Consider the following 57,671-nt stretch of genomic DNA (forward strand, 5'->3'; position numbering starts at 1 on the left):
TCCGCGGAGCCGACCCCCACGCCCAGCCCGTCCGGGCCCGACCAGTCGCCGCAGCCGTCGGTCACCCCCACCCCGGACCCCTCGGGCCCGGGCAGCCCGACGCCTTCGCCGTCGCCGAGCGGGCCGCTGAGCCTGGTGCCCACGCCCACGCCGAGCCCGACGCCCACCACCTCCGGCCCGGCGTCCCCGCACCCGAGCTCCCCGTCGCCGCGGCCCACGCCGAGCGTGTCCAGGTCGTTCACGCCGCGGCCCCCGCACGTGTGGAGCCCGCGGCCCAGCGTGTCGGCCAGGCCGACGGGCACCCGGACGCCGGCCCCGAGGCCGACCGTCACCCGTACCGCCACGGCGACGCCGGCTCCCAAGCCGGCCACCAACCCCTTCACCCCGCAGCAGGTGTGCAACGGGTCGGGCAAGGGCACCGGCTTCGCCGTCCAGCGGCAGAGCGCGTTCACCGGCGGTGTGACCTACCAGCTCTACAACCTCGCCACCGGCTTCAACTGCGTGGTCACCATGAAGACGCAGAACATCGGCGTGCTCAGCCCGGTGTCGGCGACGCTGGAGGTGCAGGGCTCCGCCCCGGTCAGCGAGAGCGGGTCGTTCAAGTACTACGCCGGGCCGGTGGTCATGCAGGGCAAGGGCAAGTGCGTGCGCTTCAGCGGCAGCGCGGGCAGCGGCTCCACCGCGGCGCCGTTCGGCAACTGCGGCTGACCCACCCCGATCGTCCATCCCCGACGAGGCTCGGCCCGCACCGGCGGCCGGGCCTCGTCTCGTACCGCGAAGCGAAGGATGCGCGTATGACGACCAACGGCGGACCGTACTCCCCCACCGGCGACCCCGAGGTGGACGAGGTGCTGGAGGCGCTCGCGGCGCAGTCGGCGAGGTTCGAGGCGGTCGGGCGGCGGCTGTCGGAGACGCGCGGACGAGGCGAGGCCGAGGACGGCCGCGTGATCGTGGAGGCGCTTCCCGGCGGTTCCCTGGTGGCCCTGCGCATCGACCCGCGCGCCATGCGGCTCGGGTCCGAGGCGCTGGCCGAGGCGATCCTGGTGGCCGCCAGGCGAGCCGAGGCCGACGCCGCCGACCGGGCCGAGTCGCTGATGGCCCCCCTGGTCGCGGAGCCCCCGCCCGCGGGCGCTCTGCCGCACGACTGATCCCGGGGACGCGCGCCGCACTAGAGTGATCGCCGTGGAGGGGTGGGAGCCGGCGGGTGCGTTCGAAGAGGGCCTCGGCTCGGCGTTCGCGGCCGGAGACCTGGCCCTGTGCCTCGGCCTGCTCCGCCTGGCACAGCTCGCCCTGCCGGTCAGCCCGGCGGCCGCCGCCGGGCGCGAGCCGGTGGCCTGGCCCACCGCGTCGGACGCCGAGGGCACCTGGATCCTCGCCTACACCTCCGCGCGGGCCATGCGGGCCGGCATCGGCGAGGTCACCGCGCACCACCGCGTCGTCACGCTGCCCGAGCTGGCCGCGGGCTGGCCCGACCCGCGCTGGGGGCTGGCGGTCAACCCCGGGCTCCCCGTGCACTTCTTCCTGCGGTCCGGCACGGTGGCCAGGCTCGCCGTCCCCTCCCTGGCCGAGGAGCGCCTCGCCGACCCCGGCGCGGGCCTGCCGGTCGTGCAGAAGCCGCTGACGCCCCGCGACCTGTACGCGTACCTGGCCGAAGGGGAGACCCGGGTGTCGGGGTACTGCCACCGCGCGCTGGACGTGGCGCACATCGCGACCCCCGCCGTGCTGGCCGACGCGCTCGGCATGGCGGAGGTGGACGGGGTGCTCACCGACGAGGGCTCGGTGAACCTGCTGCGGTGGGCGGCCGTGGGGCTGAACCTCTACCGCACGCCCTACGGCGGCGTGGACGAGGAGAGCAGGGCGGCCGTGGAGGGCCTGTTCATCGAGGAGCCGCCGTTCGTCGGCCTCGGGCTGGCGCCGAACGTCGACCAGGTGATCCGCGAGTACAAGGTGGACGGCGTCGGCCTGCCGCACGGGGCCGAGATCTGGGAGCTGACCGACGCCGGGGTGCAGCACCGCCGCGCGGTGTACGACGGCGACCTGGAGCGCTGGCTGCTGGTCCAGGCCGCGCCGCCGACCGGCACCCCTCCAGGCGAGGAGTGGGGCCTCCTCTCTGAGGAGGGGAGCCTTCTCAGAGAGGAAGAAGGTCTGCCCGAGGAGGTCTGGAGCGCTCCCGGCGCTCCCCGCGGTCCCCGCGGTCCCGGTGGTCCCCGCGGTCCCGGTGGTCCCGGCGGTCCCGGCGAGGGGCGGGCGCGGTGAGGTGGCACGGCTACCGCGTCCGCTGGCGGGGTGAGGAGTACGAGGCCGCCCCCGACCCGCGTCCGGACGGGCTGTGGATGCGGCTGCGCGCCGCCGGGCCGGTGGACGGCTTCGAGCCGGTCGCTCCCGGTCGTCACGTGCGGCCGGTGCCGGCGGGCGAGTGCGAGCGGGTCGTCTTCGTGACGACGGCCTGCCTGTGGCGCGGGGCGCCCTGCCAGGTGCGGGCCGAGCGTGAGGGCGAGCTGCTGGTCGAGTACACCGGAGGGCTGCTGCCGGTGGCGCGGGCGCTCGGGTTCGAGCGGGTCGAGCGGGGCGTGCACCGGGCCTGGGTGTCCCGGGACGAGGTCGCCGACCTTCATGAGCAGGCCGTTCTCCTGGACCTGTGACCTCAGCGGGGGCGGGGGAACGCCGTGTCCGTTTTCTGGTGATACGGCAGACCGGAATACTCACATAACCGGCAATGCGGAAGAAAAGCCGGATTCGACGCACAACGCTTGCCGAGTTAAATCCTGGAATGTCACAATGTCCGATCAAGCGACTGTTTCCCTGAAGTTAGGGCACGGTTACGGTGCCGTTAAGCACCTGGCACCGTGGGGACAGGTGCTCGGGGAGGTCATGTGGAGGGATTCGCCGGTGGGGACGCGGCCGAGATGCGGGCTTATGCCGAGGAGCTCCGCGCCGCCTTCATGCGCCTTCAGGAACAGGCGCCCGAGACGCACCGCAGGGCCCGCGCCGTACAGGTCACGGAAAAGTCTGAGGACGGGCTGATCGCCGCCACCGTCGGAGCGCGCGGCGACCTCATCCGCCTCGACATCGACCCGCGCATCTACCGGCGGCCCGACTCCCGCGAGCTCGCCGACTCCATCACCGCGACGGTGCGGCGGGCCGCCGCGAAGGCGCAGGCGGAGGTCATCGAGCTGTTCGCGCCGCTGGTCCCCCGCGAGCAGATGAGAGCCCACCTCGACGGAGACCTCGACAGCGTGCTGGAGCAGATGGCCCAGCAGATGCTCGGAAGGCGGTGACCCGCGATGCCGGAGAACGTCGACGTCCACGCCCCCACCGCCGTCCAGGCGCTGGCCCAGTGGGACGCCGCCACCAGCGGCATCACCCGCGCGTTGAAGGAGGGCCAGGCGCGCATCCAGCGGCTCGTCGCGGCGGCGCCCTGGGGCGACGACTCCGCCGGCGCGTCCTTCCACACGGCCTACATCAAGGACGCCAGTCCCGAGATGCTCGCCCGCATCGGCGAGATGGTCATGCAGGACGTCGAGGAGGTGGGCGGCAAGGTCCGCACGGCCGTCGGTAACACGCGCCGCACGGACAAGGCCCAGGCCGGCACCACCCTGAGCATTTGACCCCGGCGACCGGACGGGAATGACGTGGCGCACGGCGGCAATCCCAACGTCAACCCCAACACCCCCGGCGGGCAGGCGTCCCCCGGCATCGGCGGCACCTCCTCCACCGACGTCACCCCCGCCTGGGGCGAGTCGCTCCCCGGCTGGGTGGACACCTTCATCGCCATGATCGCGGCGGGGCAGAGCTGGCCCAAGGCCAGCGAGAGCATGCTGTGGGAGCTCGCCAAGGAGCACCAGGCGCTCGGCGGCGGGCTGCAGGAGTCGGTGGACCCCGGCATCGCCGCCGGCAGGGCCGTCCTTGCCGGATGGCAGGTTCCCGCCACTCCGCTGTACGTCGAGCAGGCCAACCAGGTGCTCAAGGGTGACGGAGGCGTGCTGGGGCTGGCGCTCGCGCACCAGGCCAAGGCGCTGCAGGTCGACGACTTCGCGCGCGAGACGCAGTACTCCAAGATCTCGATCAACGTGGCCTTCTGGGTGGGGGTCACGGCCGCCGCCATCGCGCTGCTCAGCATGGGCGCCGGCGTGCCGCTGCTCGGCCCGATCGCCGCCTCCACCCGCGCGGCCATCTGGCGGATCCTCCAGCGGCTCGCGGCGGTCGCCGGGCGCGACCTCGGCGCCGGCGTCACCGCGCGGCTCGCGGCGGGCCGGCTGGCCCAGACCGGCGCCCACAGCCTCGCCCGCACGATGCTCGCCAGCCACCTCGGACGGGAGATCATCGAGGAGATCGGCGAAGAGGTCTTCATCGACGCCTACAGCCAGCACAAGCAGATGGAGATGGGCACCCGCACGAGCTGGGACTGGAGCAAGACCTCCGCCTCGGCGATCGGCGCGGGCGGCGGCGCGGTGGCCGGCATGAAGGTGGCCGCCCCGCTTCTGTCGCGGTACGGCGGGCGCGTCCCGGTGCTGAGCCGGCTGGACGACCTGGCGCGCAACGGGTCGGGAGCCTCCAGCAGGCTGGCCGGGTTCGGGCGCGACGCCATGCAGACCGGGCTGAACAACATGGTCGCCTCGCCCGCCGGCAGCTTCCTGGCCAACGGGGTGGTCTACAACGAGTGGAACCCGCTCACCGCGCTCGGCCCCGACGCCCTCGCGGGCGCCTTCATGGGCGGCGCCGGCCGCACGCGGACGATCAGCCCGTTCAACCCCGACGTCTTCCACGCGGTCACCCACCCGGCGCAGACCCTGCACGCCGCCACCACGGCCGACGCCCAGGCCCGCGCCACCACCCTCTCCAGCACCGGCCCGGCGACCAATCCCTCCCCCGCCCCCGGCGCCGCCCCGCCCTCCGTCTCCAACCCTGCATCCTCCGGCCCCGCGGCTTCCTCCAACTCCGGCCCCGCAGGCCCCTCCAGCACCAGCACCGGCACCGGCACCGGCCAGCCCCTCACGGGATCCTCCGGCCAGAGCCCCGCGCCCCCCGGCGGCGCCGCCCCTCCGGCCACCCTCTCCACCGGCAACCCCCCTCCGTCCGGCACAGCCCAGCCCGCCCAGACCAGCGGCACCGGCCAATCCGCCCAAACCGCAGGGACGGGCCAGCCTGCCCAAACCGGAGGAACAGGCCAGGCCACGCAGTCCGGCGGCACGGGCCAGCCCAACCAGACCGGAGGGACAGGCCAGCCCAACCAGACTGGAGGGACGGGCCAGCCTGCCCAGACCGGGGGCACCGGTCACTCCACCCAGAGCAGCGCCGCGAGCCAGTCCAACCAGACCGGACCAGGCAGCCCCCCGCCACCCGGCACCGGACAGACCGCGTCCTCGGGCGGCTCCACGGGGCAGTCCGCCGCCAACCCCGCTCCGTCCGGGGATCCGTCCGGTAGCGGCTCCACCTCGACCTCCACGACCGGCGGCCCCGCCGCTCCGGGCACCGACCCGGCCGGCACCGGCACCGGCACGCCCGGAACCGGCCCTACCGGTGCCGGAGGTGGGCAGTCGTCCACGTCTACGGGTGCTCCGTCCGGCAATGGGCCGGCCACCTCCGCGCCCTCGCCTCAGGGGCCCGATCCCCATGCCCAGGCGTCCCCCCAGCAGGCGCCCCCGCCCACCACGGCCGCGCCGTCCGGCACGGGGACGAGCGCCGCCGGCCCCGTCCCCGGCGGTCCGAACGCTTCCGGACCCGTCACCGGCGCCCCGAACGTCACCGGTCCCGGCACCCCGAACGCGTCCGCCCCGGTCCCCGGCACCCCGAACGCGTCGGCGCCGCAGGGGTCACCGTCGCCCGCTCCGGCGGGAACGGGCGTGCCCGCGACCTCGGGCGCCACCCCGGCCGCAGGACTGGCCCCGGCCACGGGGGTGGTTCCGGCGGGCGGCCCGGGTCCGGTCGTGGCCGCCGCTGGTCCGGCGCCGCTGTTCATGCCGGGCATGCCCTCCGTCCAGGTGACACCCGCGGCAACGCCTTCCCCGGTCACCCCTTCCGGAATCCCGCTCCGGACGACCCCCGCCGGGACGGCTCCCCAGGCCGCGGCCGGCGGGGCCCCGTCCGTGCAGACGACCCCCGCCGGAACTCCTCCACAGGTCGCGCCGGGCGCGGCCCCGTCCGTGCAGACCACGCCCGCCGGGACGCCTCCCCAGGTCGGGGCTGGTGGGGTGCCGCCCGTCTCGGGCGGGGGCACTTCCGCCGCCGGCGCCACCTCTCCCGACCCCGCGCACACCGTCACCGCCGTGCTCAGCGACATGCTCCCGCTGGTCGACCCAAACGCGCTGCCGCTCGACGACGGTTCCCTCCGAGTGACGGGCCCCGACGGGCGACCCCACCTGGTCCGCGCCGATGCCGTCCGCCGCATCACCCGGAATCTGGGCGTGCGGGTCATGGACGGCGTCCAGGACCAGCGGCTGCGGGCCGAGGCGGCGGCCCGGCTCGGCGCGGCCATATCGCGGTCCGCCGGCCTGCCGCCGATGGCGGGCTCGCTGAACGCGCTCGGCCGGCTCGCCGACGCCTCCCCCGGCGCCCTGGACGCCCTCGCCGACGTGGCCCGCGAGGTCGTCGGCGACCGCTGGGGCCGTCTGCGCGCCACCGACCTCACCGAGGCCGCGCACCGGGTGGTGAAGGAGGCGAACGGCGGCCTGCCGGAGGAGTCGTCCGACTACGACGTGATGCGCACTGGTCCGCTGGACGAGCAGCGGAAGGCCGTCTCCGAGCGCGCCGCGACCCTCGCCGACGACCTCGCCGCCCCAGCCGCCGCCACCGCCGCGCAGACCACCTCCACGGGGACAGGTGCGGGCACCGGCACGACCACGCAGGCCACCCCGGCCCCGGCGGGCACCGCCCCGTCCCCCGTCGCCCCCGCCACGCGATCCGCCCCTGCGCCCACAGGTACGAGCACTCCCACCGGTTCGCAGGCCGCTCCCGCGTCGACCGGGACGAGCACCGGTCCGCAGGCGGCTCCCGCTGTGGCCGGGACGAACGCCCCGTCCGCCGTCGCGACGAGCGGCGGGCCGTCCACGACCACGCAGGCCGGGCCGAACGCGACCGCGCAGGCCGGACCGAACACGAGCCTGGGGCAGGTCGTCCCAGGCGGCGCGGAGACGCGGCCCGCGCAAGGGGTCGTCCGGCGGTTCCTTAGGGCCGCGCTGAACCCGTTCCCGTCGAGGGGCGGGGCTCTGGCACCGGACGTGGAGGCGCGGTACGCGGAGTACCGGCACCTGGCCGAGCGCTGGTCGCACGCCGCACCCGATCAGCGAGACCACTACGAACGCCAGATCAGGACGCTCATCACCCGACTGTCGGACCAAGGACGCCCCGCGCCGGTGCCGCCGTGGGACACCGGCCGCGTCCACACCGTCGTCCCCACCACGATCGCCCAGACCCAGCCGGTCCAGGCGACGCAGACCCAGGGGACGCAGACCCAGGGGACGCAGACCCAAGGAACGCCGGCGGGGAACCAAGGCCAGGGGGCCCTGTCTCAGGCAACCCCAGCCCAGGGAACCCAAGCGCAGGGGACGCAGCCCTCGGCACCCCCGGCTCAGGGGACGCAGGCGGGGGTGGCGCTGCCGGGGCCGCTGGTCGAACTGGTGGAGCGGGTAGAGCGGGTGCGCGAGTCGCTTCGGCAGGTCGAGGACGGGCAGCGGGCGCGGGAGGCCCCGAACCGGAAGAGGGCCGATGACGCCGCCGAGCGGGCCGGCACGGCCCACGACAACGCGGAGAAGGCCGACGCCGAGGAGGACGCCTGGCACGTCGACCGGGCACGCGACGCCCGCTCCACCAAGCGACTGGAGGAGATCGCCGCCGAGCACTACGGCCGCATCGCCGACGCCTACGGCGAGGCCGCCGTCCTGGCGCAGGAGGTGGCCGCCGCCTACGCGAGGGTGGCGGAGACGCTGGAGCGGCTCGCCGCGGCCCAGACGCCGGCCTCCCCGGCACAGGCATCGGCCTCTCCAACCCACGCGTCGACCTCTCCCACCCAGACGTCGGCCACTCCGGCACAGGCATCGGCCTCTCCAACCCACGCGTCGGCTTCTCCCGCGCAGGCGTCGGCCTCTTCCGCGCAGGCGTCGGCCTCTTCCGTTTCTGAGCTGGTCGCGCGGGTCGCGGAGCAGGTCCGGGAGGCCGACGCCGCGTTCGAGCGCTACCGGGAGGCGGTGAAGGCCGCCCGGCCTCCGGACGCCGTGCTGCCGGTGGGCATCCCGAGCGGCCGGCTGCCGTACCTGACGCGGCTGACGAACGCGGTGAACCAGGTGCTCGCCGACCGGGGCGTCGACGAGAGGGTCCGCCCTGCCGAGCTGGTGTGGACGCTGCGCGCGGACTTCCAGCAGCTCGCCTCGCCCGACGGCGTGGTGCTGCGCGTCGGGCACGGGACGGCGGGCGAGGTGCGGATCCGTCTGGAGATGGGCGAGCCGGTCGAGGTGCCCGACCCCGGCCGCGTGTCCTCGGAGATGATGCAGGGCCTGCTGCCCCAGGGCGGGAGCTGGATGGCGGCGACCGTGGTGCGCATGCTCAGCGCGTCCTTCGGCCTGAACCTGGCGACGGTCGCCGCGCTGGCGACGCCCGGCGGCGGGCTGGTGGGCCTGCTCGGCGGCCTGGCCAAGTACGTCGGGCTGAGCGTGCGCCACAACGTCGGCCGCTCCTCCACCACGACGGGGTCGCACGCCGAGTACGTCCTGCCCGGTCAGGTCGCCGACAACCGGGGCGACGCCACGCTGTTCCACGTACCGGTGGCCTACACGGTCGACGCGCGCGTCCCGGGCGGTCGCGGCGGGAGCCCGGAGTGGATGGCGGCGGCCCGGGTCACCGAGGGCGCGGGCAACGACAAGACCGGCCTTGACCTGTGGCTGTCGCACGCCCACACCGAGCACCCGCCCGACGCGCCGTTCAGGTTGCCCGAAGACCAGGTAGGCGACGCCCGGTTCCCCCGGTACGTCCCCCTCCACACCGAGGGTCTGGAGGGGCTGGCCGACCAGGCGGTGGCCACGGAGGGCACGGACGGCAGGCCGCTGCGGCGCGCGACCCGCGACCAGGTGCGCGCGATCATCACCCAGGAGCTCCCGGGCCATCTCACCGAGGCGGTCGACGACGAGCAGGGGTTCGTCCGGATCATCACCGACGGCGGGCGCAGCGGCGTGCTGCGCGTGAGGTCGCGGGTGGTGTCGGAGTCGATGGCGTCCCGCCCGGGATGGAAGCAGTTCCAGGAGTGGCTCGGCGTCAGCTTCTCCGGCGCCACCGGCGCCATGTCGGCCGGTCGTTCCTCGGGGCTCGGCACGACCGGAGGCGTCGGGCTCACCGACGACACCGCCCCCTCGAACGGGTGGCACGGCCTGGGGGTGCGGCTGAACGCCGGCTTCCGGCGGGCGTGGTCGCGCTCGGACGGCGTGTCGGCCGGCGGGGTGTCCATCTACCCGCTCGTGCGCCGCTGGATGGGGCGCACCAACCTGCAGGACGTGACGCTGCACCACGACGTCACGGTCTATTTCTTCGACGAGGGCGGCCCCCGGCCGGAGGTCTCCGGCGACACGCGGATGCTGCTGCAGGTGCCCGAGCCGGACGCGGGCCGCGCGGGGTGGGCGGTCGACGCGGACGCCCCGTCCAGGGACGAGGCGGGCGAGCAGCGCGCGAACGCCGACGGCTCGCCGAGGTTCCGCGACGACCCCGATCCCGCGCCGCCGCCGGGCCGGACCACCGACGCACCGGTCTGGATGGGGAGCAACGCGGACCAGATGCGCGGCGCCGGTCCGTCCACGGTGTACCTGGACGCGGTCGAGGTGCACCGCAGGCGCGAGGAGGTCATGAGGAACCTGCGCGCGGCCGGCCTGCTGCCCGGGATCGGGCCGGACGGGCTGCCCAGGCCGTCGGTGGACCCCCTGGAGCGGGACGCCCAGCTCGCCAACCTGCGCGAGGTGACCGAGCAGTTCTCGGTGAACGCCCTGCAGACCCGCGTCGACCAGGCCGCGCAGGACGGCATCCACCTGGACCTGGTGCGCGCGAGCCTCGGGGAGAGCATCCGGCACTACACGCTGCGGGTGAGCCTGGTGGACACCGGCCGCTCGGACTACGCGGGGTGGTCCGAGGCCGAGGGCCACGTGGCGCTGAACATCAGCTCCAACACCACCGTGCGGTCCAGGAGCAGGTCCAGAACCTGGATCGCCTCGCTGTCCTTCGCCTTCAAGCCGCTGGTCAAGCTGGCCGCGAAGCTCGGCAAGCACTGGACCGGCGCCGAGTTCGGCTGGGAGGGCGGCATGAGCCGCTCCACCGGCTGGGGCTCCGGCTACACCCTGAACGAGGTGACGCTGATCGAGGGAACGCCGGTGGCGGAGTTCCGGCGCGCCTACACGATGCGGGCCGACCTGGTGGAGAAGGGGCGGACCCGCTCGCTGCTGTCGCCGGAGTCGCTGGCCGCGCCGGTGTCCGCGCGGATGCTGGTGCCGGCCGACCTGCTCGCCCAGCGGCAGGCGGTGACCAGCCCGGTGGCGCCGCACCCGACCACCCCGGAGCTCATCCGGCGCTCGATCCTGCTGAACATGGACCTGCGCGACGTCCTGCCCGCGATGCTCAACGTCGTCCCTGAGGCGGCGCGCGCGGACGCGGAGACCCGGCACATGCTGGCGGCGCTGGCCAACGTCCGCACGATCATCTCCGACACCTCGTGGCTGGGCGGCGAGCAGCGCGCCGACTTCCTCGTGCGGGCGGAGGGCGCCCGGCCGCGGCGCGGCTGGGTGGCCGTGCGCGTGGAGCTGGGCGAGTCGGAGTGGGTGGCGGTCAACAACCTGACCACCGCCGACATCCACCTCGCGCTGAGCAGCACCTCGACGAACTCCGGCGGCTCCCACAGCAACGCGGTGAACGCCTCGGCCGGCGCGGCGGGGCGCCTGGCGGCCGATCTGGGCGGCGGCGTCAACGGGTCGGCGACCAGGAACGCCGGTCACTCCACCGGCCGCACCCTCATCGCCGGCGACGAGCCGATCATCGTGGACACCGGCAAGCAGTACGGCTACCGCGTCCCGGTGACGGTCTACGTGACCGGGGGCATGGAGGGCTCGGAGACGCGGCCGGCCGAGGTGGTCCCGAACGGCAGCATCATGTACGACCTGCCGGAACAGGACGCCCTCACGCTGTACGGGCACGGCGAGATGCCGCTGCCGCTGCACGCGGTGGCCGACGCGATGGAGCGCTTCCTCAACGGCCACCTGAAGTTCGACGCGCCCATGGCGATGCGGCTGGCCCGTCAGTACGTCAAGGACCGGCAGGCCGCTCTGGCCGACCCGAACCCGCCGGACATCCCGCTGCTGGCCAAGCACACCCCCGAGGCGCTGTTCGAGGGCATCAGCGCCCGCCTGCTCAAGGAGCTGAACAAGCCGGCCGCCGACCTCGACGATCTGCTCGACCCGGCGCGCACCGCCCAGAAGGTCAAGGTGGCGATGCCCGCGTACTCCCGCGACCGGCTCGGCACGACGGCCGTCCAGTCGATCAGGCTGCGCACGGCCGACGGCCGTGCGGTGGAGATGCTGGACGCGGTGGTCGACCAGGTCCTTGCCGCGGTCCCGGACGCCCGGCTCACCGACCCGGTGATGATCCGCGCGCTGGTCGGCATGTTCGCCGGCGACAACTGGTGGGGCACCATCGAGAACCAGCTGTCGCCGCACGGCTTCGAGTGGGAGATGCCGGTGCGGGTCGGCCGACACAAGACCAAGCTGGTGCGAATCACCCTGCGGAGCGGGTTCGACGGCGACACGGTCGAGCGCGAGGGGCGCAACGACGCCAAGGTCTTCATCCGCCAGAAGTACGGCTACGAGAGCGTCGAGGAGTCGGCCTCGGCCGGATCGTCGTTCGGCGCCGGCGTGAACGGCGGCGTGTCGGGAGGCGGCAACGGCGGGAAGGCGACGGCCGGCAGCCATCGCGGCCACACGCGGTCCACCTCAAGGGGCGTGCAGCTCACCCAGCTGTACGGCGTGGCCTCCTTCGACGGCGGCGACCTGGTCAGCCACCCCGTGACCGTCGCCGTCAGCGCGAAAGTGGTGCCGATGCCCCCGGGGCGGTCCGGCAACCGGCTGACCCAGCCGGTGCGTTCGTTGTTCCAGCGCACCGGAAGCGCGGTGTACCGGGGCGTCGCGCGGGGCGCGCGGGCGGCGGCCGGAGTGCTGCCCTGGGTGCGTCCGGTGGCGCCGATCCTGGCCGATCCCGCGCCGCTGGTGCTGACGGGCACGGCCGTGCGGCTGGTGGAGGACGGCCTCACCGTGCCGGCCGACCAGGTGCCGGCGCCGACGCCGCGCGTCCCCGACCCGCGCCCGCTGGAGCTGCCGGAGGCGATCTTCCCGGTGGAGACGGTCGCCGACGGGCTCATCGACGCGGTGCGCGCCCGGCTCGCGCGCCCGGACCTGCTCGGGCCGGTGGGCGTGCAGGAGCAGTGGACCCGCATCGCCCACGCGCTGTCGCGGATGGCGCTGAACGCCAACCTGGAGCTGATCACCTCACCGGACGGCCACCCCGTCCTGCGCGTCCCCCTGCACGGGAACAAGGTGGTGGACGTGTGGATCCACGCCACGCCCTCCGAGGAGGAGATGGTCGTCGGCGAGCGGGAGAATCTCGAGAACCGCCAGGTCAAGCGCCGCCAGGAGACGTACGGGACGGCCTCGGAGCGCAATCGTCTGTCGCCGGCGAGCCGCGGCGTGGAGGGCGCGCAGGACGGCTGGGGCACCGGCCAAGGCGTGTCCACCGGCGACCAGGCGGGCCAGCGGGTCTCCTCCTCCGGCGGCGCGCGCAAGGAGAAGAGCGGCTTCGAGAAGGGCCCGGCGGTGACGCTGAGCACCCGCCTGGACCTGGCGGTCTCCTTCAGGGTGTCCACCGTGCGGAACGACGGCGGCGAGCGCCCGGGCAGGGCGGTCGAGCTGCCCGGGTCGGTCACCGGCCACGCCGTGGTGATGATGGCCACCCGCGACTACGAGGCCATGCTGCGGCGCCGGCGGCACGAGCCGGGCAGGGGCTGGTCGTTCGACGAGGACGGCTCCTCCGCCGAGCGCCGTCCGCGCCGGCGGCGCCCGCTCGCCGGACGCGCGCCGTGGACCTCCGCCGGGCGCGGGCCCGCGACGTTGGACCAGGTGGTGGACGCGGCGCGGAGCCGGCCGGAGTTCGCCACCGCCCCGGTCCGCGCGGTGGCCGAGGAACTGCGCGGGCGCCTGCCGCGTCCCGGCTCGGGCGAGACGCTGACCCTCAGCACCTCCGCGCGACCGGCCGACCTGCCCATCCCGCTCGCCTGGGCGCGGCTGCTCGCCCGCGAGCTGCGCGTCGACGTGCGCATCGACGTGCAGGAGCCCGGCGGACTGGTCCGCGGGTACACGGCCGACACGAGGGGCCGGCTGGCCGGCGACATCCCCGACGGCGGGTTCGCGGCGGCGCTCGCCGCGCTGCCGACCGAGGTGGCCGCCACGGCGGTGGCCCACGGGCTGGACCTGCGCCCGCTGTTCAACCGGACCGCCGTGCGCGGCGACTTCGCCGAACAGGTCACCGCCGAGCTCGAAACCCTCGGGGCGAGCGTGCCCCAGCGGCCGGCGCCGATCTTCCCGCGCCCGCTGTGGGGTCCGGGCCCGGAGGAGAGCGCCAACACCATGCTGGGCAGCCTGGGCGTCCGCGCCCCGGTGGACCCGGGGTCGGGCTTCGTCAGGGACAGGGCGCCGGAGTCCGGGCCGCTCGACGAGGCCGAACTGCGCACCGCCTGGCAGGACGTCCAGGCCGACGACCTCGGCGTGGACGTCCGCGCCTCGGCGTGGCCGGACGGCGACCCGGTGCTGACCGTCACCACCGGGGGGCCGCTCGGCGAGGTGCGCTTCCGCCCCGAGGTGGCCGGGGTCCCGGCCGACCGGATGGCGAGCACGGACCTGGACTCCGGCTCCCCGTACGTCGTGCGCATCGACCCTGACACCCCGGCCCACCTGGTCGCGCGGACGCTGGTCCACGAGGTGGGCCACGCGATCCGCGAGCTGGCCGCGCGCGCGGGCGGCGCCCCGCAGGGCGTGCTGCGGCCGTCCCTGGCCGCGGCGAGCCCGGCGGGCGCGCCCGTGCCCACGACCGACGCGTGCGCCGAGGCGCGGGTGGACGAGTACCGTTACCTTTCACGCAAGTGGACGCAGGCTCCGGCGGACCGGCGGCCAGGGCTGCGCGCGCAGATCGAGGGGCTGGCCCGGCTGGTGGAGGGCCGCGGGCTCACTCCCCCGCCGCCGCCGTGGTCGGGCCCCCCGCCGTCGGTGCCGCGCCAGAGGCCGAGCATCGGCAGCCTGCTCAACGCGTCCACGCCCCCCGGTCCCGCCGCCGGCCCACCTCCCGCGGCCACCGGCCCCGCCAATGCCCCGGCGAACGGCACCACCGGACCGCTTCCCGCCGCGAACGGCACGACCGGAGCACCACCCACCGCGAACGCGACCAGTGGAGCACCACCCGCCGGTAGCGCGACCTCTGGAGCGCCCTCCATGGGGAGCGGCACCACCGCAGGCCCTTCCGCGGGGAACGGCACCACCGCAGGGCCTCCCGCAGGAAACGGGACCGCCGCGACGCCTTCCGCGGGCAACGGGGCGGGGAACGGCCCGGCGGGCGGCGGGACGCCGGCGGCGGGCGAGTCGCGGCAGGAGTTCTGGGCGCGGATGCGGCGGATGAGCAACACCACCGGCTGGATCCCGCCGGAGGAGGACCCCCTTCGGCGACCGGCACCGTCGCCGTCGGGCGCGGCCTCGGCCTCGGCCCCGGCACGGCCGCCGTCGCCGTTCGCCTCGCCCTCCGAACTGGGCGAACCGGTGGGGCGGCCGGTGAGGGTACGGCACGACGACACTCTGACGACCATCGCGCGCCGCTGGCTCGGGCCGGGCGCCACCGACGGCGAGGTGGCGCGGGCCGCACGGGACTGGTACCAGGCGAACCGGGACCTGATCGGGGACGACCCCGACCTGCTGACGCCCGGGCAGACGCTGACGCCGCCGAAGCGAGGAAGCACGGTATGACGCTCCCAGTGGCCCGCACCAGGGACGAGGCCCACCTGTACCTGGACCTGCACCCGTGCGAGCGGTGCGGGTCGGTCGAGACGACGTGGGAGCACGCGCTGGTCGCCGCGCCGGAGGGCCTGGCGGCGCGCTACGCCGGCGCGTGCGCGGGCTGCGGCGCCGAGCGACGGCACCTGTTCGGGCTGCCGGAGCGCGAGGTGGGCGCCGGGCCGTTCCCCACGTTCGGCGGCCCCGAGCCCTCGCAGCTCCTGGACGCCGGCGAGTGGCTGTGGGTGGCCGACCTGACGGCGGGCAACGTCCCGGCCGATGACCCCGACGCGGCGCGGCAGGCGCTCGCCATCGCGGTGGCGGCGGTCGAGGAGGTGGTGAAGTTCGTGCCGCCGGGCGAGGATCAGGTACCCGAGCGGGCGTTCTGGACCGACCTCGGCCGGCAGGTGCGCGGCGCGGAGCCCGGCCGGTTCCAGGTGGACCGCCTGCTCGTGGTGCGCGACGCCTACCGCCGCCTCGCCGGGTGACGACAGGACGACCGCCGCCGGCACCGGCCCCGCTGCCGATATGGTCGAAGGCCCCGGGCCGGCCGCAGAGGAAGGGACTGCATGTCACCGCTTCGCGCCAGAACGCTCACCGAGGCGCACCTCTACATCACGCTCACCGTGAGCCGGGACGACCCCGGCCGCGCCGCCGAGCCCGAGCGCGACTACGAGGCCCACACGACGCTGACCGAGGGCCAGGACGGGTGGACGTTGCGGTTCGACGGGCAGGCGCTCGGCCTGGCACTGGGCGTCGAGGTCGTGGTGCCGTACGAGGCGGAGGCCGAGGCCCGCCGCGACCGGCTGCGTTTCGGGTCCGGGCGCTCGGAGCTGATCGACGCCGGCCAGTGGCGGGTGCTCGGCGCCGCCTACGCGCGGCGGGCCATGCGCGAGGACCTGCTGTTCGCCGCCTCCCCCGATGACCCTGAGCGCTTCCAGGGCGTGGTGCGCGCATGGGAGTGGGCCCGCGACGCGACCGCCGAGGTGGCCAGGTTCCTGCCTCCGGGCGCCGCCGCAGTGCCCGCCTCGGCGTTCTGGACCGGCCACGGCGCGGCGATCCACCGCGAGGCGCCGCAGCGCTTCACCCGCGCGTCCCTGGAGGGCGACATCGCCGCCTACCAGGAGACCCTGGACGACTTCATCGTGACCAACACCGGCCGCGACGCCTGACGCTCAGGACGGCAGGCTCACCGGTTCGGGCAGGGGGAACAGGCCGACGAACCGTTCGGCCAGGTCTTCGCGGCCGTCGAGTGCGAGGTCTCCGGCGCGGAGCGCGTCGGCGAGCGTGCGTTCCCCGCGCAGCAAGGCGGCCAGCCTGGCCGCGCCGGTCGCGATGGTGACGTCGGCCTGGTCGGGCTCACCGCGGGCGAGGGTGAGCCCGCCATCGGCGATGTCGACGCGGAAGCGGTTCTCGCCCAGTTGGAGCGCGAAGGTGGCGTGGAGCCCCTGCGCGGCCCGCGGGTCGAACAGGGTCCTGAGGGACAGCATCAGCGAGTCCACGCCGATGCCGGCGTCCTTGCTCAGGGTCGGTGAGCGACTGCTCCATCGGCTGAGCTGGAGAATGATCGGCTCCAGCTCAGCGCCCCAGTCGGTCAGCTCGTACACCCACGAACTCGCCGGTGGCGGGAGTTTGCGGCGCCGCACGATGCCGGTGTCGCCCAGTTCGCGAAGCCGCTGGGTCAGCATGTCGGCGCTGGCGGCCGGCATGCCCTCGCGCAGATCGGTGAAGCGTTTGGGGCCGAGCAGCAGTTCGCGCACGACCAACAGCGCCCACCGCTCGCCGATCAGGTCCAGGCCGTGCGCCACGGCGCAGCCGTCGTCGTACTTCCGCTTGCCCGCCATACCGGACAGGCTACCAGTCGATCGGTAATCAAAACTATGGAGTTGTTTTTTCCAACTAACTAATTGTACCGTCCTACCGCGTCGAGGGATCAGCGACGCGTGAACCCCAGACCCGGCCGTACACGACAGGAGACCCGACCATGCCTCAGCTGTTGATCGAAGCCCCCATCGGGATCGGCGACGCCGCCAAGCAAGCGATGGTGACCGACCTCACCGCGGCGATCGACGCGGCCTACCACATCCCCGACATCCGGATCTGGCTGCGGGAATACGCGCCCGAGAACGTGGCCCACGACGGACGCCTCAACGCCGAGCCGATCAAGCCGCTCCTCTTCCTCGAAGCCCCCGAGCTCGCCGACCTCGACGTGAAGAGGACGATGACCGAGAAGATCCTCGCCGCGATCAGCGACGCCTACGACGGTCTGGCCAACACCAAGGAGACCCTCCTGCTGATGAACCACTACCCGCTGGAGAACGCGGGCTGGGGCGGCAAGCTCCACTCCGACAACCCCGAGATCGTCCAGGCCGTGGCACAGCTCAACGGGTAACCCGCGAGGCGACGGAAGGGGTGTGCGCCACGGGCCGGCACACTCCTTCCGCGTCGGGCACGCGGCTCAAGGGGCGCGGTCAGGCCGGTTTGATCGAGCGGGTGCCGTGGATGAGGAGCTTGGTGACCCATGTCTCCCAGTCGGTCGGGACAGGGTTGGACCCCGGGTCCTGCTCCAGGTTGCCGACGATGCTGTAGGTCGCCGAGCCGGTCATCCGGGCGGCGAAGCTCCCCCAGCGCCCGCCAGGCAGGAAGGGCACCAGCGCGACCGAGTCGGCGGCGGCGTCGAAGGCGAGGTTCGCCACGAACGCCTGGCCGAACTCGACGGCGTTGGTGCGCAGCGACAGCACGTCGCGGCCGTCGGCGTCCTTGCGCACTCCCGAGGCGGCGTAGATGCCGGCCTGGATCACCTGCTGGCCCCCGGCGTAGGCGACGCTGTCGATCGTGTAGTAGAAGGCGTTCTGGACGATCTTGGAGACGCCGATGTTGAAGATCTTCAGCTGGCTGCGGGCCAGCGAGGTGAAGTACTTCTGCACCGCCTGCTCGGCGAACCTCGCCATCCCCGCGGTCGGCCAGGCGTACATGGTGGTGAACAGCATGTTCGCCCACGCCTGCACCGCCATGACGACCAGCAGGTGCCGCGTGGTGTCGATGTACTGGGCGTAGGCGCGGCACGCCGCGGCGGCCCGGCGGCAGTAGTCCGCGACGTCGGGCGGGTACCCGGAGAAACCGTCCGGCCGGAAGGCGGTCAGCGGCGTCGGCGAGCCCTGCCACATGGACCTGAACGCCTCGACGCCCGGCCCGGAATTCCCGGTCCACACCTGCCTGGCCGCCTCGTCGGCGGCGATGATCCCGTCGTCGATGCTCTTGGCCAGCCCCTCCAGGGTGCCGGCGGCGGTCCGCAGGCCGTCGGGGTCGCCCTCGGGCCACTGGACGCCCAGCATCGCCGAGACGAACGCCCCGTGCGCCGCCGTGGCGACGGTGAGGGTGGTGCCGGCGGGATGCTTTCCGGCCGTCCTGCCGAAGGCCGCCAGCGGCGCTCTGAGCATGGCGAAGGACGGGCTCACCTCACCTCCGCCTTGGTGACCGGGACGGCGAACCCCTGGGCGTCGACCGCCTGCGCGAGCCTTCCCACGGTGGCCCAGTCGGCGGTCTCGAGGTTGGCCCCGGCCTGCGCGAGGTTGTCGCCGATGCGGTCGTAGGCGGCCGTGATGTTCCCGCAGTGCCGCACGATCTCCTCGGTGGCCGCCCGGAAGCCCTTGCGCCCCTCGGCGCCCTCGTAGAAGACGTGGCCGTGCTCGTCGTCGCCCCAGAAGTGGCCGAGCCCCGAGAGTGCGGCCATCGCGGCCTTGAGCGCCGTGCCCAGGTGGTCGCGCTGGAGGTGGAAGTCGTCCTGGCGCCGGGTCAGGACGGCCGGCGCGACGTCCGTCACGACGCCCGGCCGGCCGTCTCCGTACACGTCCGTTCCCGCCACCGGCGCCTCCGCGGTCCCATGTCCACCTGGTTCCCCAGAATGGTAGAAAGGTCGGGTTTCGCCGGATTTGCAATCTTCGATCTTCCTGGATATCCCGGAAGTGAGCGCCACGACACGCCCCCGACATCCCCCTCGCGCGGCGCACGGGCCGCGACCCGCGAAACCCGGCACGATCGGCACCGGCCATGCGGGCGCCGGCGGGACGGGGCGCGGGCAGGCCGCGAGTTCCCGGGGGCGCGATGACGGCGCCCTCAGTAGCCGCGGTAGCCCGTGCCGTTCTTCGTGCCGACCACTCCGGGGACGTTGGAGACCGATCCGTACCGCTCGATGGCGTACCGCACGCCGGCGATGATGTTGTCCACCGGGTTGTAGATGTCGCGGTGCCCGGGAAGCGACCACCGGTCGAAGGTCGGGTCGATGGTCTGCATCAGGCCTTTGGACGGAGTGCCCGCCGCCGCGTTGGAGTCCCAGTTGTTGATCGCGTTCGGGTTGCCGCCCGACTCGTGCTGAATGATCATCCAGATGTCGCTCGGGTTCATCTTGTCCACGGGGTAGCCGGCGGCTCGCAGGATCTCGATCGCCTGCTGGATCCACTCGGCCACCTGGCCCTTGGGCGCGGGCCCGCCCCCCGGCGGCGGCGGGCCGCTGGAACCGTACCCGCCGAACCCCCCGCTCCCGCCCCCGGAGTCGCCGTAGGATCCGCGGCCGAAGTACTGGTCGTACTCGCTCTTCGGCACCGGAACCCACTCGGTGACGCGGCCGGGCCCCGGGACGAACGACTGGTCCCCGGCGGCGGGGATGTCGGCGAACGCGGGCGTGGCCTCCTTGAGGTGCTTGGCGATGTCGCCGCGGGCGGTGTTCAGCGCGCTCTCGGCCGTGCCGACGTAGGTCCGCGCCAGGGCGGTGTACTGCCCGGCCTCCTTGGTGATGCCCGCCTTGAGGTCGTCCTCGGTGGCGTGCGGGTTCAGCCGGCGGTACTCGGCGGTCCAGGCCAGCAGGTCGTCGCACGCGCCGTTGACGTTGCGCTTCGCGGTCTCCACCGCGCCCGCCACCGTGTCCAGGCAGTCGGCGCAGGACGCGAGCGCGCCGTGCAGGGAGTCGCCCGCGCGCCCGTACCGGGCCATGTAGGTCACGAACGCGTCGGCCGAGGCGCCCTTCCAGGCGGCGTCAACCTGGGACAGGGCCTTCCCGAGCGTGTTGAGCCGCTCGACGGTGTGGCCGCCCGCCGTGCGCCAGCGCTTGGCGAGCTCCCGGATCGCCGCCGGGTCGCCCTGCACCTTGCGCGCCAGCGCGGCCAGCTCCTGGCCGCCCGGCAACCCCGCCACGGCGTCGATGTCCGTCAACGTCGCGGGTCCTTCTCCCCGCCGCTCACGTGAACCGCCGGAAGGAGATGGGCTGCCGGCCGGCGACGTCCTGGATCTTGACCACGTCCCCGGAGTGCGGCGCGGCGATCATCTTGCCGTCGCCCATGTAGACGGCGCAGTGGGTCGGCGGCTCGCCGAAGAACACGATGTCGCCCGGTTGCGGCGGCCCGGTGATCGGCTTGCCGCTGGCCCAGTAACCGGCGGCGGTGGCATCGCCGATCTTGATGCCCGCCTCGTTCAGTGAGGCGTGCACCAGCCCGCTGCAGTCGAAGGCGTCCGGCCCGTCCGCGCCCCAGACGTAGGGCTTGCCCAGGTGGCTGCGGGCGGCGGCCACGATGTCGGCGCCGGTGCCGTTGCCGGTCACCTCGAACGGAATGGCGCGCGGCGCCGCGCCCCCGCCCTGCCCACCACCCTGTCCGCCGCCGGAGCCGCCCCCCGAATCGCCGCCGTAGGTGACCGGTGTGGCCCCGGGCGGCGTGTCGGTGCCGGCGAGCGTGGTGGTGCGCTTGGGGTCCAGCGGCGTCGGCCGCCACTCGGTGGTGTGACCCGGCCCGGGGACGAACGCCTGCCGGTCGGCCGCCGGGATGGAGGCGAAGGTGGGGTAAGCCTGCCCGACGTGCTTGCCGATGTCGGTGCGCGCGGTGGACAGCGCCGTCTCGGCCGTCTCGACCTGCTCCTTCGCCTTGTGGACGGCGAGCCGCACCTCGCGGGTGATGCCCGGCTTGAGCTGGTCCTCGGTGGCGTGCGGGTTGAGGCGGCGGTACTCGGCGACCCACGCCAGCAGGTCGTCGCACGTCTGGACGACGTTCTTCCTGGCCGTGCGCACCGCGCCCGCCGCCGAGTCCAGGCAGCCCGCGCAGTTCACCAGCACCTCGCGCAGGGAGTCGCCCGCGCGGCCGTAGCGGTTCATGTAGGCGACGAAGGCGTCGGCCGAGTCGCCCTCCCAGGCGTCGTCCATGGTCCGCAGCGCCGTGCCGAGGGCGCGCAGCTTCTCGACCGAGCCGGAGGCCGCCGTGCGCCAGCGCTTGGCGATCGCCTCGACCGCCGCGGGGTCGCCGTCGGTCTTCTTCAGCAGGGCGGCCAGTTCCTGACCTTCGGGTAGCGCGGCCACCGCGTCGGCGTCCGTCATACCTTCGGCAGATTCTTCTTGGTGCCGTGCTCGGCGCTCTTGACGTTGGTCTCGACGGTGTCCAGCGCGCGTTCGACCCCGTCGAGGCGGGTCTTGACCGTGCCGAGCTCCTCGTCCGCGTGGCTCTCCACCGAGCCGATGGCCGTCACCAGCTCGGCGGCGCCGGTCAGCGTGCCGAACATCGAGGAGGTGGCGGCGTTCTTGGCGGGGAAGTCATCGCCGATGGAGGCGAGCTTGCCTGCCTGGGTGTTGACGGCGACGCGGAGCTTGGCCAGCGCGTCGTAGTTCACGTCGAGACTCACCGGGGCCGGCTCCCTCCGTCGTCGGCCAGGACCATCCAGCGGCTCGGTCCCGGGCCCGACGCCCACCGTGCGCTCGGAACCGCCAACGAGCGATCATATCCGGCTAGGCCGATCATGGGCCATGAATCACCCCGAAAAGGTCACTCCCCTGTGCTCGGCGCGGACGGCGGCAGGAACGCGGTCTGGATCAGCCGGGAGCCGTACCGGCGGTCCACGTAGTAGGCCCGGCCCGGCGGCAGCGGGTGCGGGCGCACGCCGAACAGCACGCCCTCGTCCTTGTCGCCCGACAGGATCACCGCCGGGCTCGCCATGTCCTTCAGGCGCTGCATGACCGGGTCGAACATGCCCCGCCCCGCCCCGCCCATGGCGCGGGACAGCACCAGGTGCAGGCCGATGTCCCTGGCCTGCGGCAGCAGGTCCAGAAGCGGCGCGAGCGGGTTGGCGCCGGTGGCCACCAGGTCGTAGTCGTCCACGATGAAGTACAGGTCGGCGCCCTTCCACCAGTTGCGCGCACGGAGCTGGTCGGGGGTGAGGTCGGCGGGCGGCAGCCGCTTGACCAGCGCCTCGCGCGCCTCGGCGACCATGTCGGCGGCCGTGGTGCTGGAGGCCGCGTACCCGATGCGGTGCTCGGTGTAGGCGGCGTCCAGCAGCGAGCGGCGGTAGTCGATGACGATGAGCCGCGCCCCGGTGGGGGCGTGCCGGGCGACGATGCCCTCGGCGACCAGCCGCAGCAGGTTGGACTTGCCGCTCTCGGTGTCGCCGATGACCGTCAGGTGCGGGTCGACGTCGAACTCCGCCAGCACCGGCGACAGCGTGGCCTCGTCGATGCCGAGGGGGATGCGCGCCCCGGTCTCCTCGACGCTCGGCAGCGTCTCCACCGGCAGCACCGACGGCAGCAGCCGCACGCGCGGGGCCGGCCGGCCGCGCCAGGCCTCCCGGACGCCGTCCACCAGGGCGCGGACGCCCACGGTCAGGTCGTCGGCCGTACGCACGCCGTCGATGCGCGGCAGCGCGCTGAGGAAGTGCAGGCCGTCGCGGGTCAGGCCGCGGCCGGGCACCCCCTCGGGCACCGCGAGCGCGGTCTTGCGGTTGACCTCCGACTCGTAGGCGTCGCCGAGCTTGAGCTCCAGCCGGGAGCCGAACAGGTCGCGGATGCCGGGCCGGAACTCCGACCACTTGTTGGTGGCGGCGACGATGTGGATGCCGTAGCCGAGGCCCCGGGCGGCCAGGTCGGTGATGGTCGGCTCCAGCGAGTCGAACTCCTGCCGCACGGTGAGCCAGCCGTCCACGACGAGGAACACATCGCCGTACTCGTTGTCGGCGATCTGGCCCTCGGCTATCTGGCGCCGGTAGGTGGCGATCGAGTCGATGCCCCGCTCGGCGAACTCGCGCTCGCGCTGGTGCAGCAGGCCGGTGACCTCGGCGACGGTGCGGCGCACCCGGTCGCCGTCGAGGCGGTTGGCGACGCCGCCCACGTGCGGCAGCCCCTCCAGCGAGCCCAGCGTGCCGCCGCCGAAGTCCAGGCAGTAGAACTGCACCTCGCGCGGGGTGTGGGTGAGCGACAGCCCGGCGATCAGCGTGCGCAGGATCGTGCTCTTGCCGCTCTGCGGCGAGCCGACGACGGCCAGGTGGCCGGCCGCGCCGGCCAGGTCGACGGCGAGCGGGTCGCGCCGCTGCTCGAACGGCCGGTCCACGATGCCGAGCACGGCGCGCAGCCTGCCGCGGCCGGCCCATCCGGCGGTGGTCAGGCCGTAGTCGGGGGTGATGCTCAGCGGCGGGAGCAGGTGGCTCAGCGTCAGCGGCTCGGCCAGCGGCGGCAGCCAGATGCGGTGCGCCGGCGGCCCGTACCCGTCGAACTGGCGGACCATGATGTCCAGCAGGCTGTCCCTGCCGACGACGGAGGGCTCCGGCTCGGGCTCGGGCTGCGCGGGGGCGACGGGCGGCGGGATGTAGGCCGGGCCGTACAGCACCACCTGCCGCTGCTCGGCGGCGCCGCGCCGCTCCTGGCGCGCCTCCTCGGCGTAGGGGCCGGACACGTAGGCGGCCTTGAAGCGGGTCATGCCGGTGGTGTCGAACTTCAGGTAGCCGTTGCCCGGCGCCGAGGGCAGCTCGTAGGCGTCGGCGACACCCAGCACCACCCGGCTCTCCATGGCCGAGAAGGTGCGCAGGCCGATGCGGTAGGACAGGTGGGTGTCCAGGCCGCGCAGCCGGCCCTCCTCAAGCCGCTGCGAGGCGAGCAGCAGGTGCACGCCGAGCGAACGGCCGAGCCGGCCGATCATCACGAACAGGTCGATGAAGTCGGGCTTGGCCGAGAGCAGCTCGCTGAACTCGTCCAGCACGACGAACAGCGTGGGCAGCGGCCGCAGGTCGACGCCCTGTTCCCTGGCGCGCTCGTAGTCGCGCAGGGAGGCGTAGTTGCCTGCCGAGCGCAGCAGTTCCTGGCGGCGCACCATCTCGCCGTGCAGGGCGTCGTACATGCGGTCGACCAGCGGAAGCTCGTCCTCCAGGTTGGTGATCACCGCGGAGACGTGCGGCAGCGACTCCATGCCGAGGAAGGTGGCGCCGCCCTTGAAGTCGACCAGGACGAAGTTGAGGATCTCGGAGGAGTGGGTCGAGGCCAGCCCGAGCACCAGGGTGCGCACCAGTTCGCTCTTGCCCGAGCCGGTCGCGCCGATGACCAGCCCGTGCGGCCCCATGCCGCCCTGGGCCGACTCCTTGATGTCCAGCTCAACCATGCGGCCGTCGGCGCCGAGCCCGATCGGCACCCGGAAGCGGTTGCGGGGCGCCCGGGGCCGCCACAGCGTCGCGATGTCCAGCCGGCGCGGGTCGGCCACGCCGAGCAGGTCGGCGAGGGTCATGTTGGAGGACAGGACGTCCTGGCTGTCGCCGCTCTTGGCCGTGGAGACGCGCAGCGGCGCGAGCTGGCGGGCCAGCCCGTCGGCCTGCAGGAACGACAGCCGGTCGGGGCGGCCGAGCCCGGTGACGATCTCCTTGCCCGCGTGGTCGAGCTGGACGCGGTTGAAGCGGTCGGCCAGCACCTCAAGGCGCAGGGTGACCCCCTCCTCGACCAGCGAGGTGGAGCCGCTCAGGTCGATGACGGTGACGCCCTGGATGGCGTCCGCGCCGAGCTGGGAGTCCTGCGGGATGTGCCCGCCGTCGACGATCACCACGTGGTAGGGCAGCGACTCCGGCGACAGGCCCTGCTTGAACCGGCCGCGGTCCTTCAGCTCGCCGCCGAGCAGTCGGTCGAGCTCGCGCAGGTCGTCGGCCATGAGCCTGACCGGCCCCGCGGCGTCGAACTCCTCCGGGTGCAGGGCGTGCGGCAGCCACTTGACCCACTCCCACTGGGCCATCCACTCCTTGCTGGCGCACACGGCCACCCGCATGTCGTCCGGGGAGTGGAACACCGCGAGCTGCGCGATCAGCGAGCGCACCAGGTCGCGGACGGCGGCGGGGTCGCCGGCGGGCAGGATGCGGGCGAAGGAGTGCAGCGCCATCGCGATCGGCAGGTCGTCCACGGTGGAGTGGGCCCTGATGAAGCGGCGCAGCGCCCCGGCCGACATGGCGTCGAGGTCCTCCACCGGCTTGGCGTCCGGCGCGATGAGCTGCACCGCGAGGCGCTGGGTGCCGGTGCCGACCCGGACGGCGGCGAAGTCGCCGTCGCGGGGCCGCCGCTCCCACAGGCGCGGTCCCATCGCGACCGCCCACAGCGTGCCGGGCTCGGGGCCGTTCCAGTCGAGCGCCTCGCGCTGCTGGCGCACGGCCCTGCGCACCTTGGCGCGGGTCTGCGACAGGTAGCGGAAGTAGTCGCGCCGCAGGCCGTTGAGCCGCATCTTGCGCTCGCCGGAGGCGCGGCCGAGCTGGCTCATGCTCATGCCCACCATGGACAGGGCGAACATGCCGCTGGCGACGTACATGATGGGGCTCCCGCCGCCGCCCCCGGTGAACATCAGCGCCATGGCGGCGCCGCCGGCGGCCATCGGCAGGAAGGTGAGGATCTGCATGAACCCGCCGGACATGGTCTCGGGGATCTCCGGCGGCGACTCCAGCAGGATCTCGCCTCGCGGCGGTGCCGGAGGCGGACGGCGCTCGGGTCGCCGGATGACGACTATGCCCACGTCGCTCCATGTTCGGATGGACCTGCCCCGGGGAGCCGGCGTACCGGAGGGCCGCGCGCCCCGTGAGGGCAGGGATGGGTCGTACCGGAGCCAACGGTAGCGAACTCCGATCACCGGGCCACCCTGGACCGGCAAACCTGGCGCATCCCGCAAAACATGCATATGTCCGCCCTCGCGCCGCATGGCAGCCCGATACGGTATTCGCGTGATCTCAATGGAGTCGGTGTGACGCTCAACCCGACGGGCGGGCCTCCCCTGCGCGTCCCGGGCGGCCCCGGCGGGCCTGGGACGCCCGGCGCCCTGGACGTCATGAACGGCCAGCCCAAGCCGGCCGTCCTGCGGGCGCCGGGATCGGCCGTCGCGATGACCCGCGTCACGATCGTGACGCCGCGCAAACGGATCGACCTCGCCATCCCCTCCGACCTGCCGCTCGCGCACGTCCTGCCCAACCTGCTGGGCGCCGTCGGCGAGAACGGCGACGAGAGCGTGCTGTCGACCACCGGATGGGTGATCCAGCGGGTCGGCGGCCGGGCCCTTCCGCTGGACGCCAGCATGACCGCCCTCGGCGTGCGCGACGGCGAGGTCCTCTACCTGCTGCCCCGCCCGTCCGAGCTGCCCGAGGCCGTCTTCGACGACGTGGCCGACACCATCGCCACCGGCATCAAGGAACGGTCGGGGCGATGGCAGCCGCGGCACACGCGCGCCACCGGCCTCGGCGTCGCCGTCGCCTTCCTCGTCTCCGGCGCCCTCGCGCTCACCGTGTCGGGGCCTCCCTGGACGCTCCCGACGGTCGTCACGGGCCTGCTGGCCTTCCTGCTCGTCGGGGCGGGCGCCGCGCTGTCCCGCGCCCTCGGCGACAGCGCGGCCGGCGCGGTCATCGGGTACACCGCCCTGCCGTACGCCTTCCTGGCCGGGCTGCTCGCCCCCGCCAAGGACGTCGGCATGCTGTGGTTCGGCGCGCCCAACCTGCTCGCGGCCTTCGCCATGACCGCGCTGACGGCCACCGTCGCCGGCTGGGCGATCGCCGAAGGGCTGCCCAACTTCTTCGGCGTCATGGTCGCCTCGATGGCCGGGGCCGCAGGCGCCGCCATCGTCATGGTCTGGCATCCGCCCGCCCCGGGCGTGGGCGCGCTGCTGGTCGCCATCGTGCTGGCCTGCACACCGCTGATCCCCACCCTGTCCTTCCGCCTGGCCCGGCTGCCCCTGCCCGCCGCGCCGAAGAACGCCGAGGAACTGCGCGCCGACAACCAGGAGCTGGACGGCCCGGACGTCAAGCGCCGCGCCGTGGAGGCCGAACGGTTCGCCACCGGCCTGGCCGCGGGCGTCGCCCTGGTCGCGCTGAGCGCCGAGCTCCTGCTGCTCGGCACCGGCGGCTGGACGGGCAGGGCCATGCTGGTCGTGCTCGCCCTGGCGCTGATGCTCCGCGCCCGCGTCTTCCACGGCGTCGGCCAGCGCGTGTGGCTGGCCGGCACCGGCGCCGCCGGGCTGCTCACCGTCCTGGTGGGGGCCGCGCTCACCGGGCCGGGCACCGCCCTGCTCGTCGTCCCCGGCCTGCTGGCCGTGGCCGCGGTCGGCGCCGGCATGGGCCTGTTCCTCCCGCAGCGCCGCCCCACCCCCTTCTGGGGCAGGGCCGGCGACATCCTGGAGTTCGCCCTGATCACCGCGCTGTTCCCGCTGGCCCTGGGCGTCCTCGACGTCTACACCTGGATCCGCGGCCTGGCCGGCTGACCCTGCCGCCGGCCGGAGCGCCGGCCGCCCACACCGGCGCGGGAAGGTGCCGGCCCCACTACGGCACGGACCGCAGCCCGGCCTCCACGCGGCGTGCAGATTCCTGCCCCGCTACGGCGCGAGCGGCCGCCCGGTCAGTGCGGTGACCACATACGTTCACCGGGCGCAGCTCTCCGCCCCCGACCACACACCTTCACCGGGCGCAGCTCTCCGCCCCCGACCACACACCTTCACCGGGCGCGGCTCTCCGCCCCTGGCCACGTGGTGCAGGTGATCGGCGCCGGGTCGGCGGGTCGTGGTACGGCGATGCCGGCGCCTGCCACGGCGCCCAAGCCGTGAACGGTCCCGGACAGCGCGCCAGCTAGGGGGCGGCCGGGTAGCCGGGGTCCTTGCCGCGCTGCGAGGTGCCGATGAGCAGCTTGGCGATCAGCTGGCTCGGCGTCGGCAGCACGCCCGCGCCCGACTTGCCGTCCTCCAGGTTGTAGGCGACGGTGTAGGCGCTCGACCCGACGTAGAAGGAGGCGAAGTCGCCCGCGTCGTTGTTCCGGAACACCTTGCCCATCGGCCCCAGCTTGGTGAGGTCCCACACGCCGAAGAAGGCCAGGCAGGCGGCGAAGTCCTTCAGCGTCGCCATGGAGTTGTCGGAGAAGGAGCCGAGATCCTGGCCGAAGGCCGCCCGCGCGCCGAGCGCCAGCGCCTCGTCCCCGAGCGCGAAGACGGCGCTGCCGACGGAGTACCCCACGAGCTTCTCGACGGCGACCTTCATGATGGCGTGCTCCAGGAGCTTCAGCAGGACCTGCGCCTGGACCTTCTTGTACAGCCGGTCGATCAGCCACCGCGACAACGCCGCCGCCTGCGCGCCGACCCACGGCCAGGAGGCGGCGAGCATGAGCTGGGCGTAACTGGTCAGCGCCATCACCCGCAGGGCGTCGCGCGTCTTCTCCAGCGCCTCGGCGTACCCCTCGCACGCCTCGGCCATGCGGCGGCAGTAGGCCGACATCGCCGGTGGGACGGCCGCGACGCCGCCCGGCGTCTTGACCGTCCCGGCCTGGGTCCAGAACGCGCGGAAGGCCTCCGACCCCTGGCTCGGGTGCTGCGTCCACACCCTCTGGGCCAGACCGCCGGTCACGGTGGTGTTGGCATCGATCTTGCCGGCGAGCGAACGCCACACCGTGGCCGCCTCCCGCGCCCCGTCCGGGTCCCCTTCGGGCCACTTGGACAGGATCGTCCAGGCGACGAACCCGACGATGCCCGCTCCGCCGGCGGGATAGAGCATCCAGCGGGATGGGCTCACCTGTCGCCCTCCAGCAGGCGGGCGACCGAGGCCCAGTCGGCGACGGCGACGTTCCTTCCCATCAGAACCAGCCTGTCGCCGATGACGGCGTAGACCGTGGCCAGCGCGTGCAACTCGTGCTCCAGGTCGGCGGCGCGGGCGCCGTACCCGGCCTTGCCGTCCCCGCCGTCGTGGAAGGCGCGCCCGGCGTCGTCGCGGCCCCAGAAGTCGCCGATGTCCATCAGCCGGCGCGTCGCCTCGCGGACCGCGCCGGCGATGTCCTCACCCTGGCCGCCGAAGAGCCTGCCGATATCTCCGAGCCCCGACGGGGACACGTCCAGCACCTGCCCCGGCCCTCCGGGCGGCCCCGGCACCGGGTCTTCGAGAGGTTGATGCGACATGACGCCCCCGTGTCGTGATGGGCGGCCACCCACGCGCCGCCGGTCCAACACTACCGACCGAATGGCACACATGTTCGAGTCGCACCAACCGACATGATCGACAATACACCCCCAACCTATCGGTCAAGGGGAAAACTCAGGCGTGGTCGTCGGGCCAGGGGGCGCCCATGGCGTTGGCCACGTCTCGTAGCCAGGTGTCGACGTCGGCCGGGTCCAGGGAAGGCGGCTCGCCTCCGGTGGCCTCGCGCAGCAGTTCGGTGTTCTTGCGGTGCGCGTCGGCCTGGGCGCCGCGCACCGCTTCGGTCACGGCTTGTGCGATCGAGGCGCTGTCCAGCCGCATGACACGGGGGTCCAGCGTCACCTCCACGATCTGGCCGCCGCCGTCCACCACGGCCGCGACCAGCCCGCCGGCCGCCGCGCCCTCGCCCTTGACGGCCCGCAGCTCGCCGAACACGCCGCTGAGGCGCTGGACGGCCTCCTCGCTCTGCCGCGTGACGCGTTCGAGGTCCTCGAGCCGGAAGTCGTCCGGTCGGAACACGGCACAGCTCCTTCGCTGGGTTCGCGAGCCCGCGGGGGCTCGGAGGTACGGCTGGGGGCGACGGGTCAGGGGTGGTAGGGCTCGGGCTGGTTCTGCTTGGGCTCGCGCCACTCGAACCCGGCGGAGGGGGGCAGCTGCGCCGGCTGCCCGGCGGGCGCGGCCGGGGGCTGCTGGAACGGCGGCAGGCCGTGGGTGTCGATGACCGCCTTCCTGAAGTCGATCTTCGCGGCTCCCGTGGGCTCCAGGTTGAACATCTGGGCCAGCGCCTTGCCGGCGAAGTACACCGACATACCGCCCGCTACCGAGGACACCACCTTGGCCAGCAGGCCGGTCGCCATCGCGATGGTGCTGGTGGCCATGGCCCCCAGCGCCTCCAGCCTCGCGTACCCGGCGGCCGCGTACGGCGTCGCGAGCATCGCGGCGGCGATCGGCAGGGCCGCGCCGAGCACCACCACGACCCGGCCCAGGGACACCCAGTAGGCCCGGTAGGCGTCACCCAGTTCGTCCACGATGCCCGCGATGTTCTTCACGTATCCGCGCAGGCTCTCCATGGCCTCCTGGAAGCGCTCGACGGCGTCCACGTACGCGTCGTGGTCCAGGGCGATCCAGCCGTCCTTGCCCTTGTCGCCGAGGTTGCGGACGTAGCTCTTGATCGCCGTGTCCAGGCGGGAGTGGATCGACTCCCAGTTGTTGTAGGCATCGGCCATGCCGGGCACGTTCGCGACCGCGGTGGCGGCGATGGCGCTGCCCACGACCAGCGGCCGGGACAACAGGGCGGCCTTGCGCAGGTCGTTCAGGACCGAGAGCGCGCTGCCGCCCGCGAGCCTGAAGGACGGCGCGTACGACCCAGGGGGCATGGTGCGGAGCTCCTTCGCGTCGTTCGGTCGTCACACGTGGACGGCTGTTGTCACACGTATACGGCTGTGGAGCGCTCCTCGGCGGTACGCCAGTTGCTCCGCGCGGTGTCGAGTTGGTGGGTCCAGGTCTCAAGGACAGAGACGGCCTCGGAGAGCTTGGCGCGCACGTCGTCCTGGAGGTGGTCGTAGCGCAGGCCGATCACCACCTCGCCGAGCGCCCCCCAGCCGGGGAAGCCGATCTCGGTGCTGTCCACCATCGCGCGCCATTCCTTGATGGCCGGGATCACGTCTTCGTTGATCTCGTTGATGATGCTCTGGATCGCCTCCGAGGTGACGTACCTTTCCTGCACCATGCCGCCTCCATGATCCGAATGTCGCGCATGATGTCTATCAGCAGTTCTGGATCAATCAGGCGCCCTGTCACATTTGTTCATCCAGTCGTAGACGATGGAAACATCGACGATGATCACTGTTCACGCCCCCACGACGGGACGGCGGCGGCTGTAGGGTGCCTCGGGCCGGGCCATGCCGGTACGGGCGAGGAAGGATGGAGGGCACGTGACCGAGTTCGGCGACTTCGCGAGCATCGACATCGACAAGCTGCTGACCGGGGCGCAGCGGCAGCTCGCCCAGGTAGAGGAGCTCCAGCGGCGCACCGCCGAGCTGGTCGGCCGTGCCACGGACAAGGACGGCCACGTGACCGTCGAGTACACCGGGCAGGGGCTGCAGGAGCTCGAACTCAACCCGCGTGCGATGCGCCTGCCCTCCGCCGACCTGGCCGCGCTCATCAAGACGGTGGTGCACGACGCCGGGCGCGACCTGGAGCGCCAGACCAACGAGTTGATGGAGGAGCTGTTCGGCGCGGAGGACAACCCCATGCGGCTCCTGCGCGACCCCGAGGCCGCGCTCGCACAGGTCAAGCAGGCCGAGGCCGCCTACGACCGCACGTTCGAAGAGGTCATGGCCGACCTGGACCAGATCCGCCGCCGCCTGCAGTGACGGCCGGCACCGGTCGATGACGCCGGAAGCTCCGGCGTCATCGGCCGCGGGTCAGATGCCGGCGGGCGGCTGCCCGGTGCCGTAGGGGTTGGCGCCGCTCGTCCCGGTGTAGCCGGTCGTCCCGGTGTAGCCGGTCGTCCCGGTGTAGCCGGTCGTCCCGACGTCGGAGAGGTTGCTCAGCGGGATGCGCACCTGCTTGACGCCGTCCTTCTGCGCGTTCATGGCCATGATCTGGCCCTGCAGCTCTGACTGCTTCCCGGTGACCAGGGAGAACGCCACCATGCCGGCGGTCGCGGCCATGCCGTACTTGGAGACCAGCCTGGTGATGACCGCCTGTGTGCCGGTCGCCGCCACCTCCGACGACGCCTGCGTCGCCACATTGACGCCCGGGATACCGCGCGTGGCCAGCGTGTAGATCGTCAGCGCCGTGAGCAGCGTCCCGGCCGTGCCCGAGGCCAGCGCCCCGTAGAAGGAGAGCTTGCCCATGCCGTGCATGATCTTCGCGGCGTCGTAGTGCACGCTCGTGGCGTCGCCGAAGTTGGTCGCCATGAGCCGCGCGGTGTCCTTGACGGCCTTGTAGTCCTCGGCGGTCCAGTCCTCCACGGGCACGTCGTTCACGTGTTTGGTGAGGTCGTCACTGATGTTCTTGATGCCGTTGCCGGTCTCGGTCCACTTGTCGCCCGCCCCGTACAGGCTGCTCGGCTTGGAGGCCACTCCGCCGATGGCCAGGCCGATCATCTGCCCCCGGACCGGGTTGACCACACAGTAGGCCAGGGCTCCGATCACCCCGGCGACGTACCCGTACTCCCAGCCTTCGTAGCTCACTGCTTCATCCCCTTTTTGAGCGCCTCGGCGTTGGCGGCCAGGTCCTCCTCCATCAGCCGCCACCGGTCCCCGGACAGCTTCAGATCGTCCCGCCAGAGCTCCATCTGCTTGCGGACCGTCTCGATGTAGGTCACCGAGGTGGTGGCCATCTCCCCGTGCTTGCCGGAGATGGGCATGCCGACCAGGCCGCAGTCCATCCAGCCGATGTGGTTGTCCTGCGGCTTGCGCTTGACCTCGTCCGCGCGGCCGCCGACGTCCCTTTCGATGTTCTTGCCGAGGTCGATGACCGCCTGGTGCTTCACCTTGCGCGTCTGCGACGCATTGGCGGGGGCCGTGCCGGTGTATCCGTTCCCGGTCGTGTTGGGCATGCGGGGAAAGCCACCGCCACCGCCACCCCCGGTGTCCGGCAGGCCGGGGATCTGCGGCATGCCGCCGCCTCCCGTGCCGCCGCCTCCGGGGCCGCCGCCCGGGCCTCCGGGCAGGTTCAGACCGCCGGTGGGGTCGCCCGCCGGTCCTGTTCCGGTCCCCGTGGGATCGGTGAGGCTCGGGTTCTGCCCCACCGGCACGTTCGGGATGGCCGGGAAGCCCGGGTCCTGCCCGGTGGGGATGCCCGGGTTCTGACCGACGGGGTCGTTCACGTTGGGCAGGCCGGGAATGCCCTGGTCGGGGATCGGCGGGATGCCCGGGATGGAGTTGGTGGGGTCGCCGGGGTCGGCGTTGACCGGGTCGAGCGGCACCGAGGTGGTCGGATCGCCGGGCGAGAACGGCTGACCAGGGTCACCCGTCCCGACGGGGTCCACGGTGAACGGCTGGCCGGGATCACCCGTCCCGATCGGGTTCACCGTGAACGGCTGCCCTGGATCACCGATCACCACGGGATCCCCGGTTCCCACCGGATCGGCGGTGAACGGGTCACCGGGCGAGAACGGCTGACCGGGGTCACCCGTCCCGATCGGGTTCACCGTGAAGGGCTGACCGGGATCCCCCGTCCCGATCGGGTCCACACTGAACGGCCGCCCGGGGTCACCGGTCCCCACCGGATCGGCGGTGAACGGGTTCCCCGGCGAGAACGGCTGACCGGGGTCACCGCCCCCCAGCGGGTTCACGCTGAACGGCTGACCGGGATCGCCCGTGCCCACCGGATCGGCACCGAAGGGGTTACCGGGCGAGAACGGCTGTCCCGGGTCGCCCGACCCCACCGGGTTCACGCTGAACGGCTGACCTGGATCGCCGCTCCCCAGCGTGTTGACGCTGAACGGCTGACCGGGGTCACCGCCGCCCACCGGATCGGCGCCGAACGGCTGCCCCGGTGAGAACAACTGGCCGGAGTCCCCCGACCCCACCGGATTCACGCTGAACGGCTGACCCGGGTCGCCGCCGCCCAGGGAGTTCACGCTGAACGGCTGGCCGGGGTCGCCCGTGGAGATGGGGTTCGCGCCCATCGGGTCACCCGAGGTGAACGGCTGCCCGGCACCGCCCTGGGCGTCCTGCCCTCCCGGCCCGGCGAAGTTCTGATGGACGAAGGCGGAGCCGTCGGACCCGCCGCTCTGCCCGTCCCCGGGCCCGCCGCCCGAGACCGTGTACGGCCCGCCCGCGACCGAGCCGCCCTGCATCGCCTCGCCGGCGCCCCCCGGCGCGGCCGAGGATGGGCTTCCCGCGTTCAGCAGGGCGTCGAAACCGCGTTGCTCGCTCACCTTGCGTCCCCCCGTCTCCGGCCGCCAGGGTCTTGATCAGCCTGTGAGACGGCAGACTAACCCAGTGCCCGCCGGACCGTACAGAAAGCGCTCAGCCGGTCATAGCACGGCACATATCCATCTCGACACGAGCATCCCGGTTCGCGGGCGCGCTTCTATGCTGTCGGCGACGACCCGCCAGGCAAGGCTGAGGTGGCATGCAGACCCGTCGTGATCTTTACCAGGCCCACCGGCTGATGATGCAGCGCCTGGGCATGGCCCTGCTGCAGGGCGAACCGGACATCCCCGAGTCGCCCATGCGCAGGCACAACGTCGCCATGTTCTGCGGTGTGCTGGTGGCGGTGCTCGTGGCGGCCTGCTTCGGCATCTACGGCCTGCTCAAGCCCGGCGGCGCCACCTCGCTGACCGCGCCCGGCACGCTGATCGTCGAACAGGAGACCGGCGCCACCTTCGTCTACAGCCAGCAGGAGGCACGGCTCATCCCGGTCGCCAACTACACCTCGGCCCGCCTGATCCTCGACACCCCGCAGGTGACGGTGCGCACGGTGTCGTCGGCGTCGCTCGCCGGCTTCACCCGCGGCACCCTGGTGGGCATCCCCGGCGCGCCGGAGTCGCTGCCCGCGCGCGAGAAGCTGGTGCGCGGCCCCTGGTCGGCGTGCGTGGCCGAGACCGTGGACCCGGGCGGCACGCGCCGGCCGTATGTCTCGCTGGTGGGCGGCATGGACGTCGGGGGCCGGCCGTTCGGCTCCGAGGCCATGATCGCCGACGACGGCCAGCAGTCCTGGGTCATCCTCGCCGACCGCCGCATGCGGGTCTCCGACGCCGGAGCGCGCGCGCTGTCGGCCGCCGCGCCACGTCAGATCCCCGCTACCTGGCTCAACGCCCTGCCCATCGGCCCGGACTTCCGCGGCCCTCGCATCGCCGGTCTGGGGCACCGGCTGCGCGGCCCGGACGGCCGCGCCTCCGCCGTGGGCCGGGTCTACACCGTGCCGGCGGTGGCCGGCGGCGAGGTCCGCTGGTACGTGCTGCTCGGCGACGGCATCGCGGCCATCTCGCAGACGCAGGCCACGCTGCTGCTGCAGGACCCGGCGAGCAAGGCGGCCTACGGCCGGCTGCCGGTGCGGCCGATCGAGGTCGACGCGTCCAGGGCGAACGCCTTCCCGCTGTCCAGGACGTCGATGGCGGTGAGCGGAATGCCCGCGACGATGCCGAAGGTCGCGACGCCCGATCCGGCGTCCCCGCTGTGCACCGTCTACTCCGACACCGGCAGGGGCTCCACCCGCGCGCGGCTGACGATCGGCGGGCGCATGCGCATCCCGGTTCCGCCGAACGCGGGGGCCGACCAGGAGCACTTCGACCAGGTGCTGCTGCCGCCGGGCGGCGCGGTGCTGGCCGGGCTGCTCCCGGGCGAGGGCCAGCTCGGCTCGATCCAGAACTTCGCGCTCGTCACCGACCAGGGGCGCAAGTTCGCCCTGTCCTCCGGCGATCTGCTGCCCAACCTCGGGTACGACGCCGCGGAGGTGGCGCCGCTCCCGGCGGGCATCTGGCACCTGATCCCCGAAGCGCCCACTCTGGACCCCGCTGCCGCCCGGACACCGGTTCCGATCACCCAGACGACGACCGTGAAGCCGTGATGTCAGCCATAGCCACTGGTACGAAAAACCGTTACTGACTCGCAATGTGACGTATGGCCATGTTGTGGTGATTGATCCTAGGGTTTGAGTGATCAGCATCGCGGGGGCACACGATGCGTTTCGCAGTGTGGGCCATCACGCGTTCACGGCCAGGCCACACTCCTTGGAGGTATCCGTGAGCCAGCAGACCTCAGCACAGCTCCCTCAGATCGTCGAGTCCGCGAAGAAGACCGAGACGGCCCACGGCCTCATCGGCAGCATCCAGACCCAGCTGCAGGGGCACGTCTCCGAGCTCCGCGCGGGCTGGGGCGGCGCGTCGGGCATGGCGTTCGAGGCCGTCTACAACGAGTGGAACGGCGAGCTGTCCAAGGTGCTCGGCGAGCTCCAGGGTCTCGCGGTGAAGCTCCACCAGGTGGAGGCGCGTTACCGCAACACCGAGGCCGACCAGACCGCGGCGGCGCACCGTGTCATCGGTGGCGCGCTCAGCGGCAACATCAACGCCTGACCCCACCCTCCTCGGACAACGGAGAAGATCATGGCTGGTATCAACAACGACATCGACCGCACGCTGGTCAACTTCGGGTCGATGACCACCGGCGCCCAGGACTTCGCCCGCCAGTGGCAGGCGATGGAAGGCACGCTGCAGGAGCTGGAGGGCAACCTCGACCGCCTGCTCGGCGAGTGGGAGGGCGACGCGCGCGCCGCCTACTGGGCCGCGCGGGCGCAGTGGGACGCCGCCTCCGGCCGCATGGCGGGCCTGCTGCAGCAGCTCGGCGCGGTCATCCAGCAGGGTCACGAGAACTTCCACCTCACCGAGAAGGCGAACGTCGCGATGTTCGACGGCCGTTGACGGCCGCCGCGGACCGAATCCGTAACTCCGGGAGCGGACCGCCCTGGCGACGCGGCCGGCGTCCGCGGGGCGGCCTGACGGCTTAGGGGGCAAACATGGCCGGAAACGACGGCTACCAGGATTTTCACCTCGACGGTGACTGGCCGGGAACCGACGCCAAGGGTAAGACCGACGTCCACCACACCAACGTCGAGAACCTCCTCAGAGACCTTCTGACGGACGTCGAGCAGCTGAAGGGCGTCAAGTCCGGCTCGCTGTCCCATCTTCGGGCGTTCGGGAAGGTCTCCCCCACGCACCTCGGCGAATGGGACGCGGCGCAGCAGCTCGGCACCGTCTTCGGCCAGGGGCACACGGCGGTCACCGCCAGCTACGAGAAGCTCATCGCCCAGTACGAGGCGGCGATCGAGACGATCAGGACGGCGTACGGCAATCTCAAGAACGCCGAGACGGCCAGTACGGTCGACCAGGTCAAGCTGGTCTAGTCAAACAGCGAGGCGATGGGTCCAAATGGCGCGCATCAGCGATATCCAGCCGGTCCGGGCGGGCACGGCCGCCCCCCAGGGGGACGCGGACTCCTACGGCAGCGTCGAGCACGTCAGGAAGCTGCTGAACAACACCGACCCCGGCGGAGTGTCGGAGGCGGGCAACGCCTACATCCTGGCCGCAGGGGTGCTCGACGGCCTGGTCACCAATCTCCGGACGGCCGCCGACAAGCTGTCCAAGGACTGGCAGGACTCCTTCTCCGCCGAGGCGCAGAAGGCACTGCAGCTCCTGCACGGCTCGGCGCGCGAGGTGGCGGAGCGGGCGCGCCAGGTCGGCACGGCCCACAACACCTACGCCGAAGAGCTCACCAAGGCCAAGGCGGACCTGCCCGAGAGCGGCATGTTCAGCTTCGACGACGACTGGTACGGCTGGCTGACCAACGGCGGGGACGGCTCGGAGAACGAGCAGGCCCGCCGGCACATCGAGGAGCTCAACAACAAGATCACCTCGGTCTACCAGAGCCTGCCCGAGACGGTCACGACGGTGCTCCCGTCTCCGACCGGCGCGATCACGCCGCCGGTCATCCCCGTGAACTACGACGGGACCGACCCCTACAACGGCGGCAGCGGTCCCTACGGCAAGTACCCGGGGTCCAACTCGACGACCTACCCGGGGTCCGGCTTCGACCCGACCGGCACGGGGAAGGGCACCGGCGACGGCTCGACCGTCATCCCCGGCGAGGGCACGGGGTCGGGTGACGGGACCGGGACAGGCACCGGCACCGGCACCGGCACCGGCACCGGGAATGGCTCGGGGAACGGCAACGGGACCGGGAACGGCAACGGCACGGGGAACGGCAACGGGACGAACCTCCCGGGCGGCATCAACGACCCGTCCGGTCAGAACGGCGCCGGGGGCAACGGGGGCGCGGGCATCAACCCGAACGACCCCCGCACCACCAACCTGGCCGGGTTCGACCCGCGCACCAACCCCGCACTGAACAACCCGGCGCTCAACAATCCCGCCCTCAACAACCCCGCACTCAACAACCCGGCGCTGAACAACCCGGGGCTCAACGGGATAGGGACGAACCTCCCGACCGGCGTGAACGGGACGACCTTCACCAGCCCCACGGGCGTGGGGTCCGTCCCGATCGGCTCGGGTGTCAACGGGGTCGGCGGCGCCGCCGGACTGAACGGCGGCACCGGCTACGGGGCGGGCTCCGCGCTCGGAGCCGCCCAGAACGCGGCGCGCGGCATGGGCGTGGGCACGGGCCCCGGCGGGATGGGCGGCATGCCGCTCATGCCGATGGGCGGCTCCCCCGCGGGCGGCGAGAACCAGGAGCGCGAGCGCTCCACCTGGCTCACCGGCGACGAAGACGACTGGTGCACCAACCAGCAGGTGGCCCCCACCGTCATCTGCTGACCCCGCCCAAACCCCCGGCGGGCGGCCCATCGACCGCCCGCCGGGCGAAGTCGAGATGTCGAAAAGGGTGCCCCCGCCCGCCCAGCGTGGGCGGGGGCACCCTTTTCGGCGTGCCGTGCCCCGGCCGTTCGCCCGGCCAGGGCCGCCACGTGTCCCCCCGGCTCTGCCGGTGTCCCGTGAACCCCTCCCCGGTACACCGGCCCTCCCCTTGCCGACGCCCCGAGCCGTTGGGCGCCTGGCATCAAGGTTCCACGCGCCGCTTGCAAGTCACTTAAAGCCCGCTTGACACATATGCCACCAAGCACCACATAGACGACTCGGGCCCCCGGCAGCGCGCCGAGAAGACGATCCCGATCAGCGACCCGCACGCGACGACGGCGTGGTCCACGGCGCGCTCCTAGGCCCGCAGGCGGCGCGACACCACTCCCAGCAGCCGCCTGCCGGAGAAGTAGCCGAACCTGCGCGAGTCGACGCTGACGGCGGGGTTGTCGCCCAGCAGCACCAGGCAGTCCTCGGGGACCCGAGCGCCGGGATCGGCGGAGGCGTCCATCACCTCGGGAACCGGGTCGCCGGGGACGGCCACCGCCCGCTTGATGATCCACTGTCCGGGCGGCACCGGGTCCGTCATCACCACGACCTGGCCCGGGCGCACCGCGGACAGCGGCGTCCTGCGGACCAGCACGCGCTCGCCCGCCCGGTAGGTGGGCTCCATGCTCTGGCCGTGGATCGTCACCACCAGGAAGCGGCGCCGCAGCCACGCCCACATCGCGGCCAGCGCCAGCGCCACCAGTGCGGCCGTCGAGATCAGTCCCGTCACGACTCCCTCCCGGTGAGAGCGGCCGCGTCGTGGTGACCCTCCGGCTGGACGGGGGCTGCGTCGCGGTACTCCCCGAGCTCCAGGAGGGCCGCGTCGCGGCGTTCCTCGGGCGCCGAAGCCGCCGCACGACCCTCCGCCTGGACGGGGACCCCGTCGCGGTAGCCCTCGGCCTGGAGGGTGAAGAGCTTGGCGTACGCGCCGCCGGCGAGCATCAGGTCCTCGTGGGTGCCGCGTTCGGCGACCCGGCCCTCTTCCAGCACCACGATGAGGTCGGCGTCGCGCACCGCGCCGAGCCGGTGCGAGATGAGCAGGCTGGTGCGGCCGGCCCGCAGGCTCCGCAGCCGCCAGTGGATCTCGTGCTCGGCCCGGGCGTCCAGCCCCGCGCTCGGCTCGTCCAGGATCATCACCTCGCAGCCCTCGCGGAACAGCGCCCGGGCGAGCGCCAGGCGCTGCCACTGCCCGCCGGACAGGACCACTCCCGTTGTGGGGTCGTCCTTGTCCATCTCGCCGAAGAAGGCGCGGCTGAGCATGGTGTCGTAGCCGCGCGGCAGGTCGCGCACGACCTCGTCCACCCCCGCCCGGCCCGCGGCGGCCACGACGCGTTCCCTGTCCCCCATGGCGGGCAGGTCGCCGAGCCCGATGTTCTCGGCGGCGGTGAAGTCCCAGGACATGTAGTCCTGGAAGACCGCGCCCAGCCGTTCCCTGAGGTCCGCGGGCTCCATGTCGCGCAGGTCGACGCCGTCCCAGAGGATGGAGCCCGACGTCGGCTCGTAGAAGCGGCACAGCAGCTTCACCAGCGTGCTCTTGCCCGCGCCGTTGAGACCCACCAAGGCCACACACGACCCGTGCGGGATGGTGAGGTCCACGCCGCGCAGGATCCACGGATGGTCGTCGCTGTAGCGGAACCAGACGTCGCGCAGTTCGATGTCGCCGCCCCTCGGGGCGGGCCGGGGACGCGCCGGCCGGGGCAGGTCGGGCCCCATCCGCTCCAGGGTCAGATAGTGGCCGAACATGAGCAGTTCCTGGTGGGTGTAGGCGGCCTGCTCGGCCAGCGAGCCCACCGCCGTCTGCACGGCGGCCACCGCCACCACGAACATGGACACGTCGCCCACCGTGCCGTCGCCGTTCAGCGCCGCGTTGATCGCCAGGATCAGCCCGAGACCGGCCGCGACCGCGCCGGCGAGGCTCAGCGCCGACTGCGTGACCAGTTCGCGGCGGTCGAGCCTGCGGTGCTCCGCGTTCGCCCGAATGCGCTCGGCCCTCATCCGCCCCTGCAGGAAGACGCCGAGCCCGAAGAGCCTGATCTCCTTGGCGGCCTGCACATCGGTGAGCAGCCGCCCGTAGAAGAGCTCTCTGCGTTCGATGGGGCTGATCTGCCACATCACCTCAGCGCGCCGGCGGCTGAGGGACAGCTCCGCGATCAGCGTGGGCAGGGCGGCGCCCAGGACGGCCACGGTGGCGACCGGGCTGATCACCGCCAGAGAGACGACGAATCCGAGCACCGTCACGGCGCCCTGCGCGATGCCGAGCGCCCCGTCGGCGATCTGGCCGGAGGTGTGGCGGGCGGCCTGGTCGGCCATGCGCAGCCGGTCCAGGAAGACCGGGTCCTCGAACCTGGCCAGCCCGGTGAACCCGTTGACCTTCGTGTACAGCCGGTCCTGTGCCCGCAGGGCGGTGGACCGCTTCAGCTCGTCGCGCAGGTACCGCCGGGTCTGCGGCAGCGTGAGCGTCAGCGCCCCGAGGGTCACCAGGGCGACGGCCGCGGGCAGCACCGCGGACCGGTCGCCGGCGAGCCCGTCCAGGACGATCTTGGTCAGCCAGGCGGCCGCGACGGGGACGGCCGCGGCGAGCAGGGAGACGGCCACGTGGCCCGTCAGCAGCAGCGGCCCGGCCTCCCAGCTCAGCCGCAGCGCCGCGCCGAGCTCTCGCGCGCGGGACCGCACGCCTTGCTCCCCGCCGGTCATACCGTGATCGGCGCGGTCAGGGCGGACAGGTCGAAGCGCGCCGCCGCGATGGACGCCTCCGGGCCCACCAGGCAGAACGTGGGGAAGGCCCGCACTCCGAAGGCCGAGGCCACCGGTCCTTCGTGGTCCTCCACGACCACGCGGGTCACCTCGGCGAGCGCGAGGACCATGGGGTCGGACTCCTCGGCGCCGGCCACCACGGCCAGCGCCCGGTCCCGTCCGCCGTGCAGCGCCCCGGCGTGGGCGAGGAACCCCGGCAGGGCGGCGCGGCACGGCTCACAACCGGGCGAGAAGAATCCGACGACCGCGCCGGCGTCCAGCATGGCCCTGGACACCGGCTCATGGTGGACGGTGCCGGCGGTGAAATCTCCGATGGGCGAACCCGGCGCGGGCAATCGTCCGGCGGGCCCCATTCCGGACAAGTCATCAAGCCTTTTCGTGTGTTCCCTTATTCGCCGCACCAAAGCGAGCGTCATCAGAAGATTCAGCCCGCAGAGGATGCTCAGCACGATCGCGACCGCGGTCAAATAGGGCACTGCATCCGGTCCTCTCTGATGGTGTTCCGCCGGCCGGGCGGACCCGGCCGGCGGAGGCGGATTCTCGGACTACGGGCAGGGATCAGCGGGGAAGGACGGGGCCGGACACCTACGGGCGGTAGAGGCAGGCGTCACAGATGACCACGTTGCTGTCGGGGTAGTAGCAGCAGTATCGGGAGTGCCGGCCGCCGCACTGCTCATACCAGCAGGACGCGGCCTCCGCCCGGCCCTTGGGAACCATGACGCCCAGGAGCCGGTCGGCCAGGGAACCGATTTTTCTCACGATCGTTCACCCCTTCTGTGAAGACCGAAACCGAATTCACGGTCACGAGCGATTGTTGAGCGCCGCCGTAGGGGTGGAGTAGAAGAGGCGTAGACATTCTGTTCAAGGACCACGTCCGGATGGAGATCCGCTTGGCGCCGATGAGGTTTCGCTGCCTTGGGCCGCTGGAGGTGTGGGACGGCGAACGCTGGGCGTCCCCGAGCGGTGGCAAGGCCCGGGCGGCGCTCGCCGCCCTGATCGTCAGGGCGGGACGGCATACTCCGGCGGATCACCTGGTGCAGGACCTGTGGGGCGACACACCCCCGGCCTCGTGCCGCACGCTGGTGCGCGGCTACGTCCTCGCGCTCCGGCGGCTGCTCGGCGACCGCGGCGCCGAGGTCATCCAGTACCGCAACGGCGGCTACCGGCTCAACGCCGGGCGCGAGGCCATCGACGCGGCCTGCTTCGAGGACCTGTGCGACGAGGCCGGGCGACTGCGCGCCCGCGGCGAGCTCGGGCGGGCGCACCAGGTGGTGGAGCAGGCTCTGTCGCTGTGGCGGGGCCCGGTGATGGAGGACGTGCCGGTCACCTCGTCGGTGGCCACCTACGCCGACATCCTGGGCGAACGCCGGCTGACGGCCCTCGAATGGCGCATCGAGGGCGATCTTCGCGGCGGCCGGGCCGAGGGCCTGGTCGAGGAGCTGGTGAGCCTGGTGGCCGAGCAGCCGTTCCGCGAAGGGCTCGCGGTCCAGCTCATGCGCGCCCTGCACCTGTCGGGACGGCGTCCGGAGGCGCTGCGCTTCTTCGCCGGCCACCAGCGGCGGCTGCGGGAGGATCTCGGCGTCGGCCCCGGCCCCGAACTGCGCCGGGCGCACGAGGAGATCCTGCTCGACGAACGGCCCCGCCTTCCTGGACGGCCGCCGGTGCCCGGCACCGGCCGGCCCCGCCCGGGCGCGCCCGCCGACTCCTCCGTCCGCGCGGCCCCGACCGCACCGCAGGACGACAGCACGGCCCACGACACCGGCGCACACGCCGGCGCGGGCCAAGGCGCGGACGCGCACCGGGACAGCGGCGCGGGCGGAGACAGCAGCGCGGGCCGGGACGCGGACGCACGCTGGGACAGCGGCGCGGGCCGTGGGGCGGACGTGCCGCCGGGCGAGGGGGCGGCGGGCGGGGAGGGGCCGCGGCGGCAGGGGGCCGGGGTTCCGATGCAGACGCCGGCCTGTCCTGCCGACTTCACCGGGCGCGAGGAGCTCGTCGAACGCTGGACGGCGGCGCTGGCCGCGGACGGCCCCCGGGCGCTGCGGACCCTCGCGATCTCCGGCCGGGCGGGGGTCGGGAAGACGACTCTGGCCGTGCACCTGGCGCACCGGCTCAGGGACGACTACCCCGACGGCCAGTTATGGGCGGACTTCTCCGGCGACGTCACGCCCGTCACCGTCCTCGGCCAGATCCTGCGCTCGCTCGGCGTGCCCGGCCCTTCGGTCCCCGAGCCGCTCGACGAGCGCGTCCTGCTCTACCGCAGCCTGCTCGCGGGCCGGCGGGTCCTGGTACTGGTGGACAACGCCGACGCCGAGCCGCAGATCCGGGCGCTCCAGCCGGGGTCGGCCGGCTGCGCGGTCGTGGCGACCAGCCGCAGACGGCTGCTGGGCCTCGCGTCGGCGTCCTTCGTCGACCTGGACGTCCTCGGCCCCGACGCCGTCATGGACCTGCTCTCCAAGATCGTGACCGACGGCCGGGTCCAGCGGGAGCCCGCCGCCGCGCTGGAGATCGCCGAGCTGTGCGGCCGGCTGCCGCTCGCCGTGCGCATCGCGGGCGCCCGCGCGACGGCCCGCCCGTCCTGGCCGCTCTCGGCGTTCGCGGCCGAACTCCGCGACGAGACCTCACGGCTCGACCGGCTCAAGGCGGGTGATCTGGACGTCAAGGCGGCCATCGGCGCCTCCTACGCGGGCCTGGACGAGCCGCACCGCCGGTTGTTCCGGCTGCTCGGGCTGCTCGACGCCCCCGACTTCCCCCAGTGGGCCGCCGCCGCGCTGACCGGCGCCCCGCAGCGGCTCGCGCAGGACCGGCTGTACGCCCTGGCCGAGGCCCGGCTGGTGGACGAGGTCGGCCCCGACGCGGCCGGGCGGGCGCGTTTCCGCCTGCACGACCTGATCCGCATCTTCGCCCGCCACCGGGCCGAGACCGAGGACGACGCCGCCACCCGGCGCGCGGCCCTGACGCGCGCGCTGGGCGGCTGGCTGCTGCTCGCCGAGGAGGCCGACGCGCGCCTTCCCGCGCGGACGGTGGCCGAGTTACGCCCGGCCGCGTCCCGCTGGCGACCGGACACGGCCGACGACCCCGACGACGCCGACGGCGCGCGTCGCCTCGATCACCCTGACGGCGCGGACGGCACGGACCGCGCCCATCACCTCGACGGCGCGGATGACGCGCACGGGGTCCATCGCCTCGACGGCGCGGATCACACCCATCGCCCTGACGGCGCGGACGGCGCGGACGGCGCGGACGGCGCGGACGGCGCGGACGGCGCGGACGGCGTCGAGGCCATGGTGGGCGATCCGTTCACCTGGTTCGAGGCGGAGCGGCGGGCGATCGCCGCCGCGGTGCGGCAGGCGGCCGCCCTCGGCGAGACGCCGTACGCATGGGGTCTGGCGGCGGCCGCCCAGGGGTTCTACGAGCTGCGCGACACCCCCGAGGGCACCTGGACGCACCGGCTGGCGCTGGCCGCCTGCCGGCGGGCCGGGGACCGCCTGGGCGAGGCCGTCATGCTGCGCAACCTCGCCGACCTGCACTCCGGCAAGTCCGGAACCGCCCCCGGCGACAAGCTGGAATCGGCCGGCGCCGCCACGGAGATCTTCCGGGAGCTCGGCGAGCGGCGCGGCGAGGCCGACGCCCTGTACCTCTGCGGCGACGCCCACCGGATGCGCGGCGACCACGACCTGGCCCTGTCCCGGCTGCGCGAGAGCCTCGCCATCGCCCGGGCCTGCGGCTATCCCCTCGGCGAACTGCACGTGTTGCAGCAGTTCGCCATCATCGACAACGAGCGCAGCCACTTCGAGGAGGCGCGGGCCCATGCCGAACAGGCCATGGACATCGCGCGGCGGCTCGCCAGCCCCCGCGACGAGTCCGTCGCCCGGGCGCTGCTCGGCGTGATCCACAAGCGGTGCGGCCGGTTCGCCGAGGGCGGCGAGCAGTTGCGCGTCGCCGTCGCCAAGGCGCAGGCCTCCGCGGACCCGTTGCTGGAGGCCATGGTGCTCGCCCATCTCGGACAGCTGTACGCCGACCACGGCCATCCCGACGCCCGCGCGACGCTGGAACGCGGCCTGGCCCGCAGCGCCGCCTGCCACTACGACTTCGGCCGCGCGATCGCCCTGCACGGGCTCGGCCGTCTGGAGACCGCCGAAGGGCGTCCCGAGCAGGGCATCGACCGGCTGCACGCCGCCGCCGCGCTCTGGGAGCGCCTCCAGCACGCCTACGGCAAGGCGCGCACGACGGCGGCGCTCAGCGAGGCCTACGCCAGGAACGGCGACCTGCCGGCCGCGCGCCGCACCCTGATCGCCGCGTGCCGGCAGTACCGCGACCTCGGCGACGAGAAGGAGGCCGCACGCCTCAGCGCCCTGCTCTGGGAGAGCATCGAGGCCCCTCTCTGACCCCCGCCGCCCACGCCGGCGCAGGCGCCGCACCGGACGCGTGCCAGGGCTCGCCGCTGGAACCCGGGCCGTGCGCTTGTCCTCGGCGTCCCGGGGGCGGTATGCCCCGCGTGCCCTGCCGGGTAGGTGGGACGGCAGCCCGGCCGGGGACGTGTCACGGTGAGCCGCCGCGCGGCCCCGGTACGGCGCCCGCGCCGTACCGGGGCGCGGGTCAGGACTCGTGGTCGGCGGAGGCCGGGACGGGCTGGTCGCCCTCGACGGGGACCACGCGGCGCACGACCACCGTGCTGATGCGGTTGCGGCGGCCGGCCGTGCTCTCGGCGATCAGGCTCAGCCCGTCCACCGTGGCCTGCGAACCGGCGATGGGCACCCGGCCCAGGGCGTGGGCCAGCAGGCCGCCCACCGTGTCGACGTCGTCGGCCTCCAGCTCGATGTCGAACAGCTCGCCGAGCTCGTCCACCGGCAGCCGCGCCGTCACCCGGGCGCTGCCGTCCTCCAGCCACTCCACCCGGGGCGCCTCCTGGTCGTACTCGTCGGCGATCTCACCGACGATCTCCTCCAGGACGTCCTCGATGGTGACCAGGCCCGCCGTGCCGCCGTACTCGTCGATCACGATGGCCAGGTGGATCTGGCGCGCCTGCATCTCGCGCATCAGCTCGTCGATCGGCTTGCTCTCGGGCACGTAGGTCGCCGGGCGCATCAGCGAGCCGATCTTCTCGCCCTCGGCGTCGCCGTCCGCCGAAGCCTCGTGCACCCGCCGGACGACGTCCTTGAGGTAGGCGATGCCGACGACGTCGTCCTCGTTCTCGCCGACCACCGGGATGCGCGAGAAGCCGCTGCGCAGCGCCAGCGACAGGGCCTGGCCGAGGGTCTTGCCGCGCTCGATGAACACCATGTCGGTGCGCGGCACCATCACCTCGCGGACCAGGGTGTCCCCCAGCTCGAACACCGAGTGGATCATCTGGCGCTCGTCCGGCTCGATCACCCGGCGCTCCTCGGCCAGGTCGACCAGGTCGCGCAGCTCGGCCTCGGAGGTGAACGGGCCCTCGCGGAAGCCCTTGCCGGGGGTGAGGGCGTTGCCCAGCATGATCAGCAGTTTGGGCAGCGGCCCGAAGATGCGCGTCAGCCCGTACACGATCGGCGCGCTCGCCAGCGCCACCGGCTCGGCGTGCTGCCGGCCGAGGGTGCGCGGCGAGACGCCCACGATGACGTAGCTGATCAGGATCATGACCCCGGCCGCCACGGCGTACGCCTGGCCCTTGTCACCGAGCCAGTCGATGCACAGCAACGTCACGATCACCGTGGCGATCAGCTCGCAGCTCAGCCGGAGCAGCAGCAGCAGGTTGAGGTAGCGGGGCGGGTCGGCGACGATCGCCTGAAGGCGCTGCGCCCCCCGGCGGCCCTTGCGCGCGAACTCTTCGGCGCGCACCCGCGAGATGCGCGCCAGAGCGGTCTCCGCGCTGGCCAGCAGGCCACCGAGGAAGATCAGAAGGATGGCCGACAACAGCCATCCGCTGGGGGAACTCACGGCTCCCGCCGCACCTCCCGCCACGCGTCGAGCAACTCGCCCTGGAGCCCGAACATCTCGGCGTGCTCCTCGGGTTCGGCGTGGTCGTACCCGAGAAGGTGCAGGATGCCGTGCGTGCAGAGCAGCTCGAGCTCCTCACGGGTGCTGTGACCGGCGTCCGCGGCCTGCTTGGCCGCGACCTGCGGGCACAGCACCACGTCGCCCAGCAGCGCCGGGTCGAGCGGGGCGTCGACGTCCTGACGCGAGCCGCCGGGGTTCGGCCGAAGCTCGTCCATCGGGAACGCCAGGACGTCCGTCGGCCCGGGCTCGCCCATCCACTGCTCGTGGAGCTGCGACATCGCCGCCTCGTCCACGACCAGGATGGACAGCTCGGCCAGCGGATGGATGCCCATGCGGCCGAGCACGTGACCGGCCAGCTCGACGAGCGAGGACTCGTCGACCTCGACGCCCGACTCGTTGGCCACCTCGATACTCATGGTGTTCGTTATCTCCCCCGCGGGCGCTTGGCGCCCTTGATGTCGGCCGGCTCGGCGGTGGCCTCGTCGTAGCGGCTGTAGGCGTCGATGATGTCGCTCACCAGCTTGTGCCGCACGACGTCCGCGCTCGTCAGCCTGCAGAAATGGATGTCCGGGATACCTTCGAGGATATCCTGGACGACCTTCAGGCCGCTCTGTTGCCCGCCGGGCAGGTCGATCTGCGTGACGTCGCCGGTGACGACGATCTTGGCGCCGAAGCCCAGGCGGGTGAGGAACATCTTCATCTGCTCCGGCGAGGTGTTCTGCGCCTCGTCCAGGATGATGAACGCGTCGTTGAGCGTGCGCCCGCGCATGTAGGCGAGCGGGGCGACCTCGATCGTGCCCGCGGCCATCAGGCGCGGGATGGAGTCGGGGTCGAGCATGTCGTGCAGCGCGTCGTAGAGCGGGCGCAGGTAGGGGTCGATCTTCTCGTAGAGCGTGCCCGGCAGGAAGCCCAGCCGCTCGCCCGCCTCGACCGCCGGCCGGGTGAGGATGATGCGGTTGACGTCCTTGTTCTGCAGCGCCTTCACCGCTTTGGCCATGGCCAGATAGGTCTTGCCGGTGCCCGCGGGCCCGATGCCGAACACGACGGTGTGCTTGTCGATCGCGTCGACGTACCGCTTCTGGTTCACGGTCTTCGGCCGGATCGTGCGCCCGCGCGAGGACAGGATGTCCAGGGACAGGACGTCGGCGGGGCGGCCGGAGCTCATGCGCAGCATGGCGATGCTGCGCTCGACGGCGTCGGTGGTGAGCTGCGCTCCCGATCGCGCCAGCTCGACCATCTCCTCGAAGAGGCGGACGACCAGGCCGCTCTCCTCAGGGCTTCCGCTGATCGTGATCTCGTTGCCGCGGACGTGGACGTCCGCGCGGAACGCGGCCTCGATGACCCGCAGCAGCTCGTCGCGGGAACCGAGGATGGTCACCATCGGGTGCTCGTCGGGGATCACCACCTTGGCCTGCGTGCGCGACGGGCCCTTGGTTCGAGGCGGTTCGCTTGTGGTCCGCGCGCCGTTGGGCGCGCTGCGGGGTTCGTATGACTCGGACATGGGCGGCCCTTGCGGCCTGCTCGCCTCCCGGTCTTGTGCGTCGTCGGTCGCGCTCGTGCGGCTTTCGGCCCGGTGCTGCGTCCCGACCGCGCGGTTGATTACCCCATGGTATCCGGGCCGGGCTCAGCCCGGTGGCCACTGGAGGCCGCGGCCGCCCAGCACGTGTCCGTGCACGTGGAACACCGTCTGACCGGCCTGCGGCCCGGTGTTGAACACCAGGCGGTACCCGGTGTCGGCCACGCCCTCCTGCACGGCGACGTCGTGCGCGGCCTTCAGCACCGCGTCGGCCAGGCCGTCGTCGGCGGCGGCCAGCGCCGCGGCGTTCTCGTAATGCCCCTTGGGGATCACCAGGACGTGCGTCGGCGCCTGGGGATTGACGTCCCTGAAGGCCAGCGTGCGCTCGGTCTCGTGGATGACCGCGGCGGGGATCTCCTTGGCCACGATCTTGCAGAACAGGCAGTCTGTCACGCCCGCATGGTAGTCACCTCTGTTGCCAATCGGTAATACCGAGGAGGTCCCGCGGAAAGATCCGCGCGGCTAGGGTTGGTGTGCGACACTTCAGCGTCAGACAGCGGTCAGTGTCGGCCAGGCCATCGGCGAGGACACAACTGGGTCATGCCCCCTAAAGAATCGCCAGAGCGTAAACCCTCTGGAAAGGCCGTGCGTCCAACAGATGTGACCACCGAGACCCTCGTGGCCGAAAGGTCGCTGGGGGCGGTGCCCGTCGGATGGGACGCCGACATGGCCGTGACGGCGCTTTACAGCGCCCACTATCGGTCTCTTGTGCGTCTCGCCATGCTGTTGGTGCGCGATACCGCGACCGCGGAGGAAGTCGTGCAGGACGCGTTCGTCGCCCTCCATGGGGCGTGGCGCCGCCTGCGCGACACCGACAAGGCACTCGCCTACCTGCGCCAGTCGGTCGTCAACCGATCGCGCTCAGTGCTCCGCCACCGCGCCGTCGTGGAGAAGTACGCCCCCAAGGGGCTGCCCGACGCGCCGAGCGCGGAGAACGGAGCCATAGGAGAGCTCGAGCGGTCCGCCGTGATCGAGGCACTGCGCGGTCTTCCGACCAGGCAGCGCGAGGCCTTGGTGCTGCGTTACTACGGCGACCTCTCCGAGGCCGAGATCGCGCACGCCATGGGCATCAGCAAGGGCGCGGTGAAGAGCCACACCGCCCGCGGCATGGCCGCACTACGCACGACACTGGAGCAATTGTCATGACCGAGTCCCCCGACGAGTACGGCGAGGTCCTGCGCCGTGTCTTGCGCGCGGAGGCGGATTCCGTCGTGCCCTCCGCGGAAGGATTGCAGATCATCCGCACCCGCATCGAGCAGCGCGGCGTGCGGGGCATCTTTTGGTGGCGAGCCGCCGCCTCGGCGTTCGGCGCCGTCCTGGTGGCCGCCGCCGTGGTGATGTTCGTGCCGGGCCTGAAGGTCCAGATCGGCACCGGCCAGCACATCATCCAGGTGCAGTACGACACCTCACCTCCCGACGAGTCGAGCACGCAACGCCCGCCGAACGGCGTCCACGCGTCGTCGGCGGTCGTCGGCTCGCCGACGTCGCGGCCGGCCGCCTCGCCCAGCGGGACGGCGCCGGCGGTCCCCTCGCCCTCGGTGACGGCGTCGCCGGGCAACGACTGCGCCACCGCCGCGCCCACCGCCGTGGAGCCGGACGCGTCGGACTCGCCGCAGCCCTGCGCGGAGCCCACGGCCACCGAGTCGCAGCCCGACCGGACGACCGAGCCGCGGCCCACGCCGAGCCACCAGAGCACGACGCCGACGCCCACGCGGACCGCCTCGGCCACCCCCAAGCCGTCTCCGAGGCCGACGGTGGAGCAGCCGACCCCGACCGCCTCCCAGGCCCCCAGCGACCCCCCGGCGCCCACGGCCACCCCCTTGATGACCACCGAGGCCGACAGCAGCACGAACTCCTCCCAGGAGTAGCCGCCGTCCCGACCAGGGCACGGCGGCTCCTGCGGCCCGGCGCCGGTCTTAGGCCGACGCCCTCGCGAGCAGGGCTCTGCTGGTGAGCCGGGCTTTCGATGAGCCGGCGCCGCCCTGTGGGCGGATGCTTCTCGCAGGCCTAGGCGCGGCCGGCGGCGGCGGTGTCAGCGGGGGCGGCGTCCGGGAGAGTTCACCAGCGGCCTGAGCGGGTGAGCAGGACAGCCGCGGCGGCGACGCCGGCGGTCGAGGTGCGCAGCACGGTCGGGCCGAGCAGGGCAGGAGCGGCGCCGGCCTCCTGGAACCGCTTGATCTCCTCGTCGGTGATGCCGCCCTCGGGACCGACCACCACCACCATGTCGCCGCTCGCCGGCGGCTCCAGGCGCGACAGCGGCACGACGGCCTCCTCGTGCAGGACGGCCGCCGCGGCGGCGCCGCGCAGCAGTGCCGCCACCTCGGCCGTGCTCGCCTGCTCGGCGACCTCGGGCAGGTGGAACCGCCGGGCCTGCTTGGCGGCCTCGCGGGCCGTGGAGCGCCAGCGCGCCAGCGACTTGGCGGCGCGCTCGCCCTTCCACTGGGTGACGCACCGGGCCGCGGCCCACGGGACGATGACGTCCACGCCCGCCTCGGTCATCATCTCGACCGCCAGCTCGCCCCGCTCGCCCTTGGGCAGCCCCTGGACGACGACCAGGCGCGGGTCGGGCGCGGGCACCACGCGGCGGCCGACGACCTCCAGCCGCAGAAAGTCCTTCCCGGCGTCGCGCACGGCGCACTCGGCCACCGCGCCCGCGCCGTCGGTCAGGTCGACCCGTTCGCCCGCCCTCAGCCGCCGCACGGTGGCGGCGTGCCGCCCCTCGGGGCCGCCGAGGACGATCTCGTCACCGGACAGGTCATCGGCCAGGAAAACCGGGACGCTCATCGGCCGTTAAAAGCGTCCCGGAGGCGTGAGAAGAAGCCCTGCTGGCCGGGCGCGAACTTGCCCGGCGGGCGCTCTTCGCCACGCAGCTTGGACAGCTCCTTGAGCAGCTCCTCCTGGGCGGCGTCCAGCTTGGTGGGGGTCTCGACGTTCACGTGGATCAGCAGGTCGCCCCTGCCGGTCTCGTTGAGCCGCTGGATGCCCCGCCCGTACAGCGGGATGACCTGACCCGACTGGGTGCCGGGGCGCACGTCCAGCTCTTCGGCCCCATCGAGCGTCTGCACGGTGAGGATAGTGCCGAGCGCCGCCGCGGTCATCGGGATCTGCACCGTGCAGTGCAGGTCGTCGCCGCGCCGCTCGAACGTGTCGTGCGGGCGCTCGACGATCTCGAGGAACAGGTCGCCGGGCGGGCCGCCGCCGGGGCCGACCTCGCCCTCGCCGGCGAGCTGGATGTGGGTGCCGTCCTCGACGCCGGCCGGGATGCGGACCTTGATCGTGCGCCGGGTGCGCACCCGCCCGTCGCCGGAGCACTCCTGGCACGGGTGGTGGATGACCGAGCCGAACCCGCCGCACTGGGGGCAGGGCCTGGCGGTCATCACCTGGCCGAGGAACGACCGGGTGACCTGGGAGATCTCGCCGCGGCCGTGGCACATGTCGCAGGTGTCGGGATGGGTGCCGGCCGCCGCGCCCGACCCCTGGCACACCTCGCACAGCACGGCGGTGTCCACGACCAGCTCGCGCGTGGTGCCGAACGCCGACTCGGCCAGGTCGAGCTCGACCCGGATGGTGGCGTTGCGCCCGCGCCTGGCCCGCGAACGGGGGCCGCGCGCGCCGCCTCCGCCGCCGAAGAAGGCGTCCATGATGTCGCTGAACGGGAACCCCGCGCCGAAGCCCGCCGCGCCGGGGCCGGCCGCTCCGGCGCCGCCGAAGGGATCGGCGCCGAGATCGAACATCTGGCGCTTGCTCGGGTCCGACAGGACCTCGTACGCCTGATTGATCTCCTTGAAGCGCTCCTGCGTCTCGGGATCGGGGTTGATGTCAGGGTGGAGCTCACGTGCGAGGCGGCGATACGCCTTCTTGATCTCGTCCTGAGTGGCGTCACGGCGCACCCCGAGGATGCCGTAATAGTCGCGGGCCACTTAGGATCCCGCCAGGATCTGGCCGACATAGCGTGCCACTGCGCGCACCGCTCCCATCGTCACCGGGTAGTCCATTCGCGTCGGGCCCAGCACTCCGAGCCGGGCCAGTTCATTGTCGCCCGAACCGTACCCGGCGGCGACGATCGAGGTGCCGTGAAGCCCGGAGTAGGGGTTCTCCGAGCCGATGCGCACGGTCAGGGCGGAGTGGTCGTTCGCCTCGCCGAGCAGGCGCATGAGCACGACCTGCTCCTCCAGCGCCTCGAGCACCTCACGCAGGCCGACGCTGAAGTCGCCCGCGAGATTCGCCGCGCCGGCGAAGACGATCTTCTCGTCGTGCCGCTCGACCAGGGTCTCCAGCAGGACCGACAGGATCGTCGTCGCCATCGGCCGGTCGCCCTCGGGCAGCCGTTCGGGAAGGTCGGCGACCGTCTCGGCCACCCGGCCGAGCCTGCACCCGTCGAGGCAGGCGTTCAGCAACGCCCGCAGGTGGGCGACCTGGTCGTCGGCCACCACGTCCGGCAGGTCGACGACCCGCTGCTCGACGCGGCCGGTGTTGGTGATCACCACGAGCATGATGCGCCGCTCGGCCAGCGGCACCAGCTCGACGTGCCGGACCGTCGAGCGGATGAGCGACGGGTACTGCACCACGGCCACCTGGCGGGTCAGCTGCGCCAACAGCCGCACGGTGCGGGTCACGACGTCGTCGAGATCGACGGCGCCCGCCAGGAACGTCTCGATCGCACGGCGCTCGGCGGCCGACAGCGGCTTGATCTGGGACAGCCGGTCGACGAACAACCGGTAGCCCTTGTCGGTGGGGACCCGCCCCGCGCTGGTGTGGGGTTGTGTGATGTAGCCCTGCTCCTCGAGCACGGCCATGTCGTTGCGCACGGTGGCGGGCGAGACCCCCAGATTGTGACGCTCCGCCAATGCCTTCGACCCGACCGGCTCGTTGGTGGACACGAAATCCTCGACAACGGCGCGCAGAACGGCCAGCTTGCGTTCATCGAGCAACGTGCTCACCTCCCTGCCTCGCGTTCGTGCCTGCGTAAACGCCTCGTCTGGCACTCAGTGTTCCCGAGTGCCAAGTGTACGGCCATGGGCCTCAGGGTGCGATAACTCAGACCGCACCACCCTCCCCACTCTCCCGCGAATCGGCCCCACTCCGCCCATCCGCCGACTTCCCTCCACCGCCGGACGAATGGAGCACGTGCCGGGCGGCCGGATGCCCGGGCGGTGACAAGTGGGTTGCTATTCGCCGGCAAGTCATCTGATCCAGACTCGGTTCATGAGCGAGAACGATCCCCGCCTGACCGACGCGACGAGGCGACCGCCGCGTCCGGGCTCCCCGGGTCCGCAGGTCACGCCTCCGCCGCAGAGCGCTCCGCCCGGCTCGGGCCCCGGCCCGCACGGCCCCGCCTCCGGCGGCCCGCCGTACGGCGCTCCCGCCGGGCCCTCACCCTACGGCCCGCCCGCCGGGTCCTCCCCCTACGGCCCGCCCGCCGGCGGGCCGTACGGCGTCCCAGGCGGCCCCTCGCACGGCGGGCCCTCCTATGGCGGGCCTTCGTACGGGGGCCCCTCCTATGGCGGGCCCGCGTCCGAGGCGGCGCACCCGCTCTACGCCTCCCCCGCGCCCGCCGCGCCCGGACCGGTGCGGCCGCGGGTGCTGTGGATCGTGCTCGCCTGGCTCGTCGCGGTGATCTGCGGCGTCGTGGGCATCGTGGGTTTCGCCGGCGGCCTGTTCAAGACCATCACCGACGCGGCGCCCACACAGACCTTCCAGAGCGGCGGCAGCGTGTCGGTCCCCATGGACCCGAAGGACAAGCCCATCCTGTACGCCTCCGCGTCCGGGCCCACCGACATCAACTGCCTCGCCGTGGACGGCGCCGGCAAGAAGGTCGATCTCACCTCGCCCAAGGCGTCCCAGACGGTGTCCGCCGACGGCCGGGTGTGGGAGGCCGTGTTCGACATCGGCGTGCCCGCCGCGGGCACCTACAAGGTGAGCTGCCAGGCCGAGGCCGGCAAGCAGGTGCTGTTCGGGGTCGGCAAGTCGCTGACCGCCGACACCGGCGCCCTCGCCGGAGGCGTGGCCTCGCTGTTCCTGATCCCGCTGGCCGGGTTCCTGCTCGCGGTCGTCACCACGATCGTCGTCCTGGTGCGGCGCGGCCGGAACCGCAAGCGGCAGGCGGCGGCCGCCGCCCCCTACGGCGGCGCGTGGCCGCAGGGCGCACCGCCACAGGCATGATCTTTGCTAGCGTGCCCAGGTATGCGGGACTACGGACGGGACGTGCTGGCCGGAGACTGGCGGAGGCCGCTGCGCGGCAAGATCCCCAAGGTCCCGGCCGAGCTCGACCTCGTGGTGGAGGACGCCGAGGGGGGCTTCTGCGGCGCCGTGGTGGCCTGTGACAAGGAGGCCGTCACCCTGGAGGACCGCTTCGGGCGGCGGCGGGTGTTCCCGTTGGCGCCCGCCGCGTTCCTGCTGGAGGGCAGGCCGGTGACGCTGGTGCGACCGGCGCCGGAGGCCGCGTCCACGGGGCCCGGCCGCAGCGCGTCCGGGTCGATCGCCGTCGAGGGGCTGCGGGCGCGTGTCGCCCGCGAGAGCCGCATCTACGTCGAAGGGGTGCACGACGCGTCCCTCGTGGAGAAGATCTGGGGCCACGACCTGCGGGTGGAGGGCGTCGTCGTCGAGTACCTCGAGGGCGTGGACGACCTGCCCGCCATCGTGGCCGAGTTCGAGCCCGGCCCGGGACGGCGCCTCGGCGTGCTGGTCGACCATCTGGTCCCCGGGTCCAAGGAGAGCCGCATCGCCGCCCAGGTCTCCTCTCCGCACGTGCTCGTCGTCGGGCACCCCTTCGTGGACATCTGGGCCGCCGTCAAGCCGTCCGCCGCCGGCATCCGCGCCTGGCCGGAGGTCCCGCGCGGGATCCCGTGGAAGGAAGGCGTGATCGAGGCCCTGGGCTGGCGGCTGGAACCGGCGGATGCCTGGCGCCGCATTCTCGGCGCTGTCCGGACTTACACTGACCTCGAGCCGGAGCTTCTGGGCCGGGTAGAGGAGCTGATCGACTTCGTGTCGACCGAGGAGACGCCATGAGCCACCCTCCGAACGACCCCGAGACCAACGCCCCTCACCCCCGCTCCGATCCCCCCACCACACCGGCCGACCCCCTCGACTCCGAACTCCCCACCACCCCGGCCCCCCACCCGGACTTCGAGCCCCCCGCCGACCGGCCTGGCGAGGTGCCCTCCGCCGCCCCACCGGCCAAGGACCGCGAGTCCGAACCTCCCGGCGCCTCCGCCGAACCCCCCACCTTCGAACCACCCGCCACGCCCGTCCAGCAGTCCGGCTCCGAACCGCCCTCGGTCCGGCACACCGATGCCGAGTCGGCCGCCGATGCCCCGCTCCAGCAACCCGGCTTCGAGCCCCCCGCCGACCAGGCCGGCGACGTGTCCTCCGACGCCACGTCGGCCAAGGACCGCGTGTCCGAACCTCCCGGGGCCCCCGCCTTCGAACCGCCCGCCACGCCCGTCCAGGAGTCTGGGATCGTGTCCTCCGCCACGCCGGCCGACCGCCCTCGCGACGAGCCCGCCGGGTACGGCGCGGAGCACCGGGACACCGGCGCCGCCGAGCACGGGTACGCGCCACCCGCGCCCTACCAGGCGGCGGCATACGAGCAGCCCGGTTACGAGCAACACGGCTACGGACAGCCCGGTTACGGACAGCCTGGTTACGGACAGCCCGGTTATGGGCAGCCCGGCTACGGACAGCCGGGGTATGGGCCGGCGGGGTACCCGGGCGGGCCGCACGTCCCTGGCAGGTTCGGGCCGCGCCCGGGGTCGGACGACACGACCCTGGCGATGCTCGCCCACCTGCTCGGCCTGCTGACCTCCTTCCTCGGCCCGCTCATTCTGTACCTGGTCAAGAAGGATGAGTCGCCCTACGTCCGCGACCAGGCGGCCGAGGCGCTGAACTTCCAGATCACGCTCTTCATCGCCTACGCGGTCTCCGCCGTCCTGGTTCTGGTGATCATCGGAATACTGCTGATGATCGTCGTCGGCATCGGCTCGCTGATCTTGATGATCATGGCGGCGGTGGCGGCCAACCGCGGCGAGAACTACCGCTACCCCTTCAACATCCGCTTCATCAGCTGACTCCTGCCGAATGGCTGATCGCCCGCTGTGCCCCGAGTCGCCCTTCAGTGCACATGCCTGCCCCTCGCCGGTCAGGTGAGGTCTCGGATGAGGGCGTCGGCCAGCAGGCGACCCTTGAGGGTGAGCACGGCTCGGCCGCGGGTGAAGGGCTCGGGTTGCAGCAGGCCGTCCGCCAGGGCGCGGGCGACGGCCGGGCGGGCGGGCGGCGCGATCTCGGCGAGGGGGAAGCCGGAGTCGAGGCGCAGTTCGAGCATCAGCCGCTCGACCTTCTGGTCGTCCTGTGACAGCACCTCGCGCGCGTGACCCGGCGATGCGCCCGCCGCCAGCCGGGAGGCGTAGGCCGCCGGGTGCTTGACGTTCCACCAGCGCGTGCCGCCGACGTGACCATGCGCGCCAGGACCCACGCCCCACCAGTCGCCGCCGGTCCAGTAGAGGAGGTTGTGGCGGCAGCGCGCCTGCTCGGAAGCGGCCCAGTTGGACACCTCGTACCACGAGAAGCCGGCCTGCGACAGCATCTCGTCGGCGATGACGTAACGGTCGGCGGCCACGTCGTCATCGGGCATGGGCAGCTCGCCCCTGCGGATGCGCGCGGCCAGGCGGGTGCCGTCCTCGACGATCAGCGAGTACGCCGAGACGTGGTCGGGCCGCGCCTCGATGGCCGCGGCCAGGGACGCGCGCCA

Annotated in this window: 49 protein-coding genes (2 of these 49 running past the window's edge); 23 read left to right on the forward strand and 26 right to left on the reverse strand. The window is 73.1% G+C overall.

Features of this window, described 5'->3' with window-relative positions:
* The 9 genes from ABZT47_RS01695 to ABZT47_RS01735 all read left to right on the forward strand — a co-directional run.
* Positions 1 to 708, forward strand: the end of a protein-coding gene (locus tag ABZT47_RS01695; RefSeq protein ID WP_354834965.1) for a serine/threonine-protein kinase. It extends 1,707 nt beyond the left edge of the window; the window shows 708 of its 2,415 coding nt (coding positions 1,708-2,415); its start codon lies beyond the left edge, outside the window; it ends in the stop codon at positions 706 to 708.
* An 86-nt stretch (positions 709 to 794) separates the two neighbouring features.
* Positions 795 to 1,148, forward strand: coding sequence for a YbaB/EbfC family nucleoid-associated protein (locus ABZT47_RS01700; protein WP_354834967.1), 354 nt, complete (start codon positions 795 to 797; stop codon positions 1,146 to 1,148).
* Between the two features lie 34 nt (positions 1,149 to 1,182).
* Positions 1,183 to 2,256 (forward strand): SseB family protein, encoded by a 1,074-nt coding sequence (locus tag ABZT47_RS01705; protein ID WP_354834969.1) that lies wholly within the window; start codon positions 1,183 to 1,185, stop codon positions 2,254 to 2,256.
* Positions 2,253 to 2,642, forward strand: a complete 390-nt coding sequence (locus ABZT47_RS01710; RefSeq protein ID WP_354834971.1) for a hypothetical protein — start codon at positions 2,253 to 2,255, stop codon at positions 2,640 to 2,642. The genes ABZT47_RS01705 and ABZT47_RS01710 overlap by 4 nt, the downstream gene beginning before the upstream one ends.
* Before the next feature lie 231 nt (positions 2,643 to 2,873).
* On the forward strand, positions 2,874 to 3,278 hold the full coding sequence (locus ABZT47_RS01715) for a YbaB/EbfC family nucleoid-associated protein (RefSeq protein WP_354834973.1): 405 nt from the start codon (positions 2,874 to 2,876) through the stop codon (positions 3,276 to 3,278).
* 6 nt (positions 3,279 to 3,284) lie between these two features.
* Positions 3,285 to 3,608 carry a hypothetical protein gene (locus tag ABZT47_RS01720; RefSeq protein WP_354834975.1) on the forward strand — a complete coding sequence of 108 codons (324 nt, stop codon included), beginning with the start codon at positions 3,285 to 3,287 and terminating at the stop codon, positions 3,606 to 3,608.
* 24 nt (positions 3,609 to 3,632) lie between these two features.
* Positions 3,633 to 15,020 carry a hypothetical protein gene (locus tag ABZT47_RS01725; protein ID WP_354834977.1) on the forward strand — a complete coding sequence of 3,796 codons (11,388 nt, stop codon included), beginning with the start codon at positions 3,633 to 3,635 and terminating at the stop codon, positions 15,018 to 15,020.
* The gene (locus ABZT47_RS01730; RefSeq protein WP_354834979.1) at positions 15,017 to 15,535 is read left to right on the forward strand and encodes a hypothetical protein; all 519 of its coding nucleotides are present in this window, start codon (positions 15,017 to 15,019) and stop codon (positions 15,533 to 15,535) included. The genes ABZT47_RS01725 and ABZT47_RS01730 overlap by 4 nt, the downstream gene beginning before the upstream one ends.
* A gap of 81 nt (positions 15,536 to 15,616) precedes the next feature.
* Positions 15,617 to 16,219 (forward strand): hypothetical protein, encoded by a 603-nt coding sequence (locus tag ABZT47_RS01735; protein WP_354834981.1) that lies wholly within the window; start codon positions 15,617 to 15,619, stop codon positions 16,217 to 16,219.
* Positions 16,220 to 16,222: 3 nt separating this feature from the next.
* On the opposite strand, the gene ABZT47_RS01740 is transcribed toward ABZT47_RS01735, so the two are convergent.
* On the reverse strand, positions 16,223 to 16,891 hold the full coding sequence (locus ABZT47_RS01740; protein ID WP_354834983.1) for a winged helix-turn-helix transcriptional regulator: 669 nt from the start codon (positions 16,889 to 16,891) through the stop codon (positions 16,223 to 16,225).
* A gap of 140 nt (positions 16,892 to 17,031) precedes the next feature.
* On the opposite strand from ABZT47_RS01740, the gene ABZT47_RS01745 reads away from it, so the two are divergent.
* Positions 17,032 to 17,439 (forward strand): hypothetical protein, encoded by a 408-nt coding sequence (locus tag ABZT47_RS01745; RefSeq protein ID WP_354834985.1) that lies wholly within the window; start codon positions 17,032 to 17,034, stop codon positions 17,437 to 17,439.
* A gap of 79 nt (positions 17,440 to 17,518) precedes the next feature.
* Here the strand turns inward: ABZT47_RS01745 and ABZT47_RS01750 are convergent, their stop codons facing one another.
* From ABZT47_RS01750 to eccCa, 6 genes are all read right to left on the reverse strand, one after another.
* Positions 17,519 to 18,505 carry a hypothetical protein gene (locus ABZT47_RS01750; RefSeq protein WP_354834987.1) on the reverse strand — a complete coding sequence of 329 codons (987 nt, stop codon included), beginning with the start codon at positions 18,503 to 18,505 and terminating at the stop codon, positions 17,519 to 17,521.
* Positions 18,502 to 18,912, reverse strand: a complete 411-nt coding sequence (locus ABZT47_RS01755; protein ID WP_354834989.1) for a hypothetical protein — start codon at positions 18,910 to 18,912, stop codon at positions 18,502 to 18,504. Before ABZT47_RS01755 ends, ABZT47_RS01750 begins: the two co-directional genes overlap by 4 nt.
* A 251-nt stretch (positions 18,913 to 19,163) precedes the next feature.
* Positions 19,164 to 20,255: a transglycosylase SLT domain-containing protein gene (locus ABZT47_RS01760; protein WP_354834991.1), complete on the reverse strand. Its 1,092-nt coding sequence runs from the start codon at positions 20,253 to 20,255 to the stop codon at positions 19,164 to 19,166.
* A 25-nt stretch (positions 20,256 to 20,280) separates the two neighbouring features.
* Entirely contained in the window at positions 20,281 to 21,405 is a 1,125-nt protein-coding gene (locus tag ABZT47_RS01765; protein ID WP_354834993.1) for an NlpC/P60 family protein, read from the reverse strand.
* Positions 21,402 to 21,707, reverse strand: a complete 306-nt coding sequence (locus tag ABZT47_RS01770; protein ID WP_354834995.1) for a hypothetical protein — start codon at positions 21,705 to 21,707, stop codon at positions 21,402 to 21,404. The genes ABZT47_RS01765 and ABZT47_RS01770 overlap by 4 nt, the downstream gene beginning before the upstream one ends.
* Positions 21,708 to 21,847: 140 nt before the next feature.
* The gene (eccCa, locus tag ABZT47_RS01775) at positions 21,848 to 25,825 is read right to left on the reverse strand and encodes a type VII secretion protein EccCa (protein ID WP_354834997.1); all 3,978 of its coding nucleotides are present in this window, start codon (positions 25,823 to 25,825) and stop codon (positions 21,848 to 21,850) included.
* 225 nt (positions 25,826 to 26,050) lie between these two features.
* Here eccCa and eccD point away from each other — a divergent pair, with 225 nt between their 5' ends.
* Complete coding sequence (eccD, locus tag ABZT47_RS01780) at positions 26,051 to 27,553, forward strand: type VII secretion integral membrane protein EccD (RefSeq protein WP_354834999.1); 1,503 nt, start codon at positions 26,051 to 26,053, stop codon at positions 27,551 to 27,553.
* Positions 27,554 to 27,914: 361 nt separating this feature from the next.
* Here eccD and ABZT47_RS01785 read toward each other — a convergent pair whose 3' ends face one another.
* The 5 genes from ABZT47_RS01785 to ABZT47_RS01805 form a co-directional block, all read right to left on the reverse strand.
* Positions 27,915 to 28,847: a hypothetical protein gene (locus ABZT47_RS01785; protein WP_354835001.1), complete on the reverse strand. Its 933-nt coding sequence runs from the start codon at positions 28,845 to 28,847 to the stop codon at positions 27,915 to 27,917.
* Entirely contained in the window at positions 28,844 to 29,227 is a 384-nt protein-coding gene (locus ABZT47_RS01790) for a hypothetical protein (protein ID WP_354835003.1), read from the reverse strand. The genes ABZT47_RS01785 and ABZT47_RS01790 overlap by 4 nt, the downstream gene beginning before the upstream one ends.
* A 136-nt stretch (positions 29,228 to 29,363) precedes the next feature.
* Complete coding sequence (locus ABZT47_RS01795) at positions 29,364 to 29,765, reverse strand: YbaB/EbfC family nucleoid-associated protein (protein ID WP_354835005.1); 402 nt, start codon at positions 29,763 to 29,765, stop codon at positions 29,364 to 29,366.
* A 65-nt stretch (positions 29,766 to 29,830) separates the two neighbouring features.
* Positions 29,831 to 30,622: a hypothetical protein gene (locus ABZT47_RS01800; RefSeq protein ID WP_354835007.1), complete on the reverse strand. Its 792-nt coding sequence runs from the start codon at positions 30,620 to 30,622 to the stop codon at positions 29,831 to 29,833.
* 50 nt (positions 30,623 to 30,672) lie between these two features.
* On the reverse strand, positions 30,673 to 30,975 hold the full coding sequence (locus ABZT47_RS01805) for a hypothetical protein (protein ID WP_354835009.1): 303 nt from the start codon (positions 30,973 to 30,975) through the stop codon (positions 30,673 to 30,675).
* A gap of 205 nt (positions 30,976 to 31,180) precedes the next feature.
* Between ABZT47_RS01805 and ABZT47_RS01810 the strand changes: the two genes are divergently transcribed.
* A complete protein-coding gene (locus ABZT47_RS01810) occupies positions 31,181 to 31,621 on the forward strand; it encodes a YbaB/EbfC family nucleoid-associated protein (protein ID WP_354835011.1) in 441 nt (146 codons plus the stop codon).
* Positions 31,622 to 31,672: 51 nt separating this feature from the next.
* On the opposite strand, the gene ABZT47_RS01815 is transcribed toward ABZT47_RS01810, so the two are convergent.
* The gene (locus ABZT47_RS01815; RefSeq protein ID WP_354835013.1) at positions 31,673 to 32,446 is read right to left on the reverse strand and encodes a hypothetical protein; all 774 of its coding nucleotides are present in this window, start codon (positions 32,444 to 32,446) and stop codon (positions 31,673 to 31,675) included.
* Positions 32,443 to 34,140, reverse strand: coding sequence for a hypothetical protein (locus tag ABZT47_RS01820; protein ID WP_354835015.1), 1,698 nt, complete (start codon positions 34,138 to 34,140; stop codon positions 32,443 to 32,445). The genes ABZT47_RS01815 and ABZT47_RS01820 overlap by 4 nt, the downstream gene beginning before the upstream one ends.
* A 197-nt stretch (positions 34,141 to 34,337) precedes the next feature.
* On the opposite strand from ABZT47_RS01820, the gene eccB reads away from it, so the two are divergent.
* The 5 genes from eccB (at position 34,338) to ABZT47_RS01845 (ending at position 38,532) form a co-directional block, all read left to right on the forward strand.
* Complete coding sequence (gene eccB / locus ABZT47_RS01825) at positions 34,338 to 35,774, forward strand: type VII secretion protein EccB (protein ID WP_354835017.1); 1,437 nt, start codon at positions 34,338 to 34,340, stop codon at positions 35,772 to 35,774.
* Positions 35,775 to 35,949: 175 nt separating this feature from the next.
* Positions 35,950 to 36,279, forward strand: coding sequence for a WXG100 family type VII secretion target (locus ABZT47_RS01830; RefSeq protein ID WP_354835019.1), 330 nt, complete (start codon positions 35,950 to 35,952; stop codon positions 36,277 to 36,279).
* Between the two features lie 30 nt (positions 36,280 to 36,309).
* Positions 36,310 to 36,624 (forward strand): WXG100 family type VII secretion target, encoded by a 315-nt coding sequence (locus ABZT47_RS01835; protein WP_354835021.1) that lies wholly within the window; start codon positions 36,310 to 36,312, stop codon positions 36,622 to 36,624.
* Positions 36,625 to 36,719: 95 nt separating this feature from the next.
* Positions 36,720 to 37,106, forward strand: a complete 387-nt coding sequence (locus tag ABZT47_RS01840) for a hypothetical protein (RefSeq protein WP_354835023.1) — start codon at positions 36,720 to 36,722, stop codon at positions 37,104 to 37,106.
* 25 nt (positions 37,107 to 37,131) lie between these two features.
* Positions 37,132 to 38,532: a hypothetical protein gene (locus tag ABZT47_RS01845; protein ID WP_354835025.1), complete on the forward strand. Its 1,401-nt coding sequence runs from the start codon at positions 37,132 to 37,134 to the stop codon at positions 38,530 to 38,532.
* Positions 38,533 to 38,929: 397 nt separating this feature from the next.
* Here the strand turns inward: ABZT47_RS01845 and ABZT47_RS01850 are convergent, their stop codons facing one another.
* From ABZT47_RS01850 to ABZT47_RS01865, 4 genes are all read right to left on the reverse strand, one after another.
* Positions 38,930 to 39,349: a S26 family signal peptidase gene (locus ABZT47_RS01850; RefSeq protein ID WP_354835027.1), complete on the reverse strand. Its 420-nt coding sequence runs from the start codon at positions 39,347 to 39,349 to the stop codon at positions 38,930 to 38,932.
* Complete coding sequence (locus ABZT47_RS01855) at positions 39,346 to 41,292, reverse strand: ABC transporter ATP-binding protein (protein WP_354835029.1); 1,947 nt, start codon at positions 41,290 to 41,292, stop codon at positions 39,346 to 39,348. The genes ABZT47_RS01850 and ABZT47_RS01855 overlap by 4 nt, the downstream gene beginning before the upstream one ends.
* A gap of 17 nt (positions 41,293 to 41,309) precedes the next feature.
* Positions 41,310 to 41,648 (reverse strand): hypothetical protein, encoded by a 339-nt coding sequence (locus tag ABZT47_RS01860; protein ID WP_354835031.1) that lies wholly within the window; start codon positions 41,646 to 41,648, stop codon positions 41,310 to 41,312.
* 310 nt (positions 41,649 to 41,958) lie between these two features.
* The gene (locus ABZT47_RS01865; protein WP_354835033.1) at positions 41,959 to 42,132 is read right to left on the reverse strand and encodes a hypothetical protein; all 174 of its coding nucleotides are present in this window, start codon (positions 42,130 to 42,132) and stop codon (positions 41,959 to 41,961) included.
* 119 nt (positions 42,133 to 42,251) lie between these two features.
* Here ABZT47_RS01865 and ABZT47_RS01870 point away from each other — a divergent pair, with 119 nt between their 5' ends.
* Complete coding sequence (locus ABZT47_RS01870; RefSeq protein WP_354835035.1) at positions 42,252 to 45,761, forward strand: BTAD domain-containing putative transcriptional regulator; 3,510 nt, start codon at positions 42,252 to 42,254, stop codon at positions 45,759 to 45,761.
* A 211-nt stretch (positions 45,762 to 45,972) separates the two neighbouring features.
* Here the strand turns inward: ABZT47_RS01870 and ABZT47_RS01875 are convergent, their stop codons facing one another.
* The 4 genes from ABZT47_RS01875 to ABZT47_RS01890 all read right to left on the reverse strand — a co-directional run bounded on the left by ABZT47_RS01875 (position 45,973) and on the right by ABZT47_RS01890 (position 49,318).
* Positions 45,973 to 47,289, reverse strand: coding sequence for a hemolysin family protein (locus ABZT47_RS01875; RefSeq protein ID WP_354835037.1), 1,317 nt, complete (start codon positions 47,287 to 47,289; stop codon positions 45,973 to 45,975).
* Positions 47,286 to 47,765, reverse strand: a complete 480-nt coding sequence (gene ybeY, locus ABZT47_RS01880) for an rRNA maturation RNase YbeY (protein ID WP_354835039.1) — start codon at positions 47,763 to 47,765, stop codon at positions 47,286 to 47,288. The genes ABZT47_RS01875 and ybeY overlap by 4 nt, the downstream gene beginning before the upstream one ends.
* Before the next feature lie 8 nt (positions 47,766 to 47,773).
* Positions 47,774 to 48,730, reverse strand: coding sequence for a PhoH family protein (locus tag ABZT47_RS01885; RefSeq protein ID WP_354835442.1), 957 nt, complete (start codon positions 48,728 to 48,730; stop codon positions 47,774 to 47,776).
* A gap of 243 nt (positions 48,731 to 48,973) precedes the next feature.
* Positions 48,974 to 49,318 carry a histidine triad nucleotide-binding protein gene (locus ABZT47_RS01890; protein WP_354835041.1) on the reverse strand — a complete coding sequence of 115 codons (345 nt, stop codon included), beginning with the start codon at positions 49,316 to 49,318 and terminating at the stop codon, positions 48,974 to 48,976.
* Positions 49,319 to 49,591: 273 nt separating this feature from the next.
* On the opposite strand from ABZT47_RS01890, the gene ABZT47_RS01895 reads away from it, so the two are divergent.
* Both ABZT47_RS01895 and ABZT47_RS01900 read left to right on the forward strand, forming a co-directional pair.
* Complete coding sequence (locus ABZT47_RS01895; RefSeq protein WP_354835444.1) at positions 49,592 to 50,071, forward strand: SigE family RNA polymerase sigma factor; 480 nt, start codon at positions 49,592 to 49,594, stop codon at positions 50,069 to 50,071.
* Positions 50,068 to 50,793 (forward strand): hypothetical protein, encoded by a 726-nt coding sequence (locus ABZT47_RS01900; protein ID WP_354835043.1) that lies wholly within the window; start codon positions 50,068 to 50,070, stop codon positions 50,791 to 50,793. Before ABZT47_RS01895 ends, ABZT47_RS01900 begins: the two co-directional genes overlap by 4 nt.
* 190 nt (positions 50,794 to 50,983) lie before the next feature.
* Here ABZT47_RS01900 and ABZT47_RS01905 read toward each other — a convergent pair whose 3' ends face one another.
* Genes ABZT47_RS01905 through hrcA form a run of 3 tightly spaced genes read right to left on the reverse strand, consistent with a single transcriptional unit; the run spans position 50,984 to position 53,856 of the window.
* Positions 50,984 to 51,709 carry a 16S rRNA (uracil(1498)-N(3))-methyltransferase gene (locus ABZT47_RS01905; RefSeq protein WP_354835045.1) on the reverse strand — a complete coding sequence of 242 codons (726 nt, stop codon included), beginning with the start codon at positions 51,707 to 51,709 and terminating at the stop codon, positions 50,984 to 50,986.
* On the reverse strand, positions 51,706 to 52,845 hold the full coding sequence (dnaJ, locus tag ABZT47_RS01910) for a molecular chaperone DnaJ (protein WP_354835047.1): 1,140 nt from the start codon (positions 52,843 to 52,845) through the stop codon (positions 51,706 to 51,708). The genes ABZT47_RS01905 and dnaJ overlap by 4 nt, the downstream gene beginning before the upstream one ends.
* Positions 52,846 to 53,856, reverse strand: a complete 1,011-nt coding sequence (gene hrcA, locus ABZT47_RS01915; RefSeq protein WP_354835049.1) for a heat-inducible transcriptional repressor HrcA — start codon at positions 53,854 to 53,856, stop codon at positions 52,846 to 52,848.
* A gap of 274 nt (positions 53,857 to 54,130) precedes the next feature.
* On the opposite strand from hrcA, the gene ABZT47_RS01920 reads away from it, so the two are divergent.
* The 3 genes from ABZT47_RS01920 to ABZT47_RS01930 are packed head-to-tail and all read left to right on the forward strand — an operon-like array spanning position 54,131 to position 56,991.
* A complete protein-coding gene (locus ABZT47_RS01920; RefSeq protein ID WP_354835051.1) occupies positions 54,131 to 55,087 on the forward strand; it encodes a hypothetical protein in 957 nt (318 codons plus the stop codon).
* A 21-nt stretch (positions 55,088 to 55,108) separates the two neighbouring features.
* Positions 55,109 to 55,933 (forward strand): DUF3097 domain-containing protein, encoded by an 825-nt coding sequence (locus ABZT47_RS01925; protein ID WP_354835053.1) that lies wholly within the window; start codon positions 55,109 to 55,111, stop codon positions 55,931 to 55,933.
* Entirely contained in the window at positions 55,930 to 56,991 is a 1,062-nt protein-coding gene (locus ABZT47_RS01930; RefSeq protein WP_354835055.1) for a DUF4870 domain-containing protein, read from the forward strand. The genes ABZT47_RS01925 and ABZT47_RS01930 overlap by 4 nt, the downstream gene beginning before the upstream one ends.
* A 71-nt stretch (positions 56,992 to 57,062) precedes the next feature.
* On the opposite strand, the gene hemW is transcribed toward ABZT47_RS01930, so the two are convergent.
* Positions 57,063 to 57,671, reverse strand: the end of a protein-coding gene (gene hemW / locus ABZT47_RS01935) for a radical SAM family heme chaperone HemW (protein ID WP_354835057.1). Its footprint extends 609 nt past the window's final position; 609 of the gene's 1,218 nt are visible here — the last part of the coding sequence; the start codon falls outside the window, past its right edge; the stop codon is at positions 57,063 to 57,065.

Source organism: Sphaerisporangium sp. NPDC005289, assembly GCF_040607455.1.
Taxonomy (GTDB): domain Bacteria; phylum Actinomycetota; class Actinomycetes; order Streptosporangiales; family Streptosporangiaceae; genus Sphaerisporangium; species Sphaerisporangium rhizosphaerae.

Coding starts and splice junctions, on each gene's coding strand:
- ABZT47_RS01740 (WP_354834983.1), bottom strand. CDS start 16,891: ATGGCGGGCAAGCGGAAGTACGACGACGGCTGCGCCGTGGCGCACGGC.
- ABZT47_RS01930 (WP_354835055.1), top strand. CDS start 55,930: ATGAGCCACCCTCCGAACGACCCCGAGACCAACGCCCCTCACCCCCGC.
- ybeY (WP_354835039.1), bottom strand. CDS start 47,765: ATGAGTATCGAGGTGGCCAACGAGTCGGGCGTCGAGGTCGACGAGTCC.
- ABZT47_RS01870 (WP_354835035.1), top strand. CDS start 42,252: ATGGAGATCCGCTTGGCGCCGATGAGGTTTCGCTGCCTTGGGCCGCTG.
- ABZT47_RS01730 (WP_354834979.1), top strand. CDS start 15,017: ATGACGCTCCCAGTGGCCCGCACCAGGGACGAGGCCCACCTGTACCTG.
- ABZT47_RS01920 (WP_354835051.1), top strand. CDS start 54,131: ATGAGCGAGAACGATCCCCGCCTGACCGACGCGACGAGGCGACCGCCG.
- ABZT47_RS01790 (WP_354835003.1), bottom strand. CDS start 29,227: ATGTCGCATCAACCTCTCGAAGACCCGGTGCCGGGGCCGCCCGGAGGG.
- ABZT47_RS01845 (WP_354835025.1), top strand. CDS start 37,132: ATGGCGCGCATCAGCGATATCCAGCCGGTCCGGGCGGGCACGGCCGCC.
- ABZT47_RS01800 (WP_354835007.1), bottom strand. CDS start 30,622: ATGCCCCCTGGGTCGTACGCGCCGTCCTTCAGGCTCGCGGGCGGCAGC.
- ABZT47_RS01720 (WP_354834975.1), top strand. CDS start 3,285: ATGCCGGAGAACGTCGACGTCCACGCCCCCACCGCCGTCCAGGCGCTG.
- ABZT47_RS01895 (WP_354835444.1), top strand. CDS start 49,592: ATGGCCGTGACGGCGCTTTACAGCGCCCACTATCGGTCTCTTGTGCGT.
- ABZT47_RS01905 (WP_354835045.1), bottom strand. CDS start 51,709: ATGAGCGTCCCGGTTTTCCTGGCCGATGACCTGTCCGGTGACGAGATC.
- eccB (WP_354835017.1), top strand. CDS start 34,338: ATGCAGACCCGTCGTGATCTTTACCAGGCCCACCGGCTGATGATGCAG.
- ABZT47_RS01900 (WP_354835043.1), top strand. CDS start 50,068: ATGACCGAGTCCCCCGACGAGTACGGCGAGGTCCTGCGCCGTGTCTTG.
- ABZT47_RS01840 (WP_354835023.1), top strand. CDS start 36,720: ATGGCCGGAAACGACGGCTACCAGGATTTTCACCTCGACGGTGACTGG.
- ABZT47_RS01765 (WP_354834993.1), bottom strand. CDS start 21,405: ATGACGGACGCCGACGCGGTGGCCGCGCTACCCGAAGGTCAGGAACTG.
- ABZT47_RS01700 (WP_354834967.1), top strand. CDS start 795: ATGACGACCAACGGCGGACCGTACTCCCCCACCGGCGACCCCGAGGTG.
- ABZT47_RS01745 (WP_354834985.1), top strand. CDS start 17,032: ATGCCTCAGCTGTTGATCGAAGCCCCCATCGGGATCGGCGACGCCGCC.
- ABZT47_RS01925 (WP_354835053.1), top strand. CDS start 55,109: ATGCGGGACTACGGACGGGACGTGCTGGCCGGAGACTGGCGGAGGCCG.
- ABZT47_RS01835 (WP_354835021.1), top strand. CDS start 36,310: ATGGCTGGTATCAACAACGACATCGACCGCACGCTGGTCAACTTCGGG.
- ABZT47_RS01885 (WP_354835442.1), bottom strand. CDS start 48,730: ATGGTGACCATCCTCGGTTCCCGCGACGAGCTGCTGCGGGTCATCGAG.
- ABZT47_RS01805 (WP_354835009.1), bottom strand. CDS start 30,975: ATGGTGCAGGAAAGGTACGTCACCTCGGAGGCGATCCAGAGCATCATC.
- ABZT47_RS01735 (WP_354834981.1), top strand. CDS start 15,617: ATGTCACCGCTTCGCGCCAGAACGCTCACCGAGGCGCACCTCTACATC.